General features: G+C 63.4%; 54 protein-coding genes (2 of these 54 cut by a window edge). 28 read left to right on the top strand and 26 right to left on the bottom strand.

The features are described 5' to 3' along the window. On the top strand, positions 1-635 hold the 3' portion of the coding sequence (locus ACTJK6_RS04520; RefSeq protein ID WP_260802739.1) for a tetratricopeptide repeat protein. 124 nt of this gene lie to the left of the window's left edge; 635 of the gene's 759 nt are visible here — the last part of the coding sequence; its start codon lies beyond the left edge, outside the window; the stop codon is at positions 633-635. A gap of 8 nt (positions 636-643) precedes the next feature. Further along, positions 644-1,519, top strand: a complete 876-nt coding sequence (locus tag ACTJK6_RS04515; RefSeq protein ID WP_414560388.1) for a spermidine synthase — start codon at positions 644-646, stop codon at positions 1,517-1,519. A gap of 67 nt (positions 1,520-1,586) precedes the next feature. Here the strand turns inward: ACTJK6_RS04515 and ACTJK6_RS04510 are convergent, their stop codons facing one another. The 4 genes from ACTJK6_RS04510 to ACTJK6_RS04495 all read right to left on the bottom strand — a co-directional run bounded on the left by ACTJK6_RS04510 (position 1,587) and on the right by ACTJK6_RS04495 (position 4,856). Further along, positions 1,587-1,985, bottom strand: coding sequence for a nuclear transport factor 2 family protein (locus tag ACTJK6_RS04510; RefSeq protein WP_440838415.1), 399 nt, complete (start codon positions 1,983-1,985; stop codon positions 1,587-1,589). Between the two features lie 163 nt (positions 1,986-2,148). Next, on the bottom strand, positions 2,149-3,324 hold the full coding sequence (locus ACTJK6_RS04505) for a vWA domain-containing protein (RefSeq protein ID WP_232042359.1): 1,176 nt from the start codon (positions 3,322-3,324) through the stop codon (positions 2,149-2,151). A 16-nt stretch (positions 3,325-3,340) separates the two neighbouring features. Further along, the gene (locus ACTJK6_RS04500; protein WP_440076842.1) at positions 3,341-3,949 is read right to left on the bottom strand and encodes a GNAT family N-acetyltransferase; all 609 of its coding nucleotides are present in this window, start codon (positions 3,947-3,949) and stop codon (positions 3,341-3,343) included. 13 nt (positions 3,950-3,962) lie between these two features. Then, complete coding sequence (locus ACTJK6_RS04495) at positions 3,963-4,856, bottom strand: AAA family ATPase (protein ID WP_024976154.1); 894 nt, start codon at positions 4,854-4,856, stop codon at positions 3,963-3,965. Between the two features lie 300 nt (positions 4,857-5,156). Here ACTJK6_RS04495 and ACTJK6_RS04490 point away from each other — a divergent pair, with 300 nt between their 5' ends. Both ACTJK6_RS04490 and ACTJK6_RS04485 read left to right on the top strand, forming a co-directional pair. Continuing rightward, on the top strand, positions 5,157-5,525 hold the full coding sequence (locus tag ACTJK6_RS04490) for a c-type cytochrome (protein WP_232042361.1): 369 nt from the start codon (positions 5,157-5,159) through the stop codon (positions 5,523-5,525). Between the two features lie 11 nt (positions 5,526-5,536). Beyond that, the gene (locus tag ACTJK6_RS04485) at positions 5,537-5,935 is read left to right on the top strand and encodes a c-type cytochrome (RefSeq protein WP_009238577.1); all 399 of its coding nucleotides are present in this window, start codon (positions 5,537-5,539) and stop codon (positions 5,933-5,935) included. 59 nt (positions 5,936-5,994) lie between these two features. Here ACTJK6_RS04485 and ACTJK6_RS04480 read toward each other — a convergent pair whose 3' ends face one another. Then, the gene (locus ACTJK6_RS04480; RefSeq protein ID WP_009238576.1) at positions 5,995-6,429 is read right to left on the bottom strand and encodes a DUF1841 family protein; all 435 of its coding nucleotides are present in this window, start codon (positions 6,427-6,429) and stop codon (positions 5,995-5,997) included. Positions 6,430-6,546: 117 nt separating this feature from the next. Here ACTJK6_RS04480 and ACTJK6_RS04475 point away from each other — a divergent pair, with 117 nt between their 5' ends. After that, positions 6,547-7,482, top strand: a complete 936-nt coding sequence (locus ACTJK6_RS04475; protein WP_440838414.1) for a DMT family transporter — start codon at positions 6,547-6,549, stop codon at positions 7,480-7,482. A gap of 71 nt (positions 7,483-7,553) precedes the next feature. On the opposite strand, the gene ACTJK6_RS04470 is transcribed toward ACTJK6_RS04475, so the two are convergent. Beyond that, positions 7,554-9,359 (bottom strand): S10 family peptidase, encoded by a 1,806-nt coding sequence (locus ACTJK6_RS04470; protein WP_440838781.1) that lies wholly within the window; start codon positions 9,357-9,359, stop codon positions 7,554-7,556. A 607-nt stretch (positions 9,360-9,966) separates the two neighbouring features. Between ACTJK6_RS04470 and ACTJK6_RS04465 the strand changes: the two genes are divergently transcribed. Then, positions 9,967-10,554, top strand: a complete 588-nt coding sequence (locus ACTJK6_RS04465) for a malonic semialdehyde reductase (protein ID WP_440838413.1) — start codon at positions 9,967-9,969, stop codon at positions 10,552-10,554. Between the two features lie 60 nt (positions 10,555-10,614). Here the strand turns inward: ACTJK6_RS04465 and nth are convergent, their stop codons facing one another. Both nth and rsxB read right to left on the bottom strand, forming a co-directional pair. After that, entirely contained in the window at positions 10,615-11,259 is a 645-nt protein-coding gene (nth, locus tag ACTJK6_RS04460; RefSeq protein ID WP_322016425.1) for an endonuclease III, read from the bottom strand. 14 nt (positions 11,260-11,273) lie between these two features. Beyond that, the gene (gene rsxB, locus ACTJK6_RS04455; RefSeq protein ID WP_440838412.1) at positions 11,274-12,104 is read right to left on the bottom strand and encodes an electron transport complex subunit RsxB; all 831 of its coding nucleotides are present in this window, start codon (positions 12,102-12,104) and stop codon (positions 11,274-11,276) included. A 140-nt stretch (positions 12,105-12,244) separates the two neighbouring features. Between rsxB and ACTJK6_RS04450 the strand changes: the two genes are divergently transcribed. Continuing rightward, positions 12,245-12,940 (top strand): TetR/AcrR family transcriptional regulator, encoded by a 696-nt coding sequence (locus ACTJK6_RS04450; protein ID WP_232042367.1) that lies wholly within the window; start codon positions 12,245-12,247, stop codon positions 12,938-12,940. A 72-nt stretch (positions 12,941-13,012) separates the two neighbouring features. Here ACTJK6_RS04450 and ACTJK6_RS04445 read toward each other — a convergent pair whose 3' ends face one another. Both ACTJK6_RS04445 and ACTJK6_RS04440 read right to left on the bottom strand, forming a co-directional pair. After that, positions 13,013-14,284 carry a polyhydroxyalkanoate depolymerase gene (locus ACTJK6_RS04445; RefSeq protein ID WP_232042368.1) on the bottom strand — a complete coding sequence of 424 codons (1,272 nt, stop codon included), beginning with the start codon at positions 14,282-14,284 and terminating at the stop codon, positions 13,013-13,015. A 205-nt stretch (positions 14,285-14,489) separates the two neighbouring features. After that, positions 14,490-15,686, bottom strand: a complete 1,197-nt coding sequence (locus ACTJK6_RS04440) for an amino acid aminotransferase (protein ID WP_232042369.1) — start codon at positions 15,684-15,686, stop codon at positions 14,490-14,492. Between the two features lie 336 nt (positions 15,687-16,022). Between ACTJK6_RS04440 and uvrB the strand changes: the two genes are divergently transcribed. After that, positions 16,023-18,113: an excinuclease ABC subunit UvrB gene (uvrB, locus tag ACTJK6_RS04435; protein ID WP_232042370.1), complete on the top strand. Its 2,091-nt coding sequence runs from the start codon at positions 16,023-16,025 to the stop codon at positions 18,111-18,113. Between the two features lie 168 nt (positions 18,114-18,281). Then, entirely contained in the window at positions 18,282-20,366 is a 2,085-nt protein-coding gene (locus tag ACTJK6_RS04430; protein WP_440816694.1) for a site-specific recombinase, read from the top strand. A gap of 10 nt (positions 20,367-20,376) precedes the next feature. On the opposite strand, the gene rbsK is transcribed toward ACTJK6_RS04430, so the two are convergent. The 5 genes from rbsK to ACTJK6_RS04405 are packed head-to-tail and all read right to left on the bottom strand — an operon-like array spanning position 20,377 to position 26,005. Further along, positions 20,377-21,342 (bottom strand): ribokinase, encoded by a 966-nt coding sequence (rbsK, locus tag ACTJK6_RS04425; RefSeq protein ID WP_440838411.1) that lies wholly within the window; start codon positions 21,340-21,342, stop codon positions 20,377-20,379. Positions 21,343-21,379: 37 nt separating this feature from the next. Then, positions 21,380-22,420 (bottom strand): LacI family DNA-binding transcriptional regulator, encoded by a 1,041-nt coding sequence (locus tag ACTJK6_RS04420; protein WP_232042373.1) that lies wholly within the window; start codon positions 22,418-22,420, stop codon positions 21,380-21,382. A gap of 18 nt (positions 22,421-22,438) precedes the next feature. Further along, on the bottom strand, positions 22,439-23,446 hold the full coding sequence (locus ACTJK6_RS04415; protein ID WP_440838410.1) for an ABC transporter permease: 1,008 nt from the start codon (positions 23,444-23,446) through the stop codon (positions 22,439-22,441). Next, positions 23,436-25,016: a sugar ABC transporter ATP-binding protein gene (locus tag ACTJK6_RS04410; protein ID WP_440838409.1), complete on the bottom strand. Its 1,581-nt coding sequence runs from the start codon at positions 25,014-25,016 to the stop codon at positions 23,436-23,438. The genes ACTJK6_RS04415 and ACTJK6_RS04410 overlap by 11 nt, the downstream gene beginning before the upstream one ends. Positions 25,017-25,045: 29 nt before the next feature. Then, positions 25,046-26,005: a sugar ABC transporter substrate-binding protein gene (locus tag ACTJK6_RS04405; RefSeq protein ID WP_232042376.1), complete on the bottom strand. Its 960-nt coding sequence runs from the start codon at positions 26,003-26,005 to the stop codon at positions 25,046-25,048. Positions 26,006-26,428: 423 nt separating this feature from the next. On the opposite strand from ACTJK6_RS04405, the gene iscR reads away from it, so the two are divergent. The 9 genes from iscR to iscX all read left to right on the top strand — a co-directional run bounded on the left by iscR (position 26,429) and on the right by iscX (position 32,454). Further along, the gene (gene iscR, locus ACTJK6_RS04400) at positions 26,429-27,022 is read left to right on the top strand and encodes a Fe-S cluster assembly transcriptional regulator IscR (protein WP_232042377.1); all 594 of its coding nucleotides are present in this window, start codon (positions 26,429-26,431) and stop codon (positions 27,020-27,022) included. 73 nt (positions 27,023-27,095) lie between these two features. After that, complete coding sequence (locus tag ACTJK6_RS04395) at positions 27,096-28,313, top strand: IscS subfamily cysteine desulfurase (protein WP_232042378.1); 1,218 nt, start codon at positions 27,096-27,098, stop codon at positions 28,311-28,313. Between the two features lie 61 nt (positions 28,314-28,374). Next, on the top strand, positions 28,375-28,776 hold the full coding sequence (iscU, locus tag ACTJK6_RS04390) for a Fe-S cluster assembly scaffold IscU (RefSeq protein ID WP_004635709.1): 402 nt from the start codon (positions 28,375-28,377) through the stop codon (positions 28,774-28,776). Between the two features lie 26 nt (positions 28,777-28,802). Beyond that, positions 28,803-29,123: an iron-sulfur cluster assembly protein IscA gene (gene iscA, locus ACTJK6_RS04385; protein ID WP_045204421.1), complete on the top strand. Its 321-nt coding sequence runs from the start codon at positions 28,803-28,805 to the stop codon at positions 29,121-29,123. 10 nt (positions 29,124-29,133) lie between these two features. Beyond that, entirely contained in the window at positions 29,134-29,334 is a 201-nt protein-coding gene (locus ACTJK6_RS04380) for a DUF3565 domain-containing protein (RefSeq protein WP_147214200.1), read from the top strand. Between the two features lie 34 nt (positions 29,335-29,368). Then, positions 29,369-29,908 (top strand): Fe-S protein assembly co-chaperone HscB, encoded by a 540-nt coding sequence (gene hscB, locus ACTJK6_RS04375; protein WP_440838408.1) that lies wholly within the window; start codon positions 29,369-29,371, stop codon positions 29,906-29,908. A gap of 69 nt (positions 29,909-29,977) precedes the next feature. After that, positions 29,978-31,843 (top strand): Fe-S protein assembly chaperone HscA, encoded by a 1,866-nt coding sequence (gene hscA / locus ACTJK6_RS04370; protein WP_260804262.1) that lies wholly within the window; start codon positions 29,978-29,980, stop codon positions 31,841-31,843. 46 nt (positions 31,844-31,889) lie between these two features. Then, complete coding sequence (gene fdx / locus ACTJK6_RS04365) at positions 31,890-32,228, top strand: ISC system 2Fe-2S type ferredoxin (RefSeq protein WP_024976131.1); 339 nt, start codon at positions 31,890-31,892, stop codon at positions 32,226-32,228. Between the two features lie 31 nt (positions 32,229-32,259). Further along, positions 32,260-32,454, top strand: coding sequence for a Fe-S cluster assembly protein IscX (iscX, locus tag ACTJK6_RS04360; protein WP_009238557.1), 195 nt, complete (start codon positions 32,260-32,262; stop codon positions 32,452-32,454). 79 nt (positions 32,455-32,533) lie between these two features. Here the strand turns inward: iscX and ACTJK6_RS04355 are convergent, their stop codons facing one another. The 4 genes from ACTJK6_RS04355 to prfB form a co-directional block, all read right to left on the bottom strand. Then, a complete protein-coding gene (locus tag ACTJK6_RS04355; RefSeq protein WP_440838407.1) occupies positions 32,534-33,277 on the bottom strand; it encodes a glycine zipper 2TM domain-containing protein in 744 nt (247 codons plus the stop codon). Between the two features lie 267 nt (positions 33,278-33,544). Beyond that, a complete protein-coding gene (gene lysS / locus ACTJK6_RS04350; RefSeq protein ID WP_260804260.1) occupies positions 33,545-35,089 on the bottom strand; it encodes a lysine--tRNA ligase in 1,545 nt (514 codons plus the stop codon). 24 nt (positions 35,090-35,113) lie between these two features. Further along, complete coding sequence (locus ACTJK6_RS04345; protein ID WP_440838406.1) at positions 35,114-35,854, bottom strand: SDR family oxidoreductase; 741 nt, start codon at positions 35,852-35,854, stop codon at positions 35,114-35,116. Between the two features lie 25 nt (positions 35,855-35,879). Continuing rightward, a protein-coding gene (gene prfB / locus ACTJK6_RS04340; RefSeq protein ID WP_139219361.1) for a peptide chain release factor 2 occupies positions 35,880-36,984 on the bottom strand; the annotation gives its coding sequence in 2 pieces (ribosomal slippage) (positions 35,880-36,902 and positions 36,904-36,984; 1,104 coding nt in all). A 180-nt stretch (positions 36,985-37,164) separates the two neighbouring features. Here prfB and pncB point away from each other — a divergent pair. The 5 genes from pncB (at position 37,165) to rmuC (ending at position 43,212) form a co-directional block, all read left to right on the top strand. After that, the gene (gene pncB / locus ACTJK6_RS04335; RefSeq protein WP_414561396.1) at positions 37,165-38,334 is read left to right on the top strand and encodes a nicotinate phosphoribosyltransferase; all 1,170 of its coding nucleotides are present in this window, start codon (positions 37,165-37,167) and stop codon (positions 38,332-38,334) included. 89 nt (positions 38,335-38,423) lie between these two features. Beyond that, positions 38,424-39,143, top strand: a complete 720-nt coding sequence (locus ACTJK6_RS04330) for a LutC/YkgG family protein (protein WP_440838405.1) — start codon at positions 38,424-38,426, stop codon at positions 39,141-39,143. Between the two features lie 141 nt (positions 39,144-39,284). Continuing rightward, entirely contained in the window at positions 39,285-40,694 is a 1,410-nt protein-coding gene (locus ACTJK6_RS04325; RefSeq protein WP_440838404.1) for a sodium:proton antiporter, read from the top strand. A gap of 19 nt (positions 40,695-40,713) precedes the next feature. Next, positions 40,714-41,715, top strand: coding sequence for a 2-hydroxyacid dehydrogenase (locus ACTJK6_RS04320; RefSeq protein WP_260804256.1), 1,002 nt, complete (start codon positions 40,714-40,716; stop codon positions 41,713-41,715). Positions 41,716-41,727: 12 nt separating this feature from the next. Then, positions 41,728-43,212: a DNA recombination protein RmuC gene (gene rmuC / locus ACTJK6_RS04315; protein WP_440838403.1), complete on the top strand. Its 1,485-nt coding sequence runs from the start codon at positions 41,728-41,730 to the stop codon at positions 43,210-43,212. Positions 43,213-43,295: 83 nt separating this feature from the next. On the opposite strand, the gene ACTJK6_RS04310 is transcribed toward rmuC, so the two are convergent. The 5 genes from ACTJK6_RS04310 to ACTJK6_RS04290 form a co-directional block, all read right to left on the bottom strand. Beyond that, on the bottom strand, positions 43,296-43,574 hold the full coding sequence (locus tag ACTJK6_RS04310; RefSeq protein WP_004635681.1) for a hypothetical protein: 279 nt from the start codon (positions 43,572-43,574) through the stop codon (positions 43,296-43,298). A gap of 151 nt (positions 43,575-43,725) precedes the next feature. Next, positions 43,726-45,006, bottom strand: a complete 1,281-nt coding sequence (gene moeA / locus ACTJK6_RS04305) for a molybdopterin molybdotransferase MoeA (RefSeq protein ID WP_414560404.1) — start codon at positions 45,004-45,006, stop codon at positions 43,726-43,728. Positions 45,007-45,039: 33 nt separating this feature from the next. Beyond that, entirely contained in the window at positions 45,040-45,654 is a 615-nt protein-coding gene (mobA, locus tag ACTJK6_RS04300) for a molybdenum cofactor guanylyltransferase MobA (RefSeq protein ID WP_440838402.1), read from the bottom strand. Between the two features lie 20 nt (positions 45,655-45,674). Continuing rightward, entirely contained in the window at positions 45,675-46,796 is a 1,122-nt protein-coding gene (gene moaA / locus ACTJK6_RS04295) for a GTP 3',8-cyclase MoaA (RefSeq protein ID WP_232042392.1), read from the bottom strand. Between the two features lie 184 nt (positions 46,797-46,980). Further along, positions 46,981-50,004 carry an Rne/Rng family ribonuclease gene (locus tag ACTJK6_RS04290; RefSeq protein WP_260804252.1) on the bottom strand — a complete coding sequence of 1,008 codons (3,024 nt, stop codon included), beginning with the start codon at positions 50,002-50,004 and terminating at the stop codon, positions 46,981-46,983. Between the two features lie 736 nt (positions 50,005-50,740). Here ACTJK6_RS04290 and ACTJK6_RS04285 point away from each other — a divergent pair. The 4 genes from ACTJK6_RS04285 to ACTJK6_RS04270 are packed head-to-tail and all read left to right on the top strand — an operon-like array spanning position 50,741 to position 53,961. Next, positions 50,741-51,775 (top strand): RluA family pseudouridine synthase, encoded by a 1,035-nt coding sequence (locus ACTJK6_RS04285; protein WP_440838779.1) that lies wholly within the window; start codon positions 50,741-50,743, stop codon positions 51,773-51,775. Then, complete coding sequence (locus ACTJK6_RS04280; RefSeq protein ID WP_440838401.1) at positions 51,756-52,415, top strand: HAD-IA family hydrolase; 660 nt, start codon at positions 51,756-51,758, stop codon at positions 52,413-52,415. Before ACTJK6_RS04285 ends, ACTJK6_RS04280 begins: the two co-directional genes overlap by 20 nt. After that, on the top strand, positions 52,408-52,809 hold the full coding sequence (locus ACTJK6_RS04275) for a Rieske (2Fe-2S) protein (RefSeq protein WP_260804251.1): 402 nt from the start codon (positions 52,408-52,410) through the stop codon (positions 52,807-52,809). The genes ACTJK6_RS04280 and ACTJK6_RS04275 overlap by 8 nt, the downstream gene beginning before the upstream one ends. 39 nt (positions 52,810-52,848) lie before the next feature. After that, entirely contained in the window at positions 52,849-53,961 is a 1,113-nt protein-coding gene (locus tag ACTJK6_RS04270) for a S49 family peptidase (RefSeq protein ID WP_232042991.1), read from the top strand. 5 nt (positions 53,962-53,966) lie between these two features. Here the strand turns inward: ACTJK6_RS04270 and ACTJK6_RS04265 are convergent, their stop codons facing one another. Both ACTJK6_RS04265 and ACTJK6_RS04260 read right to left on the bottom strand, forming a co-directional pair. Continuing rightward, positions 53,967-54,698, bottom strand: coding sequence for an SAM-dependent methyltransferase (locus ACTJK6_RS04265; protein ID WP_232042396.1), 732 nt, complete (start codon positions 54,696-54,698; stop codon positions 53,967-53,969). A 3-nt stretch (positions 54,699-54,701) separates the two neighbouring features. Next, complete coding sequence (locus ACTJK6_RS04260) at positions 54,702-55,298, bottom strand: Maf-like protein (RefSeq protein ID WP_260804249.1); 597 nt, start codon at positions 55,296-55,298, stop codon at positions 54,702-54,704. A 192-nt stretch (positions 55,299-55,490) separates the two neighbouring features. On the opposite strand from ACTJK6_RS04260, the gene ACTJK6_RS04255 reads away from it, so the two are divergent. Continuing rightward, on the top strand, positions 55,491-55,971 hold the 5' portion of the coding sequence (locus tag ACTJK6_RS04255; protein ID WP_440816735.1) for a YceD family protein. Its footprint extends 56 nt past the window's final position; 481 of the gene's 537 nt are visible here — the first part of the coding sequence; it begins with the start codon at positions 55,491-55,493; its stop codon lies beyond the right edge, outside the window.

Here is a 55,971-nt window from a genome sequence, read left to right as displayed (position 1 = left end):
TGGTGTACTTCTTCGCCATCTATCTGCCCGAGATGCGCCACTCACGCGGTGCGCGCGTCGCCGGCCGCGCGGTGACGCAACTGATCGACCCGAACCGCGCCGTGCGCGAGGCGCGCAATGATTTCGATCGTGCCCCGACCGTGCAACACCGCCTGCGCTTGGGCGAAGCCCTGCTGGAGGCCGGCAATGCCAAAGAGGCGCGCGAGCATTTCGAGCAGGCGGCTAAGGGGCCGTTTGCCGGCGACCCGGCCGTGCTGCTGGGCTTGGCCCGTGCGCAGTTCGCCACGGGCGATGCGGCACTTGCCAAGGGCACGCTCGACACACTGTTCGAAGCGCATCGGGTGACGCGCCAGCAGCCTGATCCGACATTGCTGTACGCACGCGCATTGGCCGCGACGAACGCACCGAGCACGCGCCAGGCATTCGAGCAAGCCCTGACCTGCGCGAACGACGCAGCGGCCCGTTGCCTGTTCGGCGAATGGCTGCTCGCGCAGAACAACGATGCCGACAAGCAGCGCGCCCAGGCCCTGTTTGAAGAGATCCTGCGCGACGCCAAGCATTGGACGCGCTATGCCAAAGACCACAATCGCGAGTGGCTGCAGCGCGCAGCTGCCGCTCAGTCTTCTTCCCGTTGATCCGCTTTATGACGCTGTTGAAACGTAAATCCATCGAGGCCGTCGCCTCGCGCCGCCCGGCACGCGCCAAGCGCGAAGACCACCTGGACCACGATGACGAACCGAAGCGCATGGCCCCGCGCTTTGCGCCCGTCACGTTCTCTGAACTGGCCGGCGTGCGCTATCTGCACTTTGGTACCGAATGGGTGCAGGGCGCCATGCGCTTGTCCAAGCCCGATGCCATCGAACTGGAATACGCGCAGCAGATGATGGCGTGGCTGCTGTTTCTCGATCCGGCCGCGCGGCCGGATTTCCACGTCGTGCAACTCGGTCTCGGTGCTGCTGCGCTGACCAAGTTCTGCCACCGCCAACTTGCGCCCGCGCAGGTGACGGCGGTGGAGTTGAACCCGTCCGTGATCGTCGCGGCGCGCAGCATGTTCGGCATGCCGTTTGACGACGCGCGCTTGAGCGTGCTTGAGCAGGATGCCTACGACTGGGTGATGGACGCCAGCCACCACGGCACCGTCGATGCACTGCAGATCGACCTGTATGACGCCACCGCGCGCGGCCCCGTGCTCGATACGCCGGCCTTCTACAAGGCTTGCCGCCAGGTGCTGCGCTCGCCGGGCGTGATGACGATCAACCTGTTTGGCGACCACACGAGCTTCCCGCGCAATATCGAGCGCATTTGCGACGCGTTCGACAACCGCGTGCTGGTGTTCCCGGAAGTGCACGACGGCAACGTGATTGCGCTGGCGTTCAATGGCCCGCCGCTGCACGTGAGTTGGGAAGCCGTGCAGGCGCGTGCCGCCGCGCTGCAGGCCTCGCTCAAGCTGCCAACCAAAGGCTGGGCAGAAGGACTGCGCAGTGCCAATGCCGGCCAGGAAGACGCGCTGTCCATCTGAACTTTGCATGCCTCAATGCAAAACGCCCCGGCATTTCGGGGCGTTTGCTTTTTGTGCAGTGGCGCGCTCAGGCGGCGTCGCCCATGCCGGGCATCTGGTCGATGAAGCCGATCACCGCGTGCATGCGGGCATCTTCAATGCGCACAAAGTCGGTGCCCTTGACCAGCGCCTGGCCCTCGGGGCCGAGCGTCCAGCGGAAGCGGATCGTGTCCTGCACAACATTCACGCCGCCGTCGCGCGCAAAGCGGAAACCGGGGAACTTGGCCTGCACGCCGGCAATGAGGGCATCGATGCCATCATGTCCGGTGCCTTGCATGAGCGGATCGACATACGTGGCGCCTTCTGTCCAGGTCTGCGCGACGAGCGCGCGGCGTTGAGCAGCGTCCGTCGCGTTCCACGCGGCAATATAACGGTCGACCAGCGCATCTGCGAGCGTGTCGTTGGCGGCGAGTTGGGTGGCAGTCATGGCGTTTCTCCGTTCGAAGAGGGGTGGCGAAATCGGGAAGCTCTGCGGCACGGTGATGCGCTTCCGTGCTGCATGGCTTCATCTTCGATGTCGGCGTGGATGGTGTCGATTACGCGGCAGGTAATCACCACATCCATGCCCGGAGAAACGCTAGGCGGGATCGTTACTTGGACAACAACCGCATCGCCGATTCCAACCCGGCAATCGTCACCGGATACATCCGCGTCTTCACGATCTGATTGATGACTGAGATGGACTGCCGGTACTCCCACAGGCCCTCCGGCTCGGGGTTCAGCCAGACGAACTTTGGAAACTGGTCGATCAGCCGCTTGAGCCACGTGGCGCCGGCTTCGGCGTTGTTGTATTCCACCGAGCCGCCTGCCTGCAGGATCTCGTACGGGCTCATGGTCGCGTCACCCACGAAGATCAGCTTGTAGTCGGGCGGGTATTTGCGGATGACATCCCAGGTGGAGAAGCGCTCCGCGTGGCGGCGCCGGTTGTTCTTCCACAGCCATTCGTACACGCAGTTGTGGAAGTAGTAATACTCGAGGTGCTTGAACTCGGTCTTGGCGGCGGAGAAGAGTTCTTCCACGCGTTTGATGTGGTCGTCCATCGAGCCGCCCACGTCCATCAGCATCAGCACCTTGACGTTGTTGTGCCGCTCGGGGCGCATCTTGATGTCGAGCAGTCCGGCGTTGGCGGCGGTGGAGTGGATCGTGTCGTCCAGGTCCAGCTCGATATCGGCTCCGTCACGCGCGAACTTGCGCAGGCGGCGCAGCGCCACCTTGATGTTGCGCGTGCCGAGTTCGACGGTGTCGTCGTAGTCCTTGTAGGCACGTGCTTCCCACACCTTGACTGCTGTGCGGTTGCCCTTCGATGGCCCGCCGATGCGAATGCCCTCCGGGTTGTAGCCGCCGTGCCCGAACGGCGATGTACCGCCTGTGCCTATCCACTTGCTGCCACCCTCATGCCGCTCGTGCTGCTCGTTCAGCAATTCCTTCAGGCGCTCCATGAGCTTGTCGAGACCGCCCATGGCTTCGATCTTGGCCTTTTCCTCGGGCGACAGCTCGCGCTCCAGCTTCTTGGTGAGCCAATCCAGCGGAATGTCCGCGCGCCAATCCACCGCGCCTTCCACGCCCTTGAAGTAGGCGCCGAACGCCTGGTCAAACTTGTCGAAGTGTTTCTCGTCCTTCACCAGCGTCATGCGCGCCAGGAAGTAGAACTCGTCGAGCGACGGCGCGATGACCTGCTGCTTGAGCCCTTCGAGCAGCGTCAGGTATTCCTTGACCGAGACCGGCAGCTTGGCGTGCCGCAGCGTAAAGAAGAAATCGATGAGCATGGTGGTCCTCCGGCGCTCAGGCGCGCGGTTGCTCGAGCTTGTATTGCAGATGGCGTTTCACGGTCAGCCATTCCGATTCGATGATCGAAAACATGACCGTGTCGCGGAAGCTGCCATCCGGCATGCGTTGGTGATTGCGCAACACGCCGTCCTGCTTGGCGCCGAGCCGAGCGATGGCCGCGCGGCTCTGATGGTTCATCCAGTGCGTGCGGAATTCGACCGCAATGCAGCGCAGTGTTTCGAACGCGTGCGTGAGCAGCAACAGCTTGCTTTCCGTGTTGACGGCCGTGCGCTGGACGGATTTTGCGTACCAAGTATGGCCAATTTCCAGCCGGCGGTTGGCCTCGTCCACGTTGAAAAAGCGCGTTGCTCCGACCACATTGCCGGGCTGCCCATCGTGCATCTCGCGAACGACGAAGGGCATGGCGCCCAGCCGCTCCCGCATGTCCAGCGCAATGGACAGCCAATCGCTGGTCTTTTCCGGAGAGGGCACGGAGGTGTACCAGAGCCGCCACAGCTCGCCATCGGCGGCCGCAGCGCGCACTTCATCCAGATGCTCTGGCCCGAGCGGTTCCAACCAGGCGTGCTGGCCGGACAGCGTGACGGGCTCGATCAGGCGCGGCATGGTGTGGGCTGGCTCAGCGGTTGGCGCGGTTCATGAACACCAGGCGCTCGAACAGGTGCACGTCCTGTTCGTTCTTGAGCAACGCGCCGTGCAGCGGCGGAATCGCGGCGTTCTTGTCCTGACTGCGCAGCGATTCCGGCGGAATGTCTTCGGCCAGCAGCAGCTTGAGCCAGTCGATCAGCTCAGATGTCGACGGCTTCTTCTTCAGCCCCGGCAGGTTGCGCATCTCGTAGAACGCATCCAGTGCGGCCTTCACGAGCGCTGGCTTGATGCCCGGGTAGTGCACGTCGACGATGGCCTGCATCGTCTCCGCATCCGGAAACTTGATGTAGTGAAAGAAGCAGCGGCGCAGAAAGGCGTCGGGCAATTCCTTCTCGTTGTTCGAGGTGATGATCACCAGCGGGCGGTGCTTGGCGCGGATGGTTTCGCGCGTTTCGTACACGTAGAACTCCATGCGATCCAGCTCGCGCAGCAGGTCGTTCGGGAATTCGATGTCGGCCTTGTCGATCTCGTCGATCAGCAGCACGACAGGCTTATCCGCCTCGAAGGCCTGCCACAGCACGCCCTTGACGATGTAGTTGCGGATGTCGTGGACCCGGTTGCTACTTTCCTTGTCGCCCAGTTGCGAGTCGCGCAGGCGGGAGACGGCGTCGTATTCGTACAGGCCCTGCTGCGCCTTGGTGGTCGATTTCACGTGCCACTGCAGCAGCGGCATGCCTAGTGCGGCGGCCACTTCCTCGGCCAGCATGGTCTTGCCGGTGCCCGGCTCGCCCTTGATGAGCAGCGGGCGCTGGAGCGTCATGGACGCATTGACGGCGAGCTTGAGATCGTCGGTGGCGACGTACTGGTCGGAACCTTCGAAGCGTGAGCGCTGGTCGGATGGGGCAGGCGAAGTGGTGGTGTTCATCGTGCAAGCCTACTGAGCGGTAAAAGATTTGGAAACGGCCAGTATAAGAGCATTTGCGTGTTTGACGCCGGGCGGCGGCAGGGCGGGCGCGCTGTGCCATTCCTTGCTGTCAAGTCACGGGAGCCCTAACTGGACTGGCAAAAAAGCGGTGCGGTACAATGCGCCGGTTTGACGCACCTCAAATGACCGTCTTCTGGCTTGTTGCCAACGGCGGGTGAATGCGCCCAGCGAGACAGCCGGCTGAGACGAGCCAAGCCGGCAGGGCGAGCAGGATTCTGAAACTCCACGCTTAAGAACGAGATGAAAAAGATCCTCACCATGGTGGCCGCCTTGGGCACATTAGGCGCACTGTCCGCCGCAGCCAACAGCGCTGCCGCAGCCGAAGTTCAGGGCAACGCTGCCGCCGCCGAAAACAAGGTCGCCATGTGTATCGGCTGCCATGCCATCCCCGACTACAAGACGTCGTTCCCCGAGGTGTATCGCGTGCCCTATCTTGGCGGCCAGAACGCCAAGTACATCGAAAGCGCGCTGCATGCGTACCAGAAGGGTGACCGCAAGCACCCGACCATGCGCGCCATCGCCGGCTCCCTGACCGACCAGGATATCGCCAACCTCGCCGCGTATTACTCGCAGCAGACGGCCGCTACCCAGAACAACCCCCAGAAGTGACGAGGAAGAACATGAAGAAGATCTCGCTCGCAATCTCGTTCAATCTGGGCGCGCTGATGCTGGCTGCGGCCGTGTCGGCACAGGCCGCCGATATTGAAAAGGGCAAGCAGCTGGTGGAGAAGGGCGCCTGCGTGGCCTGCCACGGTGCCGGCCTGAACGCACCGATCTCACCGGACTATCCAAAGCTTGCCGGCCAGCACGGCGACTACATCTACCACGCGCTGCTGGCCTATCAGACCAGCAACAACCCGCTGGTGGGCCGCAGCAACGCCATCATGGCGGGTCAGGTCAACAGCAACCCCGCCACGATCGGTGCCGACGGCAAGCCGCGTCCGTTCACGCAGGCGGAGCTGAAGGATATTGCCGCGTACATCGAATCGCTGCCGGGCTCGCTGGTACTCAAGAAGTAACGCGGCATCGCCGGTAAAGAAAAACCGCTCTTCGGAGCGGTTTTTTGTTGGCGTCGGATTCAGCGGGCGGTGGCGCGCTTGCGCACGCATTCGATGTAGGCATCGCCGTCGGGCGGCAAGCCGGTGCGCTGCGCCGTCCACAGCATCTGGCCCAGGCATTCCATCACCTGATGCTGCGCCTCGTGCGGCGAGTCGAGCCGCTGGGCCAGGGCTTCATACGCAGCCCGAATGCCGCGCGGCTGGTCCACTGACACCTGCTCGCTGATCGACAGGTGCATTGACAGGTGCAGGAACGGGTTGCTCTGGCCGCTTTCCGGCGTGTAGTCGCGGGCGAGGGCTTCTTCGCCGGCTTCCAGGGTGTCGTGGTATTCGGGATGCTGCAGCATCCAGTCGAGCGCCATGGCTTCGAGCGGCGTGAGGATTTCTGCCTGGCGGTGCTTGCGCCACGCGCCGCAGAAGAATTGACGGACTTCGTCGCGGGAGGGATTGAACATGATCCCGGTATTGTACCGGCGCGCCTCGATACCTGCCGGGTCGCTTCAGGAGACCGCAACGCTACAATGGCGCCCCGCACCTGCAGACGGCGAACCCAAACAAAAACGCCGCACTTCATGAGACAAGCCACCGATTCCTCCCTCGCAGCACGCGCCGCCGACAAGCTCCTCGGCGTGCTGCTGATCGCCGTGTCCGCCGCATCCTTCGGCGCGATGGCCATCTTCACGCATTACGCCTATGCGAGCGGTGCCAATGTGGTCGGGCTGCTGATCGTGCGCTTCGTGATCGCAGCGGCGGCGCTGATGGTGGTGATGCGCGTTCGTCGCATCGGCATACCGCCGTGGTCGCGCGTGGCGGGGCTGGCGGCAATGGGCGGCATCGGCTATGCCGGGCAGTCGTTCGCGTTTTTTACGGCGTTGAACTACGCGCCGGCCAGCCTGGTGGCGCTGCTCCTGTATCTGTATCCGATGTTCGTGACGGTGCTGGCGGCGATTTTCCTGCGCGAGCGGCTGACCCCCACGGCGATCGTCGCACTGGTGCTGTGCTCGGTCGGGGCGGGGCTGACGGTGGGCGGTGCGGGCCTGTCAGGCGGCAGCCTCCTCGGCATCGGGCTGGGTGTGGCCTCCGCGGTCATTTACTCGATCTACATCACGGTCGGTGCACGGGTCACGCGCGGGCTGGATCCACTGGCGTGTACGACCGTCATCTGTACTGCCGCGGCCGTCGTGTACACGGGGATGGCGTTGCTCGGCGCGCCGGCGCATCTGCCCGGCACGTTCAGCGGCTGGGCAGCGGCACTGGCCATTGCAGGCTTGTCGACGGTCGTGGCCATCCTGACCTTCTTTGCCGGCTTGCAGAAGTTGGGGGCCGCGCAGGCGTCGATGCTGTCGACGCTGGAGCCGGTAGTGACGGTGCTGCTGGCGGCATTGCTGCTCGGCGAGTCGATCGCGCCCATGCAGATGACCGGCGGCGCGCTGATCCTGGCGGGCGTGCTGTGGCTTACGCGTGCAGATGCGAAGCCTGCCGGTCACGGCGTGGATGACATGGCCTGAAGCCGAATCCTCGCTCCAACAAAAAACCGCCCAGCGTGAACTGGGCGGTTTTGCTTTCTGCCTTGAGGCGATTACTTCTTCTGCCCCGCCGGCAGGCGTTGCAGGCTCTGCACCCGCATCAGGGCCGGACGATCGGCCATCACGCCATCGTAGAACGAAGCCAGATCACCCTTGAGCGCGGTGCGCGACGCATCGTTCAGATAGATCATGTGGCCCGACGGGTAATTCTTGATCGTCAGGTTCTTCGCCTTGAGCGTCGGGTCGAGCGGCATTTGCGCCAGCGTCAGCTCGGTCTGGTGGAACGGCGTGACCGCGTCGAAGTAACCGCTGGCCTGCAGCACTTTCAGGTCGGGGTTCAGGCTCATCGTCGAGGCGAGGTCGCCGGCGGTGTACAGCGTGTTGCCGCCGCCCTTGTTGGCACCCGTCGGGTCGATGTGGCTGAAGTCCCAGTTGTTGAACACGGCGTCGTTCAGGTCCACGAACGACGAGGTCGACGTGTACTTGAGCTGGGTGTTCAGGTAGCTGTTCCACAGCACCGTATACGCGCCACCGATGTTCGAGATCGACGGATCGTTGCTGCCCGAGTTCGGCAGGATGAACGGCGCGATGCCCTGGCCCGTGTAGTTGGCGCGGCCGTCATACTGGCCGATCTGGATGCCTGGATTCAGCGTCAGGAAGAACGTGTACGGCGGATTGTTGTTCTGCGACGGCACGTTGCCCAGCGCCGCCGGATTGCCGAACGTCTGGATCAGAGAGACCGGATCGGTGCCGATGTACGAGCCCATCGTCTGTGCCGTCGCCAGATTCAGGTTCAGGCGCACGTTGACGAAGCCGCCGTCCGCGGCGCTTGGCGCTTGTGCCAGCGGTGCCAGCGTGTTGTCGGCGTAGTTGCGGGCCTGGGCCATGTAGCTGTCGAGGTCGGTCGGTGCCGGATTGAGCGTCGTCTTCTTCCAGTAGAACGCGTCGGCGGCCAGCGTCGGGAAGGTGCCCACGGCCGAGAGCGCATTCGCGTAGTCGAGGATCGACGATTGCAGCGTGATCCCGTTCAGCTCGATGCCGTCTTCATGCAGCACCCACGACAGCACCGCACTGCGCGCCGTGCCGTACGACTCGCCGTACAGGAACTTGGGCGAGTTCCAGCGCGAGTTCTTGGTCAGATAACGCTGAATGAAACGATCGATGGAGTGCGCGTCCTGGTCGGTGCCCCAAAAGTCCTTGTTCTTGGCCGGTGCGATGGCCGCCGAGTATCCGGTGCCGACCGGGTTGATGAACACGAGATCGGACCGATCGAGCAGGCTGTCCGGGTTATCGGGCAGCTTGTACGGCGCCGGCGGCGTGAAGTTCGGGAACGATGACTGAAGCCGCTTCGGCCCGAACGAGCCCAGCAGCAGGAACACCGACGACGAGCCCGGCCCGCCGTTATAGAAGAACGTCACCGGACGCGGCTTGGATGGGTCCGGATTGTCCTGCGTGTACGCCACGTAGAACATCGTCGCGTTCGATTGCGACGTGACGGGGTCGATGGTCGTCAGGTGCCCGGCGGTGGCCGTGTAGGCGATGCTCTTGCCGCCGATCGTCACCGTGTGGTGCGTGATGGCTGCACTTTCGCCGGGGTCGGCGGCCAGGGCATCGTTGGGCCCGGTGCCGTAGACGTTCGGATCGACGTAGGGTTGGTCGGGCGGCACGGCGGCCGTCACCGGTTGCGTGGTTGCGTTGCCGGCGTTGGTGGCAACGCCGCTGGGGTTGGCCGCGGCGGACGAGTCGCCGCCGCCGCAACCCGCCAGCAGCACGGCAGACAGCGCTGCGGCCGCAAACGATACACCAAGGGTCCGGGACAATCCTGCAAAATCACTGGTCGATAACCTGGATTTTTTCATGGCGATAATGGCCTTCTTCAGGGTGACGAACGCCATCACTTAAAACGAATGGTTTTAAGTGGGCTCCATATTCGATTTGCGTTTTGTAATTTCGGTGCGACGCGAACCAAATATTATGATTTCCCGCCGTGTCAGCGGAAGCTAATTCAACTGGTTTTTATTTGGTAAAGGAAGCCCCTGAAATCCGATTGGATTTCAAAAAGAAACGACGTTGGGTTCAGGCCCGTAGGGTGTTTGCGCAAAGCCTGGCAAGGGCTGTGCGAAAACGTGGGGATGATTGCAGTCGCGCGCCTGGTTTAAAACAAGGCGCGAATCCGATACGTCCAACCCTGCGGGTAATGCAATGACGAACGAAAAAGTAGTTCGTAAGGAAACCGTTGTAAAGGGCTCTTTTTTCATTGCGCGCGATGCGGTGTAAAAATGACCATGCCAATACCATGGCGCATCGCAATAGGTGCGATTAAATACAAGCAAGGCATGCCGATTTTTCTAAAGTCTGTGTGCGGCTGACGGGTGCCGGATGTCCATTCGGTGTGTGCAGGTGTCCCGCACGTGCGGAACCGGCGCATTACAATGCGCTCCTCAACTCTTTCCGGAGCACCCCGCAATGCCGATGCTTGAACCGTCCGCGCTGGACCAACTGTTCCACGCAGCCCGTACCCACAACGTGTGGCTGGACAAGCCGGTCGACGACGAACTGCTGCACACGCTGTACGACACCGTGAAGTACGGCCCGACCGCCGCGAACAGCACGCCGGCCCGCTTCGTGTTCGTCAAGAGCGCGGCCGCCAAGGAGCGCCTGATTCCGTGCATGTCGCCGGGCAATCAGGAAAAGACCCGCCAGGCGCCCGTGGCCGTGATCGTCGCGTACGACACGCAATTCCATGAACAACTGCCCAAGCTGTTCCCGCACACCGATGCGCGTTCGTGGTACGCGGGTGACCAGACGAAGATCAACGCAGCCGCGCTCATGAACGGCTCGCTGCAGGGCGGCTACCTGGTGCTCGCCGCGCGTGCCCTGGGCCTGGACTGTGGCCCGATGGCCGGCTTCGATGCCGACAAGGTGAATGAGACGTTCTTCCCCGACGGCCAGTGGAAGGTCAACTTCATCATGAACATCGGCTACGGCGACGCGGAAAAGCTGCATCCGCGCAACCCGCGCCTGTCGTTCGAAGAGGCGTGCAAGATCGTTTGATCGACAACTGGTCGCGCAAAGAAAACGGGGACTCGCATCAGAAGCTGCGGTCCCCGTTTTTTATTCCTTCGGTGCCGGTGTCTTCGGCCTGAATTCGCACAGTGGCTCGATGGCGCAATGCCAGCACTCGGGCTTGCGAGCCTTGCACACGTAGCGCCCATGCAGGATCAGCCAGTGGTGCGCATCCTGCCGAAACTCTTCCGGCACCACCTTCAGCAGCTTCAACTCGACTTCCAGCACATTCTTACCCGGTGCCAGCCCAGTCCGATTGGCCACGCGAAAGATGTGCGTGTCGACCGCAATCGTCGGCTCACCAAAAGCCGTGTTCATCACCACGTTGGCCGTCTTGCGGCCCACCCCTGGTAGTGCTTCCAGCGCAGCGCGGTCACGAGGCACTTCTCCGCCGTACTGGTCGAGCAGGATGCGACACGTCTGCAGAATGTGCTTGCACTTGGTGCGATACAGCCCGATGGTCTTGATGTATTCCGTGATGCCTTCTTCGCCCAGCGCCAGCAGCTTGGCCGGCGTATTGGCCACTGGAAACAGCTTGCGCGTCGCCTTGTTCACGCCCACGTCGGTCGCCTGCGCCGAGAGCAGCACCGCAATCAGCAACTCGAACGGTGTGGTGTATTCCAGTTCGGTGGTCGGCGTTGGGTTGTTCTCGCGCAGGGTCTCGAAGATGGCGTGGCGCTTGGCGGAATTCATCGTCGGGGCAGGATTCAGTGGGTGTCTGCGTCGGGTTTGGTGCTGTGTTCGATCTGGCTGGCGATGCGCTTGCGGCGGGCTTCGGCTTCGTCAATCTGGGCTTGCACATCCGCCGACACGTTGGTCACATTGCGCGGACCTTGCCCTCGCGCGGCCATCTCGGCCTGCTTCTGACGCGCCCGTTCAATCGCAGCCTGGATGATCGCCTTCTTGCGCGCCTGCGCGGCGAGTTCGGCATCGTCGGCTGGTTGTTCGGCGCTGACTGCAGCGAGCTTGGCCGCGGCCTTGGCGACGAGCCGCGCCTCGTTCTCGGCTTGTTCACGCTTGAGGCGTGCGTTGCGGAAGACGTAGCGGTCCCGGGCTACATCGGCTTGCTGCTGGCTCCAGGCATCCCAGCCCGTGCGTTCGCCGGTGATGGGGACCATGTCGATGCAATCGACAGGGCAGGGCGGCACGCAGAGGTCGCAACCGGTGCACCAGTCTTCAAGCACCGTGTGCATCGCCTTGGGTGCACCGACGATGGCATCGACGGGGCACGCCTGAATGCACAGCGTGCAGCCGATGCAGCGTTCGGGGTCGATGACGGCGATGGCGCGAGGCTGTTCGATGCCGTTGGACGGCTCAAGCGGCAGCAGCGCACCCGTGCGGCCGAGTGCGTCGGACAGCCGGCGAATGCCTTCCGCGCCGCCGGGCGGGCAGCGATTGGGCAGGGCCTCGCCGTTGGCCATGGCTTCAGCGTAAGGGCGGCAGCCGTTGTAGCCGCACTTGGTGCATTGCGTTTGCGGCAGGAGGTTTTCGAGCCGGTCGGCCAAGGATGCGGCCACTGCGGAGACCAAGGAAACCACGATGGGACTTGTTGTTTGAATAGCTTGCCATTATCGCCGATTTGGCCCCCGCGCAAGGCGTGCATGCCCTGACGTGGCATACGGCGGGCATGTATCAACCCTATGACATAATTCCTGCGTTCTAAACGGACCGAGGTGCCATGCCGTCTCACCAAGCCGCACCAATCGCCGACATCGAAGCTGATGCTCATGGCGAATCCGCCGCACCCCGCACGCGTCGCGACCCCGCCGGCACGCGCCGACGCATCCTTGCTGCTGCCATCGAGGAGTTCTCGCGGGGCGGTTTTGCCGGTGCCCGCGTCGACGCCATTGCCCGCCGTGCCGAGACCAACGAGCGCATGCTGTATTACTACTACGGCAGCAAGGAAAAGCTCTTCCTGACCGTGCTTGAGCATATGTATTTCCGCTTCAAGGAGGCGGAAGAGCAGGTGCAGATCGAGTCGTCGGACCCGCGCGAGGCGGTCGTCCAGCTTGCCCGTTTCGTCTGGGACTTCTATTACGAGAACCCCGAGTTCATTCGTCTGCTCAATAGCGAAAACCTGCACGAGGCGCGGCATCTGAAGACGTCGCCGCATCTGGTTGAGCTGGTCAATCCGGTCATCGAGGTGCTGCGCGGCGTGGTGGAGCGTGGCCAGCGCAGCGGCATCTTTCGTGACGACGTTGATGTCTCGCGCCTGTATCTGACGATCTCGGCGCTGGGTTATTACGTCCTGTCCAATCGCTACACGATCAGCGCGGTGGTGGGCCGCGACATTGCCTCGGCTGATGAACATGAGGCGTTCGCACAACTGCATATCAAGATGCTGCTGGCGTATCTGGATCGGCCCAAGGACTGATCGGCTGAAACGTCGTCGCGCAACAAAAAAGCCTCGCGGTTGCGAGGCATTTTTTTTCTTGGTGCGTCGGGCTTAGGCGACAGCCTTGATGCGCGGAGTGTTTTCGTCGTAGCGGCGAATGAAATCACGCAACTGCGGATACACCTGCTCGCGCCAGCGGCGGCCCGAGAAGATGCCGTAGTGGCCGCATTTGGGCGCCGTCAGGTGCTGCCTGCGCGCGTTCGGGATGCCGGTGCACAGGCCATGCGCGGCTTCGGTCTGACCGCTGCCTGAGATATCGTCCAGTTCGCCTTCGATGGTGAAAAGCGCGGTGCTCTTGATGTCCTGCGGACGCACCGGCTTGCCTTCCACCACCCACGTGCCGTTGGCCAGATGGAATTCCTGGAACACGTCGCGGATGGTTTCCAGGTAATACTCGGCGGCCATATCCAGCACGGCGTTGTACTCGTCGTAGAAGCGCACGTGGGCTTCAGCGTCTTCCGTGTCGCCCTCGATCAGGTTCAGGTAGTAGTCGTAGTGGGATGACAGGTGACGGTCCGGGTTCATCGCCACGAAGCCGGCGTGCTGAAGGAAGCCTGGATACACTCTGCGACCGTGGCCCGGATAGTTCGCAGGCACCGTGTAGATCACGTTGTTCTCGAACCAACTGTGCGACTTGTTGGTGGCCAGCGAGTTGACGGCGGTCGGGCTCTTACGGGCGTCGATCGGGCCGCCCATCATGGTCATGGTGCGCGGCGTCTTCTCGCCGTCCGAAGCCATCAGCGAGATGGCGGCCAGCACGGGCACGGTCGGCTGACACACCGAGATCACGTGCAGCTTGTCGGCACCGATGTGATTGATGAACTCGCGGATGTAGTTGATGTAGTCCGACAGGTGGAAGGCACCTTCTTCGGTCGGCACCATGCGGGCGTCGATCCAGTCGGTCACATACACCTTGTGGTCCTGCAGCAGCGTGCGCACGGTGTCACGCAGCAGCGTGGAGTGGTGGCCCGACAGCGGCGCACACACCAGCACGATCGGCTCGTCCTTGAGCAGCTTGATGGTCTCGGCGTCGTCGGCGTAGCGCTTGAAGCGGATCAGGCGGCAGAACGGCTTCTCGATGATGGTCTGCTCAACGATCGGAATGTCGCGGCCGTTGGACTTGACGGAGCGGATGCCGAATTCCGGCTTCTCATACTCCTTGCCCAGGCGATACAGCAGCTCGTAGCCCGCAGCGTAGCGTTGCGCGCCGGGCATCAGGGACAGCGGACTCAGTGGGTTGGTGAAGGTCTTGGCGGTCGCTTGGGCCCAAGCCGTCATGGGGCTGAGCAGGGCGCGCTGGAATTCGTGAAGCTGGTAAAGCATGGCTGGACCGGTCCGTGGTGGCGAGGGCGACGCAAATGATTATGCACCTAGGTGCAGATTACTGCGATGCAGCATAAACCCTGATAACAGAGTGTTGCACGGCTTCTATGATGCGCCCGTGTCAGTCTAGCCCCATGCAGCAAAAAAGCGGCCGAAGCCGCTTTTCTTTTTGCAATTGCACCTAAGGCGTGACGCCTACGGCACCTTACAGAACGTCGGCGATGGCATTCACCACGGCGTCGATGTTGTGCGTGTTCAGCGCGGCCACGCAGATGCGGCCGGTCGACACGGCGTAGATGCCGTGCTCGTTGCGCAGGCGATCCACTTGCGCGGAGGTCAGACCCGAATACGAGAACATCCCGCGCTGGGCTTTCACGAACGAGAAGTCGGTCTTCACGCCCTTGGCGGCCAGCTTGTCGACGAGTGCGTTGCGCATCGACTTGATGCGGTCGCGCATTTCGCCCAGTTCCTGTTCCCACATCGCGCGCAGCTCGGGGCTCGTCAGCACGCTGGCGACGATCGTGCCACCGTGCGTCGGCGGGTTCGAGTAGTTCGTGCGGATCACGCGCTTGACTTGCGACAGCACGCGGGTGGCTTCGTCCTTGCTGGTCGTCACGATCGACAGCGCGCCGACGCGCTCGCCGTACAGCGAGAACGACTTCGAGAACGAGCTGGAGACGAAGAACGGCAGGCCGGATTCGGCAAACAGGCGCACGGCCAGGCCATCTTGCTGGATGCCGTCGGCAAAGCCTTGGTAGGCCATGTCCAGGAACGGAATCAGGTTCTTGGCCTTGATGACTTCCACGACCTGCTTCCACTGCTCGGTGGTCATGTCCACGCCGGTCGGGTTGTGGCAGCAGGCGTGCAGCACGACGATCGTGTTCGGCGCGTAGCTGTTGAGCGAATCCATCATGCCGGCGAAGTTCAGGCCGTGCGACGGGGCATCGTAGTACGCGTAGTTGACGACTTCGAAGCCGGCCGACTCGAACAGGGCGCGGTGGTTTTCCCAGCTCGGGTCGGAAATGGCGACCTTGGCGTCCGGGTACAGGCGCTTGAGGAAGTCGGCACCGATCTTCAGTGCGCCGGTGCCGCCCAGGGCTTGTGCGGTGACCACGCGGCCTTCAGCGATCAGGGGCGATTCAGCGCCAAACAGCAGCTTCTGCACGGCCTGGTCGTAGGCAGCGATGCCTTCGATCGGCAGGTAGCCACGCGGGGCAGCGGCGGCCAGGCGGGCCTTCTCGGCTTCCTGCACGGCGCGCAGCACCGGAATTTTCCCTTCGTCGGTGAAGTACACGCCCACGCCCAGATTCACTTTGGTGCTGCGGGTATCGGCGTTGAAAGCTTCATTCAGGCCCAGGATGGGATCGCGCGGAGCCAGTTCGACGGCAGAGAAAAGCGACATGAGATGTCTCGATCGGTTGGTTCGGAATTCGGTGGGATCTTGCAGGCGGTGCGGCGCGGACTCCGGGGCGGGTCGCCCGGCGCCAGATGTACAACGAGGCGCGCACGAGGATGGATTGTACCGAATACAGGCTCTAATCGCCTGAAAAATCCTTGCAGAACAGGCGCCTAAAGCGTTTGAACGGCCAGTACAGATGTGCGGGCCCCGCTGTCCAAACGATTGCTCGGGCTGCACGCTACACTAGACGATTGGTTGCAATTGCCGCTGCCGCCCTCATTTTCCGAGGGCGTGCGAGTCACTTTGTCGACTTCCCGCGCTGCCATCCTACCCGCCGCCATGACCGATCTGAGCCAAGTCCCCAGCCCGCACGATGAGTCGAAGTTCGTGACTTTCGAGGGCTCGCCATTCCAGTTGTACCAGCCGTATCCGCCGGCCGGCGACCAGCCGGAGGCGATTCGCCAGCTCGTGGAGAACATCGGCGACGGCCTGTCGTACCAGACGCTGCTGGGTGTTACGGGCTCGGGCAAGACCTTCACCATGGCCAATGTGATTGCGCAGGTGGGGCGACCGGCCATTGTGTTTGCGCCGAACAAGACGCTTGCAGCGCAGCTGTATTCGGAATTCCGCGAGTTCTTCCCACGCAATGCGGTCGAATACTTCGTCTCGTACTACGACTATTACCAGCCTGAGGCCTATGTGCCGCAGCGCGACCTGTTCATCGAGAAGGATTCGTCGATCAACGAGCACATCGAGCAGATGCGGCTGTCGGCCACCAAGAGCCTGCTGGAGCGCCGTGATGTGGTGATCGTGGCCACCGTGTCGGCCATCTACGGTATCGGCAACCCGAGCGAATACCACCAGATGATCCTGACGCTGCGCGCGGGCGACAAGGTCAGCCAGCGTGACGTGATCGCGCGCCTGATCGCCATGCAGTACACGCGCAACGAGACCGATTTCCAGCGGGGCACGTTCCGTGTGCGCGGCGACACGGTCGACATTTTTCCGGCTGAGCACGCAGAGATGGCAGTGCGCCTGGAGCTGTTCGACGACGAGGTCGAATCGCTGCAGTTGTTCGATCCGCTGACCGGCCGCGTGCGGCAGAAGATCCCGCGCTTCACCGTCTACCCGTCGAGCCACTATGTAACGCCGCGCGAGACCGTGTTGAAGGCCATCGAGACCATCAAGGTGGAACTGCGTGAGCGGCTCGATTTCTTCTACAAGGAAAACAAGCTGGTGGAAGCGCAGCGGCTGGAACAGCGCACGCGCTTTGATCTGGAGATGTTGCAGGAGCTCGGCTTCTGCAAGGGCATCGAGAACTACTCGCGGCATCTGTCGGGCGCGGCACCGGGCGAGGCGCCGCCGACGCTGGTCGACTACCTGCCGCCCGATGCGCTGATGTTCCTCGATGAATCGCACGTGCTGATCGGCCAGCTCAACGGCATGTACAACGGAGACCGAGCACGCAAGGAAACGCTGGCCGAATACGGCTTCCGCCTGCCTTCGGCGCTCGACAACCGGCCGCTCAAATTTGCCGAGTTCGAGACCAAGATGCGGCAGGTGACGTTCGTGTCGGCCACGCCGGGGGATTACGAAAAGAAGACGGCGGGCACGGAAGTCGTCGAGCAGGTTGTGCGCCCGACCGGCCTCGTCGACCCGATCATCGAGGTGCGGCCGGCCACGACGCAGGTCGACGATCTGCTGTCTGAAATCCATGTGCGCGTCGAGGCTGGCGAGCGCGTGCTGGTGACGACGCTTACCAAGCGCATGGCCGAGCAGTTAACTGAGTTCCTGTCGGAGAACGGCATCAAGGTCCGCTACCTGCATTCGGACATCGATACCGTCGAACGCGTGGAAATCATCCGCGACCTGCGCCTGGGCACGTTCGACGTGCTGGTCGGTATCAACCTGCTGCGTGAGGGTTTGGATATTCCCGAAGTGTCGCTCGTGGCGATCCTGGATGCGGACAAGGAAGGCTTCCTGCGCGCCGAGCGCTCGCTCATCCAGACCATCGGCCGCGCCGCGCGGAACGTGAACGGTACCGCCATCCTGTATGCGGATCGCATGACCGATTCCATGAAGAAGGCGATTGGCGAGACCGAACGCCGCCGCGCAAAGCAGATTGCCCACAACGAGGCGCATGGCATTACGCCGCGCGGCGTCGTCAAGCGTATCAAGGACATCATCGACGGCGTGTACAACGTCGACGACGCGCGCGCGGAACTGAAGGCCGCGCAAGAGGCTGCCAAGTACGAGGACATGAGCGAGAAGCAGGCGTCCAAGGAAATCAAGCGCCTGGAAAAACAGATGCTCGATCACGCCAAGAATCTCGAATTCGAAAAGGCGGCGGCGGTGCGCGATCAGCTTGCCAAGCTCAAGTCGCAGCTCTTTGGCGCGAGCGGCGAAGACCATATCGTTCCGGCCGCCTGAACTGCGCGGCCACGTGCATTGTCAGAGGCCCGCTGTCTTGTACAGGGCAGGCGGCGGGTGACTGGAGACACCATTTCAAATCAAGCTCAGGCGCTGCGCGTCGCCTGACTGGGGAACCGGCACATGCTGCAGCGCTCGACTGCACGCGTTCGCCATCAAGGGAGTTCGATGTTCGATTTTTTGCTCAACCCATGGCGCAAGTGGCGCGCTTCCCGGCACGCCAGCCATCAGCTCGATGCCATCCTTGCTCAGTTCGAGCCGACGCGCAGCCTGGCCGAACGCAATGAATGGCTGATCGAGCTGGGCTACTGGCTGCGCCGCGCGGAGCGGCCTGCCGGTGCCGCGTCGGAGTCCTGGCGCTATGCGCGCCTGCGCTATCTGCTGCAGGTGCTGGAGAACAATCCGGCCCTGGCCGAACGCGTCGGGCAGACATTGCGCAGCATCGTGCAGGACAACGACCCGGTGTCACTGCTGTGCGATACGGGGTTGTCTTCACGGTCGGGTTTCTGGAGCGAGTTGATCGACCGCTGGCAGGCGCGCTGGCTACCGCCCGCACCGAATCAGGCGCAACTGGCAACATTGTTTGCACTGCTGTTTGTGGGGCCGACCGATGCGCAATGGGTCGACGGCCTGGACGACGAACTGGTCACGCGCCTTTACGCGCTGTTCCGCGCGGGGATGACGGATGCCGATCACGCAGCCGGCCAGACAAGACTTGAGCGCAGCCTTGGCATCGGCATCCAGATCCTGATCAGCCAAGTCCGTGCGGCGGGTTTGTCGCGCGGTATCCGCAGCCGCATGGACCACGCGGAACTCACCGATTCTCCGTTCTATCTGCTGGCCGACGCTGCCAACGCGATCTTCCTGGAACGGCCCAATACGGAGCTGGCGAGCCCCGAGCGGTTCCTGCAGGAGCTGAACTATTTCCGCGCCGTGCTTGACCGCTGCCGAACGGCGACGGCCAGCGTGTATCAGCATCTGGATGAGAACGGCGTCTCGGTGGAGGTCGTCTTCCAGGTCGAGCGCATGAAGGCGTGGCTGGGCCGCATCGATTTGCTGCTGACGGCGTGGGCGGACACGCAGGGCTCGCGTCGCTTCGTGCATATGACGGCCGAGCTGGTATCGGCCAGCCAGCATCGCCGCAGCGTGGGGTATCTCGTCCGTTCCACGTTTGCCGATCTGGCGCGCAAGGTGGTCGAGCGCTCCGCGGAAAGCGGCGAGCACTACATCACCCGCGACGGCAAGGAATACGGCGCGATGGTCAAGGCCGCAGCCGGCGGCGGCGTCATTACGGCGGCCACGGTGTACATCAAGTTCTTCATCACCGGGGCGCATTTGTCGCGCTTTACCGAAGGGTTGTTCGCGTCGATCAACTATGCGGTCAGCTTTCTCGGCATCCATTTCGCACATTTCACGCTGGCCACCAAGCAACCCGCCATGACGGCGCCCGCACTGGCGCACCGGCTCGATCAGGTGGGTCGCCAGGAAGGGCTGGACCGCTTTGTCGACGACACAGTTGCCATGATCCGCTCCAACGCGGCGGCGATCGCCGGCAACCTGGTGGCCGTGGCGCCGGTGGCTTTCCTCGTGCAATGGCTGGCCGGGCGGTTCTTCCATGCGGATCTGATTTCGGCAGCGAAGGCGATGGCGACCATCGATTCGTTTTCGATTCTCGGGCCGACGCCGCTGTACGCGATCTTCACGGGTGTGCTGCTGTGGGCCTCAAGCCTGGCGGCGGGGTGGGCCGACAACTGGTTTGCGCTGCACCGAGTGCATGACGTGATTGCCTACCACCGGCGCTTGCGGTTCATGGTGGGCACGCAGGGGGCGCAGCGCATTGCCAGCTTCTGGAAACGCAATCTTTCAGGCATTGTCGCCAACGTATCGCTGGGCTTCATGCTCGGGCTGGGGCCCGAGATCCTGTCGTTTTTCGGCCCGCACATGGAAGTGCGCCACGTCACGCTGTCGACCGGTGCGGTGGCAACTGCCGTGGGCGTGCTTGGCCCCGACGTGATGCATACGGCGCCGTTCTGGCTGGCCGTGGCAGGTATTGCGCTGATGGGGGTGCTGAACGTGCTGGTGTCGTTCGCACTGGCCTTCAATATGGCGATGCGCTCGCGCAACCTGCGTGGGGTCGATCGCAAACGCGTGACGGGTGCCGTGTGGCGGCGCATCTTACGGGACCCGCTGTGCCTGCTGGTGCCGCGCGCCCCGACTGCGAGCACGCCGCCCAGCACCAGCACGCCGGCCTAGGTCTAGTGGTCTAGTGGGTTGCGGGCGCGGCAGGCGCGCCCAACTCGCTGCGGAACGGGATGGACGGCTGCGCGCCGAGCCGCGTGACTGACACTGCCGCAGCGGCCTGTCCAAATTCGACGGCTGCATCGGGCATCGCACCCTCTGCCAGCGCCGCGGCCAGCGCGCCGACAAACGTATCGCCGGCAGCGGTGGTATCGATGGCGTGCGCGGTGGGGGCCGCCATCAGCACGCGCGAATGGGCATCCACGTAGGCAACGCCGCGCGCACCCAGCGTGACAATCACGTGCCGCGCACCTTGCGCATGGAGATCAGCAGCGGCATCCAGCGCAGCTTCGGGCGAATCGACAGTCCGCGCTGTCAGCAGCGCGGCTTCGGTCTCGTTCGGGATCAGGTAATCGCAGGCGGCGATCCATGGCGTGGGCAGTGGGCCGAGGGCGGGTGCCGGGTTCAGGATGACCGTTTTGCCAAGCCGCTGGCCCAGTTTGAGCGCGCATTCCACCGCATCGGGCGGAGATTCCAACTGACAGACGATCACGCGCGCGCGTTCGAACGCGGCACGCTGCGCTTCGATCATCGTTGGCGTCAGCAATTCGTTGGCGCCGGCCACGATGACGATGGTGTTCTGGCCGCTGTTGGCCACGGTCACGCAGGCGATGCCGGTGGCCGCCCCGGCGTGCACCGACACCATCGACGTGTCCACGCCTTCGCGGCGCAGGCCGTCGCGTAACGCCGTCCCGTAAGCGTCGTCGCCCACGCAGCCGAGCATGGCGACACGGGCGCCCAGACGCGCGGCTGCTACGGCCTGGTTGGCGCCCTTGCCGCCCGGGATGGTTTCCAGCGCAGGGGCAGCAACCGTTTGCCCGGGCCGCGGCAAGCGTGGCGTGCGGATCACGAGATCCATATTCAAGCTGCCGACGATCAATACGTCGGCAGCGGGGTGCGCAGAAGAGGCGGAAGGGCGCTTGGCCACCATGGCGGGACGACGTTGAAAGCGTGAAAGGAATGCGGGCTCAGGCGGCGCGGGCCGGGCGCTCGGGTTCGGCGGTCGATTCGCGCAAAGACAGGCGCGGCGGCAGCACGATGCGGCGCGCACGCGGCTCTTCCACGGGGTGGCGCAAGGCGTTGTCGCCGAGGTGTTCAAGCAGCGTCTGCGCGGTGGTCTCGCCCAACTGGCGGATCGATTGGCCAACGGTGGACAGGGCCGGATAGACGTAGCGGCTCAGTTCGATGTCGTCAAAGCCCATCACGGACAGCGCCTTCGGGACGGGAATGCCCAGCTCGGCCGCAGCGCGCAGCGCGCCGATGCCCATCAGGTCATTGCCGGCGAAGATGGCCGTGGGCATCTCTCCTTCGGTCAGCAACTGGCGCGCGGCGCGATAGCCGCCGGGGCTGGTGAAATCGCCTTCGGCAATGCGGGCGGACGCTTCCGGCACGCCGGCTTCGCGCAGAGCGCGGTGGAAACCGGCCAGGCGCTCTGCCGTCACGCTCAGTGACGACGGCCCACTGATGCAGGCGATGCGGCGGTGGCCGAGGTCCAGCAGATGTTTGGTCGCCATGTACGCGCCTTCTTCGTGATCGACCTGCACCTGATCGGCCTGGATGCCTTCGGTCGGGCGGTCGACCATCACGATGGGCAGGGCGGATTCACCAAGCGCTTCCACCAATGCCGTGTCCGGCCCGGCACTGCTGACGATGATGCCGTCGACACGTTTTTCCATCAGCACGCGCAGGTAGTCGCGCTGCTTGCGGGGGTCGTCGTCGGAGTTGCAGAGGATGACGCTGTAGCCGGCGGCAGCGCACACGTCTTCAATGCCGCGTGCCAACTCCGCAAAGTACGGGTTGGTGGCGGTGGGTACGAGCACACCGATGGTGCGTGTAGTGCGATGCTTGAGCGAGCGCGCCACGGCGCTGGGCACATAGCGCGTGGCGCGAATGGCTTCTTCCACGCGCTTGCGTGTCTCGGCGTTGACCGGTCTTGTGTTGTTGATGACGTGCGAGACGGTGGTGAACGAAACTCCGGCCAGTGCGGCCACGTCCTTGATGGTTGCCATGACGATCTCCTCTGTCTCTCAATGTTGCTTGCTGCGGTTGCGCTTGCTGCGATAGGTATCCATGACCACGGCCGCGACGATGACCGCGCCCGTGATGATTCGTTTGGTGGGCTCCGATGCGCCGATCTGCGCAAGGCCCGATTCGAGCACCGAGATGATCAGCACGCCAAACAGCGTGCGCACGACCGAACCGCGCCCGCCCATCAGGCTCGTGCCGCCGATCACCACGGCCGCGATCACTTGCAGTTCCATGCCCACCCCGGCGTTCGGATCAGCCGCTTCCAGGCGCGACACCTGGAACAGCGCGGCCAGGCCCGAGAGCAACCCCATCAACGCGAACACCGCAATCTTGTAGGGGTGCGGATTCACGCCCGCCAGCCGTACGGCTTCTTCATTGGTGCCGATAGCCACCAGGTAGCGGCCGAACACCGTGCGCACCAGCACGATCTGGCCAACGATCGTGATGACAATCGCAATCAGGAAAGATGGCGCAATGCCCAGTGCGATGGGATTGGCCAGCCAGTCGACTGCGCTGCCGATGTACACCGTGCGCGAATCGGTGAGGCTGTAGGCGAGGCCGCGCGCCATCTCCAACACGCCCAGTGACACGATGAACGACGGGATACCCCAATGCACGGTGACCGCCCCGGTCAACATGCCGGCCGCCGTGGCCAGCACTACGCCCGCCAACGCGGCCGGCAACAAGCCCCAGCCGAACTGGGTCATGGCAACAGACAGTACCGAAGCCGCCAGCGCCAGCACCGAGCCCACCGACAGATCGATCCCGCCGATCATCAGGATGAAGGTCATGCCCACCGCCATCACCAGCAGGTCGGGGATCTCGTTGGCGATGGTGGTGAACGTGGGCAGCGAGAAGAACGTCGGTGACAGCGTGCCGAACAGCACCAGCATGGCGATCAGCGCAGCGAGCAACCCGCCGATGGTCCCAAGCGACATGCCCAGCGCTGCGCGCGTGCCGGCAGCCGCTGCGGGCGGCGTGGGGGGCAGGGTGGAATCAGAGCGCATCTGCGGTCTCCGAGGGCGATTGAGGAGCACGTGAGTCGGAGTCTCCCGATTCACCGAAAGCGGCGGCGAGCAGGGCATCCTGGCTCCAGCCGTCGCGTTGGAAGATTTGTGTCAGCCGCCCGGCGCGCATGACGCCAATGCGGTCGCACAGTTGCATGAGTTCGCGCAGATCGCTCGACACCACGACGAGCGCCTTGCCTCGCGCGGCCAGCGCGTCGAGCAGCGTATAGATGTCGAACTTGGCGCCGACATCCACGCCTCGCGTGGGTTCATCGAATAGCAGCACGGGGGTGTCGCGCTCCAGCCAGCGCGCAATCGCCACCTTCTGCTGATTGCCGCCCGAAAGTTCACCCACCGGTTGCTCAGGCCCAGCGCAACGGACGCGCAATGCGCCGATGTGTCGCTGCGCCAGCGCACGCTCGCGCGCAGGTTGCAGCCAGCCGCGCTTCGTGACGCTTGGCATGTTGCCCAGCGCGATGTTGGTCGCGATGGGCAGGCTCAGCATCAGGCCTTCGTCCTTGCGGTCTTCAGTGAGCAAGCTGATGCCGTGACGCACTGCGTCGCCAGGCGAGCGGATGCGCGCAGGCGCCAGCGGCGTACCGACTTCGACGGTGCCTGCATCCGCGCGGTCCGCCCCGAAGATCAGCCGCAGCAATTCCGTGCGGCCCGCACCGACTAGGCCGGCGATGCCGAAGATCTCTCCTGGCGCCACGTCGAAGCTCACGTCGCGCACGGCCGGCGCACGCGTCAGGCCGGTCACCCGCAGCGCAGGTGAGCCGTCGCCAAGCCACGGCGCACGCGCGGCCCGTTGCGCTTCCGAAGAAGCGCCCACCTCGCGGCCGACCATCGCCTGGATCAGCGCATCCTGCGTGACCGTGGCCGCCGGTGCGTCGGTGACCAGCTTGCCGTCACGCAGCACGACGATGCGATCGGCAATGCGCGCCAGTTCGTCCAGGCGGTGGGAGATATAGACGATCGCCACGCCTTCGCGGCGCAGCGCGTCGATGCGCTCGAACAGCGTGGCGCTCTCGTGCGCGCTCAGCATTGCCGTCGGCTCGTCGAGGATCAGCACCCGGCATGCGCTGGCCAGCGCGCGGGCAATTTCGATCATCTGCCGGTGGCCGATGCCGAGCGTGTGTACGGGCGTCCAGGGATCGAGGTCCAGCCCCACGCGTGCAAGCGCCTGTTCGGCCCGATGATGCAGGGCAGAACGATCCACAAAACCCAGCCGCCGGGGCAGTTCGCCGAGGAACAGGTTCTCGGCCACCGTCAGCGTCGGCACCATGCTCAGCTCCTGCAGCACCATGCGCACGCCCAGCGCTTCGGCAGCGCTGCGCGAATCGGGTGCGTACAGTGTGCCGCCCAGCGTCATCGAACCCGAGGTCGCCGTCTCCAGCCCGCAGAGGATCTTGGAGAGCGTGCTCTTGCCGGCGCCGTTCTCCCCCGTGAGTGCAAGCACCTCGCCCGCGTGCACGTCGAGATCGATATCTCGTAGCACGGGTGCAGCGTAGTGCTTGCTGACGGCGGAGACGCGCAGCAGCGGCGGGCGCGGTTCGTAAGCGGCAGACATGGCTGGCGGCGGCTTGCCGGTCTGTGGCGTTACGTGCGCGTGACGAGGTTGACTGGTGTCTCGACGACACCCGACAGCTTCGCCTGCGGCGTCTTGGCGGCCAGCGCCTTCAGGGCCGTCTCGATGCCGTAGACGGCTTGCTGATCGGCGTGCTGATCCGCAGTGGCAGCGACGCGTCCGTCAGCCAGCATGGCCTTGATGGCTTCGATGTTGTCATAGCCGCCAATCATCACCTTGCCCAGCTTGCCCGCTGCGCGCACCGCCGATACGGCGCCGATGGCCATGTTGTCGTTGCCGCACAGCAGCGCCTTCAGGTCAGGCTCGGAGCGCAGCATGGCGGCCGCCACCTTGTTGCCCTTGTCGATTTCCCATTCGCCCGATTGCACGCCTGCGATCTTCAGCTTGGCGGCTTCGGCCGCGTCCTTGAAGCCGGCGGTGCGCTGCTGCGCGTTCGTGGTGGTCGGAATGCCTTCGATGATGCCCACGGCATCGCCGGGCTTGAGCGACTTGGCAACGAAGTCGCCCACGAGTCGCGCACCTTTGCGGTTGTCCGGCCCCACGAAAGGCACGTTCAGCCCTTTCTCCTTGAGCGCCGCCGGGTCCAGCCGGTTGTCGATGTTGATGACGAGAATGCCCGCGTCCACGGCCTTCTTGACCACCGGCACCAATGCCTTGGAGTCGGCCGGCGCCAGCACCAGCGCATCCACACGCGCGACGATCATCTGCTCGACCAGGCGGATCTGCCCGGCCGTGTCGGTTTCGTCGCGAATGCCGTTGGTCAGCAGCGAGTACTCCGACGCATGGTCCTTCTGATGCTTACGGGCGCCGTTCTCCATGGTCAGGAAGAACTCATTGGCGAGCGACTTCATCACCAGTGCCACTTTGGGCGGCTGGTTGGCGGCGTACGCCAGCGAAAACGGGAACGGCAGAGCAGCAGCTACGGCAGAGCCCACGCCAATTTTCAGGGCGCGGCGACGGCGGATATCCATGGTGTCTCCTCCAGGAAGAGGCCTGTCTGGGGCGGGTGGATGCGGGCGTCGTTGCCGCTTCATGCCGTAAGGCATTCCTAAGGGCAATCGCGCCTCGCTCTTCGCAAACGTTTGCGTATCTGACAGTCTCGGCTACCGCGTAACAGAAGTCAACAGAATTGCGCTTTACACCGCATAAGGAAAAACCCGTAGTGACGCCGCCTGCGCGCTTTGCGCGCCAGTTGCGTTGCGGGAGTGGCGTGATAGCCCTATCGAACGTGGTTGATTGTTTTAGTCCACAATACGGCCTGCCGCGTGGTCACCCCGTTTTTTGGGCGCCGCAAATCCCCTTGCTGCGACGCGGAATCCCCCGACGCCTTAGTTGACCGATTTTGTCGGGTTCCTTTATACTTGAGCAAAACGATCAGGTATTTCCCCGACGCCATGAGATTGACCACCAAAGGCCGCTTCGCGGTCACCGCCATGATTGACTTGGCGCTGCGCCAAGAGCAGGGTCCGGTCACGCTGGCTGGCATCAGCCAGCGTCAGAAGATTTCGCTGTCGTATCTGGAGCAGCTGTTCGGCAAACTGCGCCGCCACGAAATCGTGGAAAGTGTGCGCGGGCCGGGCGGCGGCTACAGCCTCGCGCGCCGTGCCGGCGACGTGACCGTTGCCGACATCATCATCGCCGTGGACGAGCCGCTGGACGCCACCCAGTGTGGCGGAAAGGGCAACTGCGGCGGCGAAGAGCATGTCGGCGGTCACACGGGCCGCTGCATGACACACGACCTGTGGGCCACGCTCAATCAGAAGATGGTCGAGTATCTCGATTCGGTGTCGCTGCAGAACTTGGTCGATCAGCAACGCGAACGTCAGCCGGAAGTGATTCAGGATATGCGCGAAGCACGTCCGGCGCGCCGCGAACGTGCGCCGACACGCGCACGCGCGGTCGATACGCCCGCCGCCACGTCGGTGGCCGCAGAGCCGGTCAAGCGAGCGCCGCTGGTCAACTCCGTTTTCAGCCTGGCGCAGTCGTGATTGCGTCGGCGTGAGGCTGGCCACGACGCGAGCCCACACAAGAACATCGCCCCCCACACAAGGCAGACAAGATATGAGCACCCCGCAACTTCCCATCTACATGGACTATTCCGCGACGACGCCGGTGGATCCGCGCGTGGTCGACAAGATGATCCCGTACCTGCGCGAGAGCTTCGGCAATCCTGCTTCGCGCAGCCACCCGTTTGGGTGGGAAGCAGAGAAGGCCGTCGAGACCGCGCGCGAGCAGGTTGCAGCGCTGGTGAACGCCGACCCGCGCGAAATCGTCTGGACGTCCGGTGCTACCGAGTCCGACAACCTCGCCATCAAGGGCGCTGCCAACTTCTACAGCAGCAAGGGCAAGCACATCATCACCGTGAAGACCGAGCACAAGGCTGTGCTGGACACGACGCGTGAGCTGGAGCGCCAGGGTTTCGAAGTGACGTATCTGGACGTGAAGGACAACGGCCTGATCGATATCGAAGTCTTCAAGCAAGCCATTCGTCCCGACACCATTCTTGCGTCGGTGATGATGGTGAACAACGAAATCGGCGTCATTCAGGACATCGAGCAGCTTGGCGAGATCTGCCGCGAGAAAGGCGTGATCTTCCACGTCGATGCCGCGCAGGCGACGGGCAAGGTGGGCATCGACCTGCAGAAACTGAAGGTCGACCTGATGTCGTTCTCGGCGCATAAGACGTATGGGCCGAAGGGCATCGGTGCCCTGTACGTGCGCCGCAAGCCGCGTATCCGCATCGAAGCGCAGATGCACGGTGGTGGCCACGAGCGCGGCATGCGTTCGGGCACGCTGGCCACGCACCAGATCGTCGGCATGGGCGAGGCCTTCCGCATCGCCAAGGAAGAAATGGCGACCGAGAACGAGCGCATCCGCATGCTGCGTGATCGCCTGTATCGCGGCCTGAACACGATGGAAGAGGTGTACGTGAACGGCGACATGGAAGCCCGTGTACCGCACAACCTCAACATCAGCTTCAACTTTGTCGAAGGCGAGTCGCTGATCATGGCGATCAAGGATGTCGCCGTGTCGTCGGGCTCGGCCTGTACGTCGGCATCGCTGGAGCCGTCGTATGTGCTGCGCGCCCTGGGCCGCAACGACGAACTGGCGCACAGCTCGATCCGCTTCACGGTTGGCCGTTTCACCACGGAAGAAGAAGTGGACTACGTGGTCGAACTGCTCAAGAACAAGATCGGCAAGCTGCGCGACCTGTCTCCGCTGTGGGAGATGTACAAGGACGGCGTGGATCTGAACAGCATTCAATGGGCGGCGCACTGAGCGCGGCGTTTGACGAAAAATGGGCGCCCCCGCGCCAGCCAACGATTGAAAGAGGTGTGAAATGTCTTACAGCAACCAAGTTCTGGACCATTACGAAAACCCCCGCAACGTCGGTTCGTTCGAGAAGGGCGACGACACGGTCGGCACCGGCATGGTGGGCGCGCCGGCTTGCGGCGACGTGATGAAGCTGCAGATCAAGGTCAACGAGCAGGGCGTGATTGAAGACGCAAAGTTCAAGACCTATGGCTGCGGTTCGGCCATCGCTTCGTCGTCGCTGGTGACAGAGTGGGTGAAGGGCAAGACGCTGGACCAAGCGCTGGAGATCCGCAACACGGCCATCGCTGAAGAGCTGGCCTTGCCGCCGGTGAAGATCCACTGCTCGATCCTGGCCGAAGACGCCATCAAGGCGGCTGTGGCCGACTACAAGGAAAAGCACGGTTCGGCCGAGCAGAAGGCTGCTTGAGCCCGTTTGGATAGAAAGGACGCAGCATGATCACCCTGACCGACAAGGCCGCGCAGCACGTTTCCCGCTACCTTACCCGCCGCGGCAAGGGCGTGGGCCTGCGCGTGGGCGTGAAGACCACGGGCTGTTCGGGTTTGGCATACAAGCTCGAATATGCGGATGACATCGCCGCCGAAGACCAGGTCTTCGAATCCAACGGCGTCAAGGTGATCGTCGATCCGAAGAGCCTTCCGTACATCGACGGCACCGAGCTGGACTATGCACGCGAGGGCCTGAACGAAGGGTTCCGCTTCAACAACCCGAACGTGAAGGACGAGTGCGGCTGCGGCGAGTCGTTCCGCGTTTGAGCGGGGCACATTGAAGCAGGCGATTGTCGGTTTCGAGCGGGACGAGGAGGGCCACTGGGTCGCCCGTCTCGCTTGCGGACACGGGCAGCACATGCGCCACGATCCGCCTTGGCAGTTGCGGCCCTGGACAGAAACCGAAGCCGGGCGCGCCAGCAAGATCGGCGTGGTTGTGGAGTGCCTGAAGTGCGATCGGGGTGAACCGGTCGAATGAGGATCACGAGGCGGCGCTGCCGCTTTTTTTATTCATGAATTCCGGCTTGTCAGCGAACACGACGCATTTTTCCCTCTTCGGTCTGCCCGAGCACTTCGAGGTCGACGACGATGCGCTGAACGCCGCGTATCGCACCGTGCAGTCGCAGGCGCATCCCGATCGCTATGCCCACGCGGGTGACGCCGAACGCCGCGTCGCCATGCAATGGGCCACGCGCGCCAATGAGGCATATCAGACGCTGCGTGACCCGCTCAAACGGGCGACGTATCTGCTGCACCTGCGTGGTGTCGATGTGCAGGCCGAAAACAACACGGCTATGCCGCCCGCGTTCCTGATGCAGCAAATGGAATGGCGCGAAGCGCTGGGCGACGCCAAGGTGGAGCGCAACGTCGATGCGCTGGACGATCTGCTTGGCATGCTGCGCAAGGAAAAACGCGCGCGTTATCAGGCGCTGGCCGGCCTGCTCAATGGCGAGGGCAACACCGCAGCCGCGGCGGATGCCGTGCGCCAATTGATGTTCATCGAAAAGATCGAACGCGATACCGCCGAGGCCATCGACCGGCTGGAAGACTAGAACCCAGAATTTGCGACAATGTTGGGTTTGCCTCGGCAGGCAGCCCATTCGCGCAATCGAGACATCCCCATGGCTTTACTGCAGATTTCCGAACCTGGCGAATCGCCCGCACCTCACCAGCGCCGTCTGGCGGTGGGCATCGACCTGGGCACGACCAACTCGCTGGTGGCTTCGGTGCGCAGCAGCGTGCCGGAAGTGCTGCCCGATGATCAGGGCCGCCCGCTGCTGCCCTCCGTGGTGCGCTATCTGGCCACGGGCGGTGCGCATATTGGCTATAAGGCTCAGGCCGAAGCCGTGCGTGACCCGAAGAACACCATCATCTCGGTCAAACGTTTCATGGGGCGCGGCCTGAAGGATGTCGCCCACATCGAGAATACGCCGTACGACTTTGTCGACGCGCCCGGCATGGTGCAGTTGAAGACCGTGGCCGGCGTGAAGAGCCCGGTGGAAGTGTCGGCGGAGATTCTCGCCACGCTGCGCCAGCGCGCCGAAGACACGCTCGGCGACGAGCTCGTCGGCGCCGTCATCACCGTACCCGCGTACTTTGACGATGCGCAGCGCCAAGCTACCAAGGACGCCGCCAAGCTGGCCGGCCTGAACGTACTGCGCCTGCTGAACGAACCGACCGCCGCGGCCATCGCCTATGGCCTGGACAATGGCTCCGAAGGCATCTACGCGGTCTACGATCTCGGTGGCGGCACGTTCGACATCTCCGTGCTCAAGCTCACCAAGGGCGTGTTCGAGGTGATGTCGACGGGTGGCGACTCCGCGCTCGGCGGGGACGATTTCGACCAGCGCATCGTCTGCTGGATCGTCGAGCAAGCCGGTCTGCAACCGCTGTCTGCCGAAGACACGCGCCTGCTGCTGAACAAGGCACGCGCTGCCAAGGAGTGGCTCTCCACCGCCGACAGCACCGAGATTGACGCGATGCTCTCCACCGGCGAGACCGTGCACCTCGTGCTGACTGCAGAGGCCTTTGCCGACCTGACCGCCAACCTCGTGCAGAAGACGCTGTCGCCGGTGCGCCGTGCGCTGCGCGATGCGGGCGTGACGGTCGAAGAGGTCAAGGGCGTGGTGCTGGTCGGGGGTGCGACACGCATGCCGATCATCCGCCGTGCCGTCGGCCAATTGTTTGGCCAGACGCCGCTCACGAACCTCGATCCCGACCAGGTGGTCGCCATTGGTGCGGCCATGCAGGCCAACCTGCTGGCCGGTAACCGTGCGCCGGGCGAAGACTGGCTGCTGCTCGACGTGATTCCGCTGTCTCTGGGCGTTGAGACGATGGGCGGCCTTGTCGAGAAGATCATCCCGCGCAACAGCACGATTCCCGTCGCGCGCGCACAGGAATTCACCACGTTCAAGGACGGTCAGACGGCCATGGCCATCCATGTGCTGCAAGGCGAGCGCGAACTGGCGAGCGATTGCCGTTCGCTGGCGCGTTTCGAGTTGCGCGGCATCCCGGCAATGGTGGCCGGTGCCGCGCGTATTCGCGTGACGTATCAGGTGGATGCTGACGGTTTGCTGTCGGTGTCGGCACGCGAGACGGTGTCGGGCGTGGAAGCGTCGATAGCGGTGAAGCCGTCGTACGGTCTGGCCGATGACGACGTCGCCCGCATGCTGCAGGAAGGTTTCCAATCTGCCGAAGACGACATGCGCCGTCGTGCGCTGGCCGAAGAGCGCGTTGAGGGCGAGCGTTTGCTCGAGGCGCTGTCGCAGGCGCTGGCGGCCGATGGCGATCTGCTGTCGCCCGAAGAGCGCGCCGCCATCGACACCGAAATTGCCACGCTGCGCACCACCATGCAGGGCGAAGACCACCGCGCCATCAAGGACGCCGTGGATGCCCTGTCGCATGGCACTGACGAATTCGCTGCGCGCCGCATGGACCGCGGCATTCGCAAGGCGCTCGCCGGCAAACGTATCGAGGAGCTCGGCTGATCGCCGATCGCATCCCCTAAAACACCCTTATCGATCGAGTTTTTTCATGCCACACATCGTCGTTCTTCCTCACGTCGAATACTGCCCGGAAGGGGCCGTGATCGAAGCCAAGCCCGGCACGACCATCTGCGACGCGCTGTTGGGCGCCGACATCGAGATCGAGCACGCATGCGAGAAGTCGTGCGCCTGCACGACCTGTCACGTGATCGTGCGAGAGGGTTTCAATTCGCTGGAAGAGGCGACCGAGAAGGAAGAGGATCTGCTTGACAAGGCCTGGGGCCTGGAGCCGAACTCGCGCCTGTCCTGCCAAGCCAAAGTGGCGGATACGGACCTGACCGTCGAGATCCCGAAGTACACGATCAACCACGCCAAGGAAAACCACTGAGCCAAGCGGCCAGCGGAGGAGGGAGCCCATCATGAAATGGAACGACATCCAGCAGATCGCGGAAGCGCTGTACGACAAGTACCCTGACGTCGATCCGACGCGGCTGAACTTTGTTGACCTGCATAACAAGGTTGTCACGCTGGAAGGCTTTGACGACGACCACAAGCGTGGCGGCGAGAAGTTTCTCGAAGCCATCCAGCAGGCGTGGATCGACGAAGCGGAATAAACGCGTAGCCTCCAACGCGTACGCATGAAAAAACCGGCCCGAGGGCCGGTTTTTCTTTTGGGTCGAAGGCGACGGCGGATTAGCCAGCCACCAGCGTACCGTTCTCGATATGGACGCGTTCGCCTGCCTGGAAGCCCGGTGCAGCCTTGTACGTGAAGCTGCGGTTCGTACCGTTGTCCATGCGCACGTTCACACGGTATTGGGTGTCGCGGCTGTAGTAGTTCTCCGCCACATGGCCACCGTAACCGCCTGCCACCGCGCCGCCGACCGTCGCAAGCGTACGGCCATTGCCGCGGCCAATCTGGTTACCCAGCAGCCCGCCCACCACCGCGCCACCGATCATGCCGAGGCCTGTTTCCTTGCCTTGCGTTGTGATCGGCGTGACCGACGTCACATGGCCGGCATAGGGGCTGGCCGACTGGCGCGGCTGTGTTTGCGCGTAGCTGGGGTTGGTGGACGGCGCGCGTTCAGCGTACGACGGTTCACGGGCTCGCGCCGGAGCAGGCGCAACGTTCTGTGCCGGATACGGAGCGGCCTGATTCGGCTGCGTCGTCTGGCCCGGTGCGGCCAACGCCATCGGGGCCGAAGCGCCCGGCATGGCGGCTCCAGATTGCGCAGCCACATTCGGGTCGGTGCTGCCCTGCGTAGCCTTCGATGTCGGCAGCACGCCGGTGATGGCGGCCACAGCGGTCAGGCTTGCGATGATCACGGCCACAGCCGCCGTGGTCATCAGCGGATGCATGCGTCGTGACGACGACGGCACCTGACCCGGCGAGGTGCCACCGTATTGTTGACCTTGGTTCGGTTGGATCTTGTTCGTCATCTTCGTTCTCCTGCGGCCCGTGATTGGTTCGTTGTTCGGCCCTTCGATGATCACAGTGTGGTCCATCGCCCAAACGGATGCCGTTTTAATTTGTAAGCATCTGTACTCAGACTTTTCCCTTAAAAATCAGGTGCTTGGCGGAATTTGATACACAGTGTTGAAGCGCAACGATGTTACAAATAGCGGGGTGGGCGCGCGTTTTGCGCAGGCGCGGGCAATAAAAAACGCCCTGAAAGGGCGTTTTTCCAAGGCGATCGTCCGAGCCGATCAGTCTTCGCGGCGCAGGTGCGGGAAAAGGATCACGTCGCGGATGTTCGGGCTGTCGGTGAGCAGCATCACCAGGCGGTCGATGCCAATGCCGCAGCCGCCGGTCGGAGGCATGCCGTATTCCAATGCGCGGATGTAGTCGGCGTCATAGAACATGGCTTCCTCGTCGCCGGCGTCCTTCTGTTCGACCTGCTTGCGGAAGCGCTCGGCTTGGTCTTCCGGGTCATTCAGTTCGGAGAAGCCGTTGGCGATTTCGCGGCCGGTGATGAACAGCTCGAAGCGCTCGGTGATGCCGGGCAGCGTGTCGGAGCCCCGTGCCAGCGGCGACACTTCGACCGGGTAGTCGATGATGAACGTCGGCTCCCACAGTTGCGATTCGGCGGTTTCTTCAAACAGCACGAGCTGCAGCGTGCCAACGCCGGCGTTCAGGAATTGCGGCGCGTTCGTGTCGATCTTGAACTTCTTCAGCTCGGCGCGCAGGAAGTCGACATCGGCAAGTTGCGCGTCGGTGTATTGCGGCGCGTACTTCTGGATCGCTTGGCAGATGGTCAGGCGATGGAACGGCTTGGCAAGATCCAGCTCGCGGCCTTGATAGGTGAGCGTGGCGGTGCCCGAGGCGTCGATGGCGGCCTGGCGGATCAGTTGCTCGGTGAAGTCCATCAGCCAGCGGTAGTCCGTGTAGGCCGCGTAGAACTCCATCATCGTGAACTCGGGGTTGTGTCGCGGAGACACGCCCTCGTTACGGAAGTTGCGGTTGATCTCGTACACACGCTCGAAACCGCCCACGATCAGGCGCTTGAGGTACAGCTCCGGTGCGATGCGCAGGAACATCTGCATGTCCAGCGCATTGTGGTGCGTGATGAATGGCTTGGCTGCCGCGCCGCCCGGGATCGGATGCAGCATCGGCGTCTCGACTTCCATGAAACCGTTGCCGGCCATGAAGTTGCGCAGCGAGGCCATGGCCTTGGTGCGGGCGCGGAACGTGTCGCGCGTTTCCTTCGAGACGATCAGATCGACGTAGCGCTGGCGATACTTCTGTTCCTGATCGGCCAGGCCGTAGTAGTCGCCCGGCAGCGGACGCAGGCTCTTCGAGAGCAGGCGCAGTTCCGTCACAGCTACCGACAGTTCGCCGGTTTTCGTCTTCATCAGCGTGCCGCGCGCAGCCACGATGTCGCCCAGGTCCCACTTCTTGAAGCTGGCGTAGACATCTTCACCCACGGCGTCGCGGCTGATGTAGAACTGGATGCGGTCGGTGGCGTCCTGCACAGTGGCAAAGCTGGCCTTGCCCATCACGCGCTTGAGCATCATGCGGCCGGCGATGGCCACCTGCACCGGTTCGGCTTCGAACGCAGCCTGTTCCAACTCGCGGTATTTCGCTTGCAGATCACCGGCATGGTGCGTCGGGCGGAAATCATTGGGAAACGCGACGCCTTGCTGGCGGATCTCGGCAAGCTTCTCGCGGCGCTCGGCGATGATCTTGTTGTCGTCCTGCGCCGGCACGGCGGCCGCGGTATTCGATTCGGCCGGGTTGTTCTGTTCGGTCATGATGGTGATGAGAGGGATGTCGGTTCAGGCGATGTTGCGCAGGTCGACCAGCTCGGTCGCGCCAAAGTCGGGGCGGACGAGGTAGGCGGCGATGCGCGCAGCGGCGTCTTGCGGCGAGACCAGCTCGCCATGCGCGTGCAGATCGCGGAAGCGCTGCACGCCGGCAAAGTCGGCGCCGCGGATGGTGCGTTGCATGTCGGTGTCGATCACGCCCGGGGCAAGCGCCACGGCGCGCACGCTGGCGTCGCCATCGGCGTTGATGGCGCGCACAAACATGTCGAGCCCCGCCTTACCCGTGCAATACGCTGCCCAACCGGCGATCGGCCGGCGTGCTGCGCCCGACGAGACCGCCAGCACGCGGCGCTGCGCGTTCCAGTCGGCGGTGCCTCGCAGCAGGGCAGCGGTCAGCGCCATCGGGCCGGCCAGGTTCAGCTGCAGGTGCGGCAGCAGCGTATCGGCACGCAGCGTGTCGATGGTGCCGATCGGCTCGACCGCGCCGGCGTTGAGCACCAGCGTCACGTTGGCAAAGGCGGGCAGGGCGGCAAGCGTCTTGGTCATCCACGCCTCGGCGGCATGCGCGTCGGACAGGTCGACCTGGTGCCAGTCGAGCGTCACGCCGGCAGCTGCCGCCTGCGCGCGCAATTCGGCGTTATCGCCGCGTGCCACGCAGATCAGGCGGCGACCGGGTTGCATCAGCGCCTGGGCCAGCGCGGCGCCCAGGCCGCGCGAGGCACCGGTCAGGATGAACAGGGACGTGTCGGACATGGCAGTCGCTCAGGTTTGGCTTGGATCAGACGCCCTGTTTCAGGCTCGCCTGAATAAACGGGTCGAGGTCGCCGTCCAGCACCTTCTGCGTGTTGGAGATTTCCACGTTCGTGCGCAGATCCTTGATGCGGCTCTGGTCCAGCACGTAAGAGCGGATCTGATGGCCCCAGCCCACGTCGGTCTTCGCGGCTTCTTGTGCGTCAGCAGCAGCCTGACGCTTGCGCAGCTCGTGCTCGTACAGACGCGACTTCAGCATCGTCATCGCTTCGGCGCGGTTGCGGTGCTGCGAGCGGTCGTTCTGGCATTGCACGACGATGCCGGTCGGGATGTGCGTAATCCGCACGGCCGAATCCGTCTTGTTGATGTGCTGACCGCCCGCGCCCGAAGCGCGATACGTGTCGACACGCAGATCGGCCGGGTTGACCTCGATCTCGATCGAATCATCGACTTCCGGATACACGAAGATCGACGAGAACGACGTATGGCGGCCACCCGCAGAGTCGAACGGCGACTTGCGCACCAGGCGGTGCACGCCGGTTTCGGTGCGCAGGAAGCCAAACGCGTATTCGCCCTCGACCTTGATCGACGCGCTCTTGATGCCGGCTACGTCGCCTTCGGACTCTTCCAGCACTTCGGTCTTGAAGCCCTTGCGCTCGCAGTACTTCAGGTACTGGCGCAGCAGCATCGACGCCCAGTCGCACGCTTCGGTGCCGCCGGCGCCGGCCTGGATGTCGATGAAGCAGTTGGCAGCGTCCATCGGGCCGGAGAACATGCGGCGGAATTCCATGTCTTCGACAATGGCGCGCATGCCCGCGGTGTCAGCCTCGATGGCTTCGATGGTGTCGTCGTCACCCTCCTCGCGGGCCAGCTCGAACAGCTCGGCGCCGCCGGTGAGGTCTTCGTCGAGCTTGGTCAGGGCCAGTACGACGGTTTCAAGCGACTTCTTTTCGCGACCCAGCTCCTGGGCGCGTTTGGGATCGTTCCAGACCTCGGGGTTCTCGAGTTCCTTGTCGACTTCAACTAGACGTTCAGATTTGACGTCGTAGTCAAAGATACCTCCGAAGGTCGTCGGCGCGCGACTTCAGGTCGGCCAACGTGTTCTGGACGGCATTGAGGCGTTCTGCTTCCATGGTGCAAAAATCCGGTCGGAAACCGGAAATTATAGCGGAATCAAGGGGTTTTCCGTCCGGTTGGAACCTCAAAACGGCCATTTTCCGGGCCGTGGACCGGGATTTGTGTGAGTGCCGCAGGCGTACCGCGTGGCTTCGGTTAGCATGACGGCCAGTTCATATGGCTTTTGGCGCCGTCCGATGATCATCCGCTCGCTGCTCGATACCGATCTGTACAAATTCACGATGATGCAGGTGGTGCTGCATCACTTTCCCGGTGCGCACGTTGAATACCGCTTCAAGTGCCGTAACGCGGGCGTCGATCTGGTGCCGTTCATTGACGAGATTCGCGCGGAAATCCGCCACCTGTGCACCCTGCGCTTTACCGATGCCGAGCTCGATTACCTGCGCGGCATGCGCTTCATCAAGAGCGATTTCGTCGATTTTCTCGGCCTGTTCCATCTCAACGAGAAGTACATCGACGTGCGCCCGGCTGCCAGCAACGACGGGCAGATCGAGATCGTCATCGCGGGGCCCTGGCTGCACACGATCATGTTTGAAGTGCCGGTCCTGGCCATCGTCAACGAGGTGTTCTTCAGCCGCACGCAGACGCACCCGCAGTGGGAGGAGGGCAAACGCCGCCTGACCGACAAGCTGGCGTCGCTCAAGCGCCCCGGCCTGGAAGAATGCCGCATTGCCGACTACGGCACCCGCCGCCGCTTCTCACACACCTGGCACGAGCATGTGCTGCTGGAGACACGTGCGCAGCTCGGCGCCCAATACGCGGGCACCAGCAACGTCTACTTCGCCATGAAGCACGGCATGACGCCGCTTGGCACCATGGCGCACGAATACCTGCAGGCCTGTCAGGCACTCGGCCCGCGCCTGCGCGATTCCCAGACCTTTGCGCTGGAAACCTGGGCCAAGGAATATCGCGGCGACCTCGGTATCGCGCTGTCGGATACCTACGGCTTTGACGCCTTTCTGCGCGATTTCGACATGTTCTTCTGCAAGCTCTTCGACGGCGTTCGGCACGATTCCGGCGATCCGTTCGAGTGGGGCGAGCGCATGCTCAAACATTACGAGGACATGCGCGCCGAGCCGAAGTCCAAGGCGCTGATCTTCTCCGACAGTCTCGACATGCCCAAGGTCATCGGCCTGTATGAGCGCTTCCACGGCCGATGCAAGCTGGCGTTTGGCGTGGGGACCAATCTGACAAACGACCTGGGCTACACGCCGCTGCAGATCGTCATCAAGATGGTCCGCTGCAACGGCCAGCCGGTGGCCAAACTGTCGGATGCGCCTGAGAAGACCATGTGCGACGATCCGGCCTACCTCACGTATCTGAAGCAAGTGTTTGGTGTGCAATAAGGCTCACGCCCGCGCCGAATAAGTTTCAACGGCGTAGGCGGATCGTGCTGAAAGCGGCTCGTATAATCGACCGATCTTTCGGAGCCGCCATGGAATCACAACCGGACACCCCCGTCGATCCGCTCGACACCAGCCGCGCACGCGATGCCATCTTTGCGCGCATCCGCAATGCGCAGCATCGTCCCGCGAAACCGACGCAGGGTGAGCGCGACGCCGTGGCGGACTACCTCGCGCGCCATCCTGCCGGCCCGCGCCCGCCAATGCCTGAGGATCTCGCCGCGCATTTCGCTGAGCAGGCACTGAAGATGGCCTCGACGCTGGATACGGTGGACGCGCTATCCGACGTGCCGGGCGCTGTGGCTCGCTATCTGGCCGGCCTTAGCCTCAAGCCTCAGGCGGTGGCCTGGACCACCTTGCAATCGCTGGACTGGGCGGCCGCGGGCATCGACATCGAATTCCGTCCGCCCGTGCGCGAGGCGCAAGCCGATCTGGAACACGGCGATCTCGTTGGCATTACGGGTTGCTTCTGCGCGATTGCCGAGACGGGCTCGCTAATGCTGCTGTCGGGGCCGGAGAACGTCGCCTCCACGGCGCTGCTGCCCGAGACGCATATCGCCGTGGTGCCGCAGTCGCGCATCGTCGCCAATCTGGAAGACGCCTATACGCTGATGCGTGCGGAGCGGGGCGAGCTGCCGCGCGCCACCAACGTCATCAGCGGCCCATCGCGCACGGGCGATATTGAGCAGACCATCGTGCTCGGCGCACACGGCCCGTATCGCGTGCACGTGATTGTGGTGATGGCTGCCTGAGACAGCGTTCGGGGCTCCTTGCTGCATCAAACCTCTGTGGATGTTTGGGGGCCGACAGACCTCTGGCGTTTACACTGGCGTCTTTGTTTGTGTGGCGCGGCCGCATTTGCGGTGTGCGCCCGCGATTAGGAGAACGCCTACGTGAAACGCCTCTGGCCCCTTGTCTTCCTGTTTGTCTGTGGCCTGGCGCGCGCCGCTGAAGTGAGCGGTGCTGAGTTGTATCTGTTATGGGGTGTGCCGTTTGCGGGCATCCTGCTCTCGATTGCCATTGCACCGCTCGTCGTGCCCAAGCTATGGCACGACCATTACGGCAAGATCGCGGCGGCGTGGGCCTTGGCGCTTCTGGTGCCGTTCGGGATCGTGTTCGGCTCTGACGCGGCCATCGCTTCCGTCAATCATGCCGCCCTGGCTGAATACATTCCCTTCATCGCGCTGATCGCCGCTTTGTACGTTGTTGCAGGCGGTATCTGCATTCGCGGCAACCTGCACGCTACGCCAAAGCTCAATACGGGCTTGATCGCGCTTGGCACGGCCCTGGCCAGCATCATGGGGACCACCGGTGCAGCCATGCTTTTGATCCGGCCTTTGCTGCGCGCCAACGAGGCACGCCGGCATCGCGCACACGTCGTCGTGTTCTTCATCTTTCTGGTGGCCAATGCCGGTGGGGCGCTTACGCCGCTGGGCGATCCGCCTCTGTTCCTGGGCTTCTTGCAGGGCGTCGAGTTTTTCTGGACCGCGCAACATCTGTGGCGCCAGACGTTGACGATGTGGGTGCTGCTGCTGGCGATCTTCTTCGTCATCGACAGCTACTTCTATCACACGGGCAAGGAAGAACTGCCCAACATCACTGATGCCACGCCGGATGATGCAGGCCCGTTGCGCTTCGAGGGCAACGTCAACTTTGTGCTGCTGGCGGGCATTCTTGGACTCGTGCTGATGAGCGGGCTGTGGAAGCCCGGCATCGTCTTCTACGTGATGGGCACCGAGGTGCTGTTGCAGAACGTGGTGCGTGACATCGGGTTGGTGGCCATCGCGCTGCTTTCGCTGTGGCTAACCCCGACAAGCGCACGCGCCGGCAATGAGTTCAACTGGGAGCCCATCTTGGAAGTCGCCAAGCTGTTCGCCGGCATCTTCATCACGATCGGGCCGGTGATCGCCATGCTCAAGGCCGGCGTGGACGGCCCGTTCGCGGGCATCGTCCATCTCGTCAACGACAGCGCGGGCCAGCCGAACAACGCGATGTATTTCTGGGCCACGGGGTTGCTGTCTTCGTTCCTCGACAATGCGCCGACGTATCTTGTGTTCTTCAATACCGCCGGCGGCGACGCGCGCATGCTGATGAGCGAGGGCGCCTCCACGCTGGCCGCCATTTCCGCCGCGGCCGTGTTCATGGGCGCCAACACTTACATCGGCAACGCGCCCAACCTGATGGTCAAGGCCATCGCCGAAAGTCGCGGCCTGCGGATGCCGAGCTTCTTTGGGTACATGCTGTGGTCCGTGTGCATTCTCGTGCCGATTTTCGTTCTGATGACCTTCGTCTTCTTCCGCTAACCGAACGTGTGTTGAACGTATGAAACCCGGAATCCTTGTCACCCGCGCGATGTTTCCCGAGGTGCTTGAGCGCTTGCGCGAGACCTTCGACGTGATCGACAACCAGGCGGACGTCGCGTATCCGCCCGAAGCGCTGGCCGAGCGTCTGCAAGGCCGCGTTGGCCTGCTGTCCAATGCCGCCGACACGATCAACGCTGATCTGATCAGCCGCGTGCCGACGCTGCGTGCGGTGTGCAACATGGCCGTCGGCTACAACAACTTTGACCTCGCGGCGATGACGCGTGCAGGCATCCTGGCGACCAACACGCCGGACATCCTGACCGAGACCACCGCCGATTTCGGCTGGGCCTTGCTGATGGCCGCCGCACGCCGCGTGTCCGAATCCGAACGCTGGCTACGTGAGGGGCATTGGAAGCGCTGGACTTACGATGCCTTCCTCGGGGCCGAGGTGTATGGCAGCACGCTGGGCATTCTTGGCATGGGCCGCATTGGCCAGGCGCTGGCGCGGCGTGCAAGCGGCTTCTCGATGCGCGTGATCTATCACAACCGCAGCCGCCTTTCGCCCGAAGTCGAACAGGAGACGCGCGCCACGTACGTCAGCAAGGACGCGCTGCTGAAACAGGCGGATCACCTCGTGCTGGTGCTGCCGTATTCCAAGGAAAGCCACCATGCTATCGGCGCCGCTGAGCTGGCACAGATGAAGCCTACCGCTACGCTGGTCAACCTCGCGCGCGGCGGCATCGTGGATGACGCCGCGTTGGCGCAGGCGCTGGCGGACAAGCGCATCTTCGCGGCCGGCCTAGATGTGTACGAGGGCGAGCCGAAGGTGCATCCGGCGTTGCTGGACGCCGAGCACGTTGCGCTCACGCCGCACATTGCCAGTGCCACCTTGGGCACGCGCCTGGGCATGGCCAATCTGGCGGCCGACAACCTGATCGCTGCGCTCGGCTTCGGCCCGCACGCAGGGCAACCGCCCAACTTGTTGAACCCGGATGCGCTGGCGCAGCGCGCGTCCTCCTGACCGAACGCAGATATGGACTGGCTGGCTTTACTGACGTTGCTGGGCGTGGCCGTGGTGGCTGTGCTGTGTGTGTTGATCTGGCGCGGCGGGTCTCGCCCGGCGGAAAACGATATGTCGCCGATGCTCGCGGCACTGCAAGATGGGCTCATGCGGGAACTCACGCGCGGTAATGAACGCATCGAGCGAGAACTGCGCGGCGAAATTGCCGAGACGGCCCGCATCGGCCGCAGCGACGTCACCCAACAACTGGGGCAATTCCAGCAGGTGCTGGCCACGCAGCTCACCAGTGTCGCCACGCTGCAGAACAACCAGATCGACACGTTCGCGCAGCAGCTCACCAAGCTGACTGAGACGAACACGCAGCAGCTTGAGTCCGTGCGCCAGAACCTGCAGCAGCAAGCCCAGCAGGCACGCGACGAGCAGGGCAACGCGCTGCGCCGCTTTGGCGAGACGATGCAGCAGCAGCTCGCGCAATTGGGTGAGGGCAACGAGCGCCGTCTGGCCGAGGTGCGCGCCACGCTGGAACAGAAGCTCAAGGACATCGAGGCGAACAACGCGACCAAGCTCGACGAGATGCGCCGCACGGTCGACGAAAAGCTGCACGCCACGCTGGAGCAGCGGCTGGGCGAATCGTTCAAGCTGGTGTCGGATCGGCTGGAACAGGTGCATCGCGGTCTGGGCGAAATGCAGGCGCTGGCCCAGGGTGTGGGCGACCTGAAGAAGGTGCTGACCAATGTGAAGACGCGCGGCACCTGGGGCGAAGTTCAGCTTGAGATGCTGCTGGAGCAGATGCTCACGCCCGAGCAGTACGACAAGAACGTCGAAACCGTGCACGGCACCGGCGCGCGCGTGGAATTTGCCATACGCCTGCCCGGCAAAACCGATGCCGATCACGATGCAACGGTCTGGCTGCCGATCGATGCCAAGTTCCCGAAGGAGCAGTACGAACGCCTGCTCGATGCACAGGAACGTGCCGATGCCGAAGGCGCTGCGAGCGCGAGCCGCGAGCTGGAAGTCGCAGTGCGCAAAGAGGCGCAGACCATCCAGGAGAAATACATCGCGCCGCCGGCCACGACCGACTTCGCCATCCTTTTCCTGCCGACCGAGGGTCTCTACGCTGAAGTGCTGCGCCGACCGGGCCTGACGGACGAATTGCAGCGCAAGTTCCGCGTAACGGTGGCGGGTCCGACCACGCTTACGGCCATCCTCAACAGCCTGCAGATGGGCTTCCGAACGCTGGCGCTGGAAAAGCGGTCCAGCGAAGTCTGGCAGGTGCTCGGCGCGGTGAAGAGCGAATTCGGAAAATTTGGCGACGTGCTCGCCGCGACGAAGAAAACGCTGGAGCGGGCCGTCAGCAACATCGAGCAGGCCGAGGTGCGGACGCGCCAGATGAACCGCAAGCTCAAGGCGGTGGAGGCGCTGCCGAGCGATTCCGCGCAGAGCGTGCTGGGGTTGGAAACCACCGTGCCCCAGGACGACGAAACCGAGGCCGAATAAGGCAGCGCCCAGCAGAACGTTGGCATCAGCAAAAGAAAAGGGGCGGATATTTCCGCCCCTTTTCTTGAACCGCGCAGAAGCAATCAGGCTTCTTCCGGCACGTCGCGCAACAGGATCTCGATACCGCCAAAGCGCTCGGCGACCCAGTTGTAGGCATGGCAGGCCAGCCACAGCGCACCAAAACCAACCAAGGCATTGAGGATCAGGCCGCTGAGCACAACAATCGTCGGCAGTTCACCGTAGCGGACGAAGCCGACGAAGAAGAACAGCCCTACGACCGGCAGCGAGAAACAGAGATACACCAGCACCAGCGCGCGTGCGGTGTGGGCCGGGTGAAGATACGCAATCTCCTTGGTCATCATGGCAGTGCTCAAGCTCAAATCCGAAACAATCAAACTGGCGCAGAGTGTAGCGAATCGACCGATGCGCCGATACCCGCAGCCCGCAGGTGACGCAAAAAACCGACAGCATGCCGTGTTGCAGCCAGCGCAAGAGCCGCTGCCGCCACGCCGCTCAGACGAGGCCGTCGAACAGCAGGACCTGCACGGCGTCGCCGGCGTTGACCTGGCCTTGTTCGTGGGCGAGCACGACGAAGCAGTTTGCTTCGCTCATGGAACGCAGCACGCCCGAGCCTTGCTGGCCGGTGAGGCGGACTTCGAGCTGGCCCCTGTCATTCAGGGCGGCGATCGCGCGCTGATATTCCGTGCGGCCCGGGCGCTTGCGGATCGGGGCGGCGCTCACGGCCGGCACCAACGGCGCGCCCGCGTCGGTGGCGCCCATCATGCGCAGCAGCGCGCCGCGCACGAAGTGATAGAACGTCACCATCACTGCCACCGGGTTTCCGGGTAATCCAAAGAGGAACGCGCTGCGGCCATTTGACGCGATGCGCCCGAACGCCATCGGCCGGCCCGGGCGCATGGCGATCTTCCAGAACGTCACGTCACCGAGCTTGGCCATCATCTGTTTGGTGAAGTCTGCTTCGCCGACGGAGACGCCGCCCGACGTGATGATCGCATCGGCATTTTCGGCGGCGGTGCGGAAGGCGGCTTCGAGCGCCGCCGGGTCATCGCGCACGACGCCCATGTCGAGCAGTTCCACCCCCAGGCGCGAGAGCATGCCGTGCAGCGTGTAGCGGTTGGAGTCGTACACGCAGCCGGCGTCGAGCGGTTCACCAATGGAGCGCAGCTCGTCGCCGGTCGAGAAGAACGCCACGCGCAGCTTGCGGCGCACAGAGACTTCGGCGATGCCGAGCGAGGCGAGCAGGCCGATATCGGCAGGGCGCAGCGTACGGCCGGCGGACAGCGCGGCGCTGCCATGCGCGAGATCTTCACCACGCAGACGACGGTTGTCGCCGGCGCGCACGGCATCGCGGGCAAAGCGGACGGTATTGGCATCGCCTTGCGTGAATTCCTGCGGGATGACCGTATCGCAGCCCGTCGGCATGACGGCGCCTGTCATCACGCGCACGGCCTCGCCTGCGCTGGGCACGCCGTCAAAGGCGACGCCCGCGTACGCCGTGCCGATCACGCGCAATGAGACTTCGCCTGCGTCGCCGGCCAGTTCCGCGCTGGCAAAGGCGAAACCGTCCATCGCCGAGTTGTCGTGCGCCGGCACGTCGATGGACGACAGCACGTCTTCGGCCAGCACGCGATCCAGCGCGCTGCGAATGGGCACGCGGGCAACGCCCGTCACCGGCTGGACGAAGTCGCGCATGATGGCTTGCGCTTGCGCGACGGGCAGGGCGTTCGGATCGTAATCGGACAGGCACGAAACGACAGAGGCGAGGGTGGTCATGACGTCGATGAGGGATCGGATGGCGTTGGCGCTCTAGCGGCGCTCGGCCAAATGGTGCAGCTCTTCCAGCGTGTTGATGTTGGCGAAGGCGGTGCTGTCGTCAAACAACACGTCCACCGTCGCGTGGCGCGCGGTCCAGGTTTCGATCTTGCGGCCGCCGCCTTGCAGATAGGCGATCAGGTCGTCGGCCAGCAACGTATCGATCAGACAGAATACCGGCTGCACTTGCCGGCGCGGTTGACCTTGCGCATCCGGCTCCATTGTCACCGGCATGGCGATGCGCGCGTTGGCCTCGTCCATTGCCTGCGAGAGCTTGGCAGCGAGGTCGGTCGGCACGAACGGCGAATCGCAAGGCGCAGTCAGCAGGTAGCGCGTCTGGCATTGTTCCAGCCCGGCCAGGATGCCTGCCAAGGGGCCGGCAAAGTTGGGCACCGAATCCGCCACCACCGGCACGCCAAACGATTCGTACGCGGCGAGGTTGCGATTGGCGTTGACCAGCATGTGGCCTACCTGCGGCGACAGGCGCATCAATGTGTGCATCGCCATTGGCGCGCCGCGAAACGTCTGCAGGCCCTTGTCGACGCCGCCCATGCGGCTGCCCCGGCCGCCGGCCAGGATCAGGCCGGTGATGTCGGATGTTGGAATCATGTCGTTGAACGCTGGCGAATTCAGCCGCCGATGTAGGACATTTCGATGCGCCGGCCGACCGGCTGGGCCTTGCCGCTGGCACGCAGTTCGGAGTAGCGGTCGGTGCGGCCCTGCCAGACCGTGCGGATCGCATTGGAGAGTTCAAGATCGGTCGCGCCGCCGCGCAATAGCGCGCGCAGGTCGAAGCCTTCTGTGGCGAACAGGCACAGATACAGCTTGCCTTCGGTCGATAACCGGGCGCGCGTGCAATCGTGGCAGAACGCCTGTGTCACGCTGGAAATCACGCCGATCTCGCCTGTGCCATCAACGTAGCGCCAGCGCTCGGCCGTCTCGCCGCTGTAGTTGGCCGACACGGGCTCAATCGCAAACTCGGCAGACAGACGCTCGATGACCTCCGCCGACGGCACGACAGAACGCATTTCCCAGTGGTTGGTCGTGCCAACGTCCATGTATTCGATAAAGCGGACGATGATCCCGCTGCCACGGAAGTGGCGCGCCATCGGCACGATCTGGTCATCGTTGTCGCCTTTCTTGACGACCATGTTGACCTTGATCGGTGCCAGGCCGACCTTGTGCGCTACTTCAATGCCATGCAGCACCTCGCCCACCGCAAAATCGACGTCGTTCATGCGGCGGAAAGTCGCATCGTCGATGCCGTCAAGGCTGACCGTCACGCGGCTGAGACCAGCATCCTTGAGCGACTGCGCCTTGCGTGCGAGCAGAGCGCCATTGGTCGTGAGCGTCAGGTCCAGCGGCTTGCCTTCGGCTGTGGTCAGGCGCGCGAGCATTTCGACCAGGCGTTCGATGTCCTTGCGCAGCAGGGGCTCGCCGCCGGTTAGCCGGATCTTCTCGACGCCGTGCTCGATGAACAGCCGCGCCATGCGTTCGATCTCCTCGAACGAGAGCAGCTCGGAATGCCTCAGGAAGCGGTAGTCCTTGTCGAACACGTCTTTCGGCATGCAATAGACGCAGCGGAAGTTGCAGCGGTCCGTCACCGAGATGCGCAGATCGTGCAGCCGGCGGCCGCGCGTGTCCGTCAGCCTGCCCTCTGCCGGGATGAGCACATTGGGCACGCTGGGTACCGTGGCGCGATGGTGCTGACCATCACGCAGATCGTAGAGGGGGATGACGGTTTCGGTCATGGCGTGGTGCGGTGCGTCAATCCACGAAGCGGGGACGGTTCCATCCGATACAGCTTCGAGTGTAGCGCAGCCCCTGTTCCGCGCGGGCGGTGGGGTTTCATACTCGACATATCGCACACAGGAAAAAGGGCGGCCGAAGCCGCCCTCAAGTATTTGCCCCGGCGGTTACCCGCCGGTGTGCTGCTTACTGCTGGTCTGCACCACCCGCCGGGCGATTGGTCTCGACCAGCACCATCGGGCCGTGCTGAACTGGCGGCAGCGGTTTGCGCTCGCGCGGCACACGCGGTGCCGTAACGGTGCGCGCAGCTTCTTCCTGCGAAGCACGCAGCTTCTGACCGTCAGTGTGGACCCATGTCATGCCGGCGTTGTCCAGCACGCTCTGCAGGGTCTCGATCGGCAACGGCGAAGCCTGGGCAATCGTGCTGACCGGAGCCGGCACTTCGGCAAACGCCGTCACGATGGCTTCTTGAGGTGCTGCCACCGTGGCTTCCGGGGCGGGTGCTGCGGTAGCCGTTGCCAGCGCGGGCTCCGTCGGCTGCACTTGCGGCAGGGCCGACACAGGCGCCACGGCTTCCGCAGCATGCACCGGCTCTTGCACCACCGGAGCCGGGTTCTCAACCGGAGCGAACGACGTCGTCTGCACCGGTTCCGTCACGGTCGCGGGCAGTACCGGCTCGGCATGCATTTCGGCGACGGCTTCGTCTGCGCTTTCAGCGCCTTCGTTTTCGCCTTCACCTTCCGCACGGACGCCTTCCGCGCCCTCGCGGTCGCGGCGATAGCGGTTGCGGCCACGGCGGCCACGGCGGCGGCGCTCTTCACCTTCACCGTTGCCTTCCACGCCCGGAGTCACGCCTTCGCCCACGAAGCCTTCTGCCGGAGCCGCGGTGTCCAGCAGCGGTTGCGGCACTTGCGATGCGGAAGTCTGGTCGACCAGAGCTTCGGTGGCCACGGCTGCGGCTTCCTTGGCTTGTTGGTCGCGTTCGCCACGGCTTTCGCGCGGCTCGCGGTTTTCACGTGCCTCGCGCGGTTCACGACCTTCGCGGGCTTCCCGGCCCTCACGCGGCTGGCGCTCGCGACGTTCCTGATTGCGTTCGCGGCGGCCTTGGCCCTGATTCTGGCCCTCGCCACGCACTTCCTGGCCTTGCTGCGGCTGACGGGCTTCTGCCGTCTCGCGAACACCGCCCTCGACCTGGGCCGGTTGACGGTTGCGATCGCGGTTGCCGCGCTGACCGTCACGTTGGCCTTCGCGCTGGACTTGTTGCTGACCTTCGCGGGCTTCGTTGCGCTCACGGCCCTGGCGGTTGCCATCACGGCCGTTCTGGCCCTGACCTTGGCGCTCACCACGTTCGCCGCGCTGGCCACGGCCGCCGCGGTCCTGACGATTGCCACGGCCTTGGCGGTTGCCTTCTTCCGCACGTTGCTTCGGCGTTTCGACGGGCGCGGCCACCACCGGCTCGGCCGGTTTGGCGCCAAACAGCGATTTCAGCCACGAAACAAAACCACCCTGGGCAGGTACCGGAGCCGGAGCCTGCGGTGCCGGAGCAGCTTCAGTACGAGCCGGACGCTCAGCACGCGGCACCGACACGGGCGCCGGTTGGTCCGGCGTGATGCCCTTGACGGCGGCTTCCTGGCGCGGCTTGGCAGCTTCCTTGCGGGTGCTGTACGCGGTGTCGGCTTCCAGTTCCTTGGCGGCCTCTTCGGCCATCTTGTAGCTGGCCTTGTCGTCGTCCAGGCGCGGATCGTCGTGGCGCAGGCGCTCCAGCTTGTAGTGCGGCGTCTCCAGATGCTTGTTCGGGATCAGCAGCACGTTGACTTTGAAGCGCGTCTCGATCAGGTTGATGTCCGGGCGCTTCTCGTTGAGCAGGAACGCAGCCACTTCCACCGGCACTTGGCAGTGGATCGCGGCGGTGTTTTCCTTCATCGCCTCTTCCTGGATGATGCGCAGCACCTGCAGGGCAGACGATTCGGTATCGCGAATGTGGCCCGTGCCGTTACAGCGCGGGCAAGTGACGTGCGAGCCTTCCGACAGCGACGGACGCAGGCGCTGGCGCGACAGCTCCATCAGGCCGAATCGGCTGATCTTGCCCATCTGCACGCGGGCGCGGTCGTGGCGCAGCGCGTCTTTCAGGCGCGTTTCGACGTCCTTCTGGGCCTTGCTCGACTCCATGTCGATGAAGTCGATCACGATCAGACCACCCAAGTCACGCAGGCGGAGCTGGCGAGCGATTTCGTCGGCGGCCTCAAGGTTGGTGCGCGCGGCGGTTTCCTCGATATCGGCGCCCTTGGTGGCACGCGCCGAGTTCACATCAATGGCGACCAGCGCCTCTGTGTGGTCGATCACGATGGCGCCACCCGAGGGCAGCATGACCATGCGCGAGTACGCCGATTCAATCTGGTGTTCGATCTGGAAGCGCGAGAACAGAGGAACGTCGTCGCGGTACTTCTTCACCCGATTCATGTTGTCGGGCATCACCACGCTCATGAAAGCGCGGGCCTGATCGTAGATGTCGTCCGTATCGATCAGGATTTCACCGATATCCGGCTGGAAGTAATCGCGAATCGCGCGGATCACCAGGCTGGATTCGAGATAGATCAACAGCGGGGCCTTGTTGTCGACGGCGGCGCCATCAACGGCCTTCCACAACTGCATCAGGTAGTTCAAGTCCCACTGCAGCTCTTCAGCCGAGCGGCCGATGCCGGCGGTGCGGGCGATGATGCTCATGCCGTCCGGCACTTGCAGTTGCGCCATCGTCTCGCGCAGTTCCTGGCGGTCTTCGCCCTCGATGCGGCGCGACACACCGCCGCCGCGCGGGTTGTTGGGCATCAGCACCAGGTAGCGGCCGGCCAGCGAGATGAACGTGGTCAGGGCTGCGCCCTTGTTGCCGCGTTCTTCCTTTTCAACCTGGACGATCAGTTCCTGGCCTTCGGACAGGGCGTCCTGGATGCGCGCGCCGCGCACGTCCACCCCATCCTTGAAATAGGCGCGGGCGACTTCCTTGAAGGGCAGGAAACCGTGCCGCTCTTCGCCGTAATTGACGAAGCACGCTTCCAGCGACGGCTCGATGCGGGTGATGACACCCTTGTAGATATTGCCCTTGCGCTGTTCGCGGCCGGCGGTTTCGATGTCGATGTCGATCAGTTTCTGACCATCGACAATGGCGACGCGCAGTTCTTCTTGCTGCGTCGCATTGAACAACATGCGTTTCATTGCAACCTCACTCCAATGCCGTGCAAGCACGGCGCTTCATGGAGCACGCGAAGGCGGAGCGGGTGGTCAACGAATTGCCGAGGTGTCGGCCAACAAAAAAGGCGCGACGGGGCACGGGCGAAAGAAATGAGGGCATTCCACGCGTCATCATGGATGGCAGGGCGGAGTCCGCGGACGCGGTTGGCGTCCAGTTGCGCGTCCTGTCACTCGTGCCGCGGGCCCGATGCATGTGCAGGCGGGCCGGCGGCGGCGAGTCGCGTGAAGCGACCACAAAGAGCGAATTGACGGACGGCCTGTCCGGACGAAACCCGCGGCGGGGCAAATCGGGCGGCGTGCTGCTTTTTGGAGTTTTGCCGCCGGACCGCCATGGCAACGCGGTAACCGGATGTTCAGCCGGCCGGCACCAATCTGGTGCGGCAAGGGCTTCTTTCACCAAGCGGGCGCCGTATGGATGACCATGTGGCGCCCGCCTTTGAATTCTGTTCTACCAGCTGCTCGTTCTACGCTGGCCGACGTTGCCGACGTGATCTTTGGTTCACGTCCTGCGCGGTGGGACAGCGGTGCGTGCTGCTTTCGTGCCGATTAGTCGGCCACGTGGTTAGCTTTGTAACACAAGTGGGCGAGAGATCGGCGCGTTCCGGATCGAAACGGTGGCTGTGTACAATACCTGTTGTTTCGTTCCGACCGGCTGTTGCTGGCGCCTTAACGACTGTCCAGCGAGAAAATTATATTGAAAATGAATGAGTTACGCCATCCATTTGATGGCCGCATTCAACAGGCCGGACGTGGCTCACTCGGCGATGCACTCGACGGCAAGTCGGTCGCCTATGTTGAAATCGGCGAGGACGCAGAAGGGCAGCGCATCGATAATTTCTTGATGCGCGTGGCCAAGGGCGTGCCCAAAAGCCATATTTACCGCATCCTGCGTTCCGGCGAGGTGCGCGTTAACAAAGGCCGTATTGACGCGGAATACCGTCTGAAGCTTGGTGATCTGGTCCGCATTCCGCCACTTCGGATCGCCCAGCAGGCCGAAGCCCCGCGCGTGGTCCCGGCGGCCGAATTCAAGATTCTTCACGAAGATACACACCTGTTGGTGATCGATAAGCCCGCCGGGGTGGCCGTTCACGGCGGCTCCGGGGTGGCGTTCGGGGTGATCGAGCAATTGCGCCAATCGCGCCCGGAGGCGAAGTTTCTGGAGTTGGTGCACCGCCTCGACCGCGAAACGTCGGGGGTTTTGCTGCTCGCCAAAAAGCGCTCTGCGCTGGTGGCGCTGCATGAGCAGATCCGTGAAGGCCAGTTGGATAAACGGTACTTTGCGGCCGTGAAAGGCGTCTGGCCCCACAAGCGTCAACATATCAAGTCGCCGCTGCACAAATACACCACGCCGGAAGGCGAGCGCCGCGTGCGCGTGCAGGCCGATGGGCAGGCGTCGCACACGATCTTCAACAAGGTCGGCGTGTTTGGCCCATACACCTTGCTGGAGGCTGAACTGAAGACGGGGCGCACGCACCAGATTCGTGTGCATCTTGCGCATGCCGGTTTTCCGATTTTAGGCGACGACAAGTACGGCGATTTCGGCCTGAACAAGGCGCTGTCACGTGCGAATGCTTCGCCACGACTGGCGCGGATGTTCTTGCATGCGCATCGCCTGCAGCTGACGCATCCGCAAAGCGGTGAAACCGTCACGTTCAATGCGCCGTTGCCCTCCGAGTGCGCCGATTTCCTCAACGCTTTCCAGAGCCCCGATTCCGATGCCGCAGCAGCGCTTTGATCTGATCGTGTTCGATTGGGATGGCACGTTGATGGACTCGACATCGGCCATCACCCGATCGATCCAGCTCGCATGCCGGGATCTTGATCTGCCGGTGCCCGACGATACACGGGCGAGCCACGTGATTGGCCTGGGCCTGCGGGATGCCCTCGAATATGCCGTCCCGACGCTCGATCCTGCCGATTACGGCAAGCTGGCGGACCGGTATCGCTTCCATTACCTCAGCCGAGACGCCCAACTTGTGCTGTTTCCCGGCGTGCGTGAAATGCTGGAGGGACTGCGCAGCCAGAACTATCTGCTGGCTGTGGCGACGGGCAAATCCCGCGTTGGCCTGCAACGTGCGATGGAAGCGACGAATCTGACGGGCGTGTTCGACAACACGCGGTGCGCCGATGAGACGTTCTCCAAGCCGCACCCCGCGATGCTGCTCGAACTGACGCGCGACCTCGGCATGGAGGTCGAGCGCACCGTGATGATTGGCGACACGACGCACGACCTGCAGATGGCCGCCAATGCAGGTGCCGCTGGCGTCGCCGTCACATACGGCGCGCATCCTGCTGATGTGCTGGATTCGCTTACACCGCTGTATAGCGCCAAGTCGGTCCCCGATTTACACAACTGGCTGACGCAACATGCCTGAGATGGCTGAACAGATTCGCGTGTGCGAAAGCGCTGCGCTGGAAGATGGAGGCCTGGGTGTCCGATTTCAGGTGGAGGTGCGCGGACGGCTCATCAGCGCGTTTGTTGTCCGTTATGCGGGCGGCGTTCACGGTTATCTGAACCAATGCGCGCACGTGCCGATGGAAATGGACTGGCAGGAAGGCCAGTTTTTTGAAAGCTCGGGCCTGTATCTAATGTGCGCGACGCATGGCGCCATTTACGAGCCGGATACTGGCCGGTGCGTGGGCGGACCTTGCCGGGGCTCGCATTTGTCCAAGCTTGAGGTGGCTGAGCGCGACGGCGCAGTCTGGTGGCAGCCGGATGCGCTATTCCGTGCGCCCGTGTCCGCGCCGGAACCAACACCTTCTGCCTAGTAGCGCAGTTCTCCTTCTCGACCGTTTTTCTCCTTGTCTATGACCGACTCGATTCCGCCGAAAGGGCCCGACGACGCCCCCAACGAGGGTGCAGGCAAACCAGAAGCGCTGGAAGTCACGCAGCACGCTGATCATCCGCTCGAAGCCGAATTGCGCAACTCGCCTGCAGGCAAGTCCGCATCGGCATCTGGGCCAGCTGCATCTGCACAGGCCGGTGGCTGGGAGCGCGAGGTGCTCGAAAAGGTATTGATGGCAACTGTCCGTGAGCAGCGCGCCGCCCGCCGCTGGCGCATCTTTTTCCGCTTCGTGACGCTGGGTCTGATCGGGGTGCTTATTTACGCATTTGCCAGTCTCGAAGGCGAAACCGTCAGCACGGGCCGCCACACGGCGGTTGTCACGCTCGACGGCGAAATTGCAGCCAACACAAACGCCAGCGCTGAAAACATCAATGCATCGTTGCAGGCTGCGTTTGCAGACGACAACACCGTCGGTGTGATCCTGAAGATCAATTCGCCGGGCGGCTCGCCAGTACAGGCGGGCATGATCAATGACGAAATTCGCCGTCTTCGCGCCAAGTACAAGAAGATTCCGCTATACGTCGTGGTCGAAGAGATGTGCGCGTCAGGCGGTTATTACGTGGCCGCCGCTGCTGACAGAATCTATGTCGATAAGGCCAGCATTGTCGGCTCGATCGGCGTGCTGATGGACGGCTTCGGCTTTACCGGTCTGATGGACAAGGTGGGCGTGGAGCGCCGCTTGCTCACGGCCGGTTCGAACAAGGGCATGCTTGATCCGTTCTCGCCCGTGTCGCCCCAGCAGAAACAGTATGCGCAGGAGATGCTGGACCAGGTGCACCAGCAGTTCATCGATGTGGTGAAACAGGGGCGCGGCAACCGTTTGAAGGACGATCCGACGTTGTTCACTGGCCTGTTCTGGACGGGCGCCAAGGCTGTGGATCTCGGCCTGGCTGATGCGATCGGCAGCTCGGATTTCGTTGCTCGCAACGTCATCAAAGCGCCGGACGTGGTCGACTACACCGTCAAGGAAAACTTCGCCTCGCGCGTGGCACGCAAGCTTGGCACGGCGATGGGCGCGGGCGCTGTGAAGGCGCTGGCCGCTACGGGCCAGCTCAAGCTCTTGATGAAGGAATAAGCGCGCTATCGCGCGAGCAGCGAGAAGATTGCCGGCCGCTTGTGCAGGTTCATGCGGTCGGCGCGCCAGTCGCTCACCGGCAGTGTGACGACTTGCTCCTCGGGCAGCGTCAAGTCCACCGCAATCGAGAGCAGCGTGCTTGGCGCGCAGCCGGCCTGAATGGCCTCGAGCAACGCGCCATTCCGGTAAGGCGTTTCGATAAACACCTGTGTTTGGCCTGCGGAGCGTGAAAGCTGCTCCAGCGCGCGCAGCCTGGTCTTTCGCTCCGCGGCATCGACGGGCAAATAGCCGTTGAACGCAAAGCTCTGGCCGTTCAAGCCGGACGCCATCACCGCCAGCAGAATCGAACTCGGCCCCACCAGCGGCTTTACGCGCACGCCGCGTCGGTGCGCAAGTCGCACAAGATTCGCGCCGGGATCGGCCACCGCCGGCACACCGGCCTCCGACATCAGCCCCGCGTCCTGGCCGGCAACCACCGGCGCCAGCAGTGCTTCCAGTTCCGACTCGGGCGTTTTGACGTTCAGTTCGCGGATTGTGATTTCCTGCAGTGGGCGCGCCAGCGGCGTGGTCTCGGCCAGCTTCTTCAGCAGCGCGCGTGCGGTCTTGGCATGCTCGGCGACGAAATAATCGAGTCGCGCGGTAATTTGCTGAACGCCGGCCGGAATCACGTCAGGCAGCGGGTCAGTTGCATCGCGCGAGCCCAGCGTATTTGGAATGAGGTAAAGCGTACCGGCCATGGTTCAGGCGAAGAGCGGGTAGTGAACGTTGCGCAGCATGCCGGTCAGGGCGATCAGCGGCAGACCAACCAGCGCGGTCGGGTCCGACGACTCTACGCGTTCGAGCAGGGCGATGCCCAAGCCCTCTGATTTGGCGCTTCCCGCAACGTCGTATGGGTGTTCCAGATGCAAGTAGGCGTCCAATTCCTCATCGGAAAGATCGCGGAAGGTCGCCAGCGTGCGGATGTCCTCGCTCTGGTGTTGCCCGGTTCGCCCGTCGTACAGGCACAACGCTGAATGAAATGTGACGGTGCGTCCACGCATCCAGTGCAATTGCGCCAGTGCGCGGGCGTGATCACCGGGTTTGCCGACTTGCTTGCCGTCCAGCGTGGCGACCTGATCGGAGCCAATGACCAGCGCACCGGGATGGTCTGCAGCGACCTTCTCCGCCTTTTGCCGAGCCAGGCGCAGGGCGGTCTGATCGGGCGATTCGTCCGGGGCGGGGGTCTCGTCAATGTTCGGCACCACAATCTCAAACGGCAGGCGCAAGCGTTCAAGCAATTCCCGCCGATATGGCGAGCTGGAGGCGAGAATCAGCGGCGGACGCGATGCAGAAGTCATAAGTGCTTGAAGATGCAGTGGATTTTGAGCAAAACCTTTTGACGTCAGAGGTTTCTGCCCGCTATAATCCCGCGTTTCGCGGTTTGGCCGCGCAGTGTCGCAAACCGGGCGCCCAGGCGCAAGGTGTCGGGCGCTGCAGAGTGGTCAATCCGGTTCGCGCACCAACAGCAACGCGTATAGCAGGTTCGATTCGTGGATTTTCGTGCATTCGATCTTTTCGCGTTCATTCGCGCGGGTGAGTCAGCAAGCGGCACGGTCCATCTGACCGATATGCCCCGCCTGCTGGCCGAGCAAGCTGCCGATGCCCCGGCTGACGCCAACACGCAGTTCCGTTGGCACCTGCAGGGTCTGGTGCGCGAGGAGGCTACCGCCGGCCAGTTGCCCCGCCAGCGTCTCTTCGTGGATCTGGAAGTGGATGGAGTGGTCTGGCTGCAATGCCAGCGCTGCCTCAAAGCGTACGAGCAACCTCTGCCGGTGCGCACGCGCCTTGAGGTCATGCGCTCGGAAGCCGAGGCCGACGCTGCTCCGCTGGATGACGATGAGGCCGATGTCATCGTCGGCTCGCGCAGCTTTGATCTGATCACGCAGATCGAAGATGAGTTGTTGCTGACCTTGCCGGTGTCGCCGCGTCATACAGTCTGCCCGGATGAGGTGCTGCCGGAAGAGGCTGAAG

Source organism: Ralstonia sp. 22086 (genome assembly GCF_052045975.1).
GTDB lineage: Bacteria > Pseudomonadota > Gammaproteobacteria > Burkholderiales > Burkholderiaceae > Ralstonia > Ralstonia wenshanensis.
The sequence above is the reverse complement of the archived record's forward strand: the minus strand, read 5'-3'. Positions and strand labels throughout refer to the sequence as shown.

Coding starts and splice junctions, on each gene's coding strand:
- ACTJK6_RS04260 (WP_260804249.1), bottom strand. CDS start 55,298: ATGACTTCTGCATCGCGTCCGCCGCTGATTCTCGCCTCCAGCTCGCCA.
- ACTJK6_RS04485 (WP_009238577.1), top strand. CDS start 5,537: ATGAAGAAGATCTCGCTCGCAATCTCGTTCAATCTGGGCGCGCTGATG.
- ACTJK6_RS04440 (WP_232042369.1), bottom strand. CDS start 15,686: ATGTCGCTTTTCTCTGCCGTCGAACTGGCTCCGCGCGATCCCATCCTG.
- ACTJK6_RS04310 (WP_004635681.1), bottom strand. CDS start 43,574: ATGATGACCAAGGAGATTGCGTATCTTCACCCGGCCCACACCGCACGC.
- ACTJK6_RS04270 (WP_232042991.1), top strand. CDS start 52,849: ATGACCGACTCGATTCCGCCGAAAGGGCCCGACGACGCCCCCAACGAG.
- ACTJK6_RS04445 (WP_232042368.1), bottom strand. CDS start 14,284: ATGCTTTACCAGCTTCACGAATTCCAGCGCGCCCTGCTCAGCCCCATG.
- iscR (WP_232042377.1), top strand. CDS start 26,429: ATGAGATTGACCACCAAAGGCCGCTTCGCGGTCACCGCCATGATTGAC.
- ACTJK6_RS04515 (WP_414560388.1), top strand. CDS start 644: ATGACGCTGTTGAAACGTAAATCCATCGAGGCCGTCGCCTCGCGCCGC.
- ACTJK6_RS04405 (WP_232042376.1), bottom strand. CDS start 26,005: ATGGATATCCGCCGTCGCCGCGCCCTGAAAATTGGCGTGGGCTCTGCC.
- rbsK (WP_440838411.1), bottom strand. CDS start 21,342: ATGGTGGCCAAGCGCCCTTCCGCCTCTTCTGCGCACCCCGCTGCCGAC.
- fdx (WP_024976131.1), top strand. CDS start 31,890: ATGCCACACATCGTCGTTCTTCCTCACGTCGAATACTGCCCGGAAGGG.
- ACTJK6_RS04320 (WP_260804256.1), top strand. CDS start 40,714: ATGAAACCCGGAATCCTTGTCACCCGCGCGATGTTTCCCGAGGTGCTT.
- lysS (WP_260804260.1), bottom strand. CDS start 35,089: ATGACCGAACAGAACAACCCGGCCGAATCGAATACCGCGGCCGCCGTG.
- iscA (WP_045204421.1), top strand. CDS start 28,803: ATGATCACCCTGACCGACAAGGCCGCGCAGCACGTTTCCCGCTACCTT.
- ACTJK6_RS04430 (WP_440816694.1), top strand. CDS start 18,282: ATGTTCGATTTTTTGCTCAACCCATGGCGCAAGTGGCGCGCTTCCCGG.
- ACTJK6_RS04470 (WP_440838781.1), bottom strand. CDS start 9,359: ATGAAAAAATCCAGGTTATCGACCAGTGATTTTGCAGGATTGTCCCGG.
- ACTJK6_RS04275 (WP_260804251.1), top strand. CDS start 52,408: ATGCCTGAGATGGCTGAACAGATTCGCGTGTGCGAAAGCGCTGCGCTG.
- ACTJK6_RS04465 (WP_440838413.1), top strand. CDS start 9,967: ATGCCGATGCTTGAACCGTCCGCGCTGGACCAACTGTTCCACGCAGCC.
- iscU (WP_004635709.1), top strand. CDS start 28,375: ATGTCTTACAGCAACCAAGTTCTGGACCATTACGAAAACCCCCGCAAC.
- uvrB (WP_232042370.1), top strand. CDS start 16,023: ATGACCGATCTGAGCCAAGTCCCCAGCCCGCACGATGAGTCGAAGTTC.
- ACTJK6_RS04330 (WP_440838405.1), top strand. CDS start 38,424: ATGGAATCACAACCGGACACCCCCGTCGATCCGCTCGACACCAGCCGC.
- mobA (WP_440838402.1), bottom strand. CDS start 45,654: ATGATTCCAACATCCGACATCACCGGCCTGATCCTGGCCGGCGGCCGG.
- nth (WP_322016425.1), bottom strand. CDS start 11,259: ATGAATTCCGCCAAGCGCCACGCCATCTTCGAGACCCTGCGCGAGAAC.
- ACTJK6_RS04410 (WP_440838409.1), bottom strand. CDS start 25,016: ATGTCTGCCGCTTACGAACCGCGCCCGCCGCTGCTGCGCGTCTCCGCC.
- ACTJK6_RS04265 (WP_232042396.1), bottom strand. CDS start 54,698: ATGGCCGGTACGCTTTACCTCATTCCAAATACGCTGGGCTCGCGCGAT.
- ACTJK6_RS04420 (WP_232042373.1), bottom strand. CDS start 22,420: ATGGCAACCATCAAGGACGTGGCCGCACTGGCCGGAGTTTCGTTCACC.
- ACTJK6_RS04280 (WP_440838401.1), top strand. CDS start 51,756: ATGCCGCAGCAGCGCTTTGATCTGATCGTGTTCGATTGGGATGGCACG.
- ACTJK6_RS04395 (WP_232042378.1), top strand. CDS start 27,096: ATGAGCACCCCGCAACTTCCCATCTACATGGACTATTCCGCGACGACG.
- ACTJK6_RS04510 (WP_440838415.1), bottom strand. CDS start 1,985: ATGACTGCCACCCAACTCGCCGCCAACGACACGCTCGCAGATGCGCTG.
- ACTJK6_RS04475 (WP_440838414.1), top strand. CDS start 6,547: ATGAGACAAGCCACCGATTCCTCCCTCGCAGCACGCGCCGCCGACAAG.
- hscA (WP_260804262.1), top strand. CDS start 29,978: ATGGCTTTACTGCAGATTTCCGAACCTGGCGAATCGCCCGCACCTCAC.
- ACTJK6_RS04355 (WP_440838407.1), bottom strand. CDS start 33,277: ATGACGAACAAGATCCAACCGAACCAAGGTCAACAATACGGTGGCACC.
- moeA (WP_414560404.1), bottom strand. CDS start 45,006: ATGACCACCCTCGCCTCTGTCGTTTCGTGCCTGTCCGATTACGATCCG.
- ACTJK6_RS04495 (WP_024976154.1), bottom strand. CDS start 4,856: ATGAACACCACCACTTCGCCTGCCCCATCCGACCAGCGCTCACGCTTC.
- ACTJK6_RS04500 (WP_440076842.1), bottom strand. CDS start 3,949: ATGCCGCGCCTGATCGAGCCCGTCACGCTGTCCGGCCAGCACGCCTGG.
- ACTJK6_RS04450 (WP_232042367.1), top strand. CDS start 12,245: ATGCCGTCTCACCAAGCCGCACCAATCGCCGACATCGAAGCTGATGCT.
- rmuC (WP_440838403.1), top strand. CDS start 41,728: ATGGACTGGCTGGCTTTACTGACGTTGCTGGGCGTGGCCGTGGTGGCT.
- ACTJK6_RS04490 (WP_232042361.1), top strand. CDS start 5,157: ATGAAAAAGATCCTCACCATGGTGGCCGCCTTGGGCACATTAGGCGCA.
- ACTJK6_RS04415 (WP_440838410.1), bottom strand. CDS start 23,446: ATGCGCTCTGATTCCACCCTGCCCCCCACGCCGCCCGCAGCGGCTGCC.
- moaA (WP_232042392.1), bottom strand. CDS start 46,796: ATGACCGAAACCGTCATCCCCCTCTACGATCTGCGTGATGGTCAGCAC.
- ACTJK6_RS04480 (WP_009238576.1), bottom strand. CDS start 6,429: ATGTTCAATCCCTCCCGCGACGAAGTCCGTCAATTCTTCTGCGGCGCG.
- ACTJK6_RS04290 (WP_260804252.1), bottom strand. CDS start 50,004: ATGAAACGCATGTTGTTCAATGCGACGCAGCAAGAAGAACTGCGCGTC.
- ACTJK6_RS04285 (WP_440838779.1), top strand. CDS start 50,741: ATGAATGAGTTACGCCATCCATTTGATGGCCGCATTCAACAGGCCGGA.
- ACTJK6_RS04345 (WP_440838406.1), bottom strand. CDS start 35,854: ATGTCCGACACGTCCCTGTTCATCCTGACCGGTGCCTCGCGCGGCCTG.
- pncB (WP_414561396.1), top strand. CDS start 37,165: ATGATCATCCGCTCGCTGCTCGATACCGATCTGTACAAATTCACGATG.
- iscX (WP_009238557.1), top strand. CDS start 32,260: ATGAAATGGAACGACATCCAGCAGATCGCGGAAGCGCTGTACGACAAG.
- hscB (WP_440838408.1), top strand. CDS start 29,369: ATGAATTCCGGCTTGTCAGCGAACACGACGCATTTTTCCCTCTTCGGT.
- ACTJK6_RS04505 (WP_232042359.1), bottom strand. CDS start 3,324: ATGCTCATCGATTTCTTCTTTACGCTGCGGCACGCCAAGCTGCCGGTC.